The 57671-nt window shown below is 50.5% G+C and carries 54 protein-coding genes, 1 rRNA gene and 1 other annotated feature (1 of these 56 running past the window's edge); of the genes, 53 read left to right on the top strand and 2 right to left on the bottom strand.

What is annotated here, in order from left to right; all coding sequences use genetic code 11:
- Positions 1-7: 7 nt before the first annotated feature.
- The 13 genes from rrf (at position 8) to D3P07_RS25615 (ending at position 12919) form a co-directional block, all read left to right on the top strand.
- Positions 8-124: ribosomal RNA gene (gene rrf, locus D3P07_RS25555) — 5S ribosomal RNA — on the top strand.
- Positions 125-1009: 885 nt separating this feature from the next.
- On the top strand, positions 1010-1756 hold the full coding sequence (locus tag D3P07_RS25560) for a GntR family transcriptional regulator (protein WP_182914513.1): 747 nt from the start codon (positions 1010-1012) through the stop codon (positions 1754-1756).
- A gap of 19 nt (positions 1757-1775) precedes the next feature.
- A complete protein-coding gene (locus D3P07_RS25565) occupies positions 1776-2723 on the top strand; it encodes a sugar phosphate isomerase/epimerase family protein (RefSeq protein ID WP_119803695.1) in 948 nt (315 codons plus the stop codon).
- Entirely contained in the window at positions 2723-3946 is a 1224-nt protein-coding gene (locus D3P07_RS25570) for a M20 family metallopeptidase (protein ID WP_182914514.1), read from the top strand. The genes D3P07_RS25565 and D3P07_RS25570 overlap by 1 nt, the downstream gene beginning before the upstream one ends.
- Complete coding sequence (locus D3P07_RS25575) at positions 3943-5139, top strand: threonine synthase (protein WP_119803699.1); 1197 nt, start codon at positions 3943-3945, stop codon at positions 5137-5139. The genes D3P07_RS25570 and D3P07_RS25575 overlap by 4 nt, the downstream gene beginning before the upstream one ends.
- Positions 5139-6485 (top strand): ABC transporter substrate-binding protein, encoded by a 1347-nt coding sequence (locus D3P07_RS25580; RefSeq protein ID WP_119803701.1) that lies wholly within the window; start codon positions 5139-5141, stop codon positions 6483-6485. Before D3P07_RS25575 ends, D3P07_RS25580 begins: the two co-directional genes overlap by 1 nt.
- An 83-nt stretch (positions 6486-6568) precedes the next feature.
- Positions 6569-7453, top strand: a complete 885-nt coding sequence (locus D3P07_RS25585) for a carbohydrate ABC transporter permease (protein ID WP_259391693.1) — start codon at positions 6569-6571, stop codon at positions 7451-7453.
- Positions 7454-7495: 42 nt separating this feature from the next.
- Entirely contained in the window at positions 7496-8299 is an 804-nt protein-coding gene (locus D3P07_RS25590; RefSeq protein ID WP_220482050.1) for a carbohydrate ABC transporter permease, read from the top strand.
- Positions 8300-8320: 21 nt separating this feature from the next.
- Positions 8321-9376 (top strand): Gfo/Idh/MocA family protein, encoded by a 1056-nt coding sequence (locus tag D3P07_RS25595; protein WP_119803707.1) that lies wholly within the window; start codon positions 8321-8323, stop codon positions 9374-9376.
- 29 nt (positions 9377-9405) lie between these two features.
- Positions 9406-9864 carry a RidA family protein gene (locus D3P07_RS25600; RefSeq protein ID WP_119803709.1) on the top strand — a complete coding sequence of 153 codons (459 nt, stop codon included), beginning with the start codon at positions 9406-9408 and terminating at the stop codon, positions 9862-9864.
- Between the two features lies 1 nt (position 9865).
- Positions 9866-10609 (top strand): MBL fold metallo-hydrolase, encoded by a 744-nt coding sequence (locus tag D3P07_RS25605; RefSeq protein WP_119803711.1) that lies wholly within the window; start codon positions 9866-9868, stop codon positions 10607-10609.
- Positions 10610-10639: 30 nt separating this feature from the next.
- Positions 10640-11371 carry a sugar isomerase domain-containing protein gene (locus D3P07_RS25610; protein ID WP_119803713.1) on the top strand — a complete coding sequence of 244 codons (732 nt, stop codon included), beginning with the start codon at positions 10640-10642 and terminating at the stop codon, positions 11369-11371.
- 39 nt (positions 11372-11410) lie between these two features.
- A complete protein-coding gene (locus D3P07_RS25615) occupies positions 11411-12919 on the top strand; it encodes a xylulokinase (RefSeq protein WP_119803715.1) in 1509 nt (502 codons plus the stop codon).
- Positions 12920-13242: 323 nt separating this feature from the next.
- Here D3P07_RS25615 and D3P07_RS25620 read toward each other — a convergent pair whose 3' ends face one another.
- Entirely contained in the window at positions 13243-13887 is a 645-nt protein-coding gene (locus D3P07_RS25620; protein WP_119803717.1) for a YitT family protein, read from the bottom strand.
- A 153-nt stretch (positions 13888-14040) separates the two neighbouring features.
- Between D3P07_RS25620 and D3P07_RS25625 the strand changes: the two genes are divergently transcribed.
- From D3P07_RS25625 to pssA, 9 genes are all read left to right on the top strand, one after another.
- Entirely contained in the window at positions 14041-14478 is a 438-nt protein-coding gene (locus tag D3P07_RS25625; protein ID WP_119803719.1) for an Lrp/AsnC family transcriptional regulator, read from the top strand.
- Positions 14479-14562: 84 nt separating this feature from the next.
- Positions 14563-14934: a DUF3221 domain-containing protein gene (locus tag D3P07_RS25630; protein ID WP_182914515.1), complete on the top strand. Its 372-nt coding sequence runs from the start codon at positions 14563-14565 to the stop codon at positions 14932-14934.
- A 258-nt stretch (positions 14935-15192) separates the two neighbouring features.
- Positions 15193-15654: a CtsR family transcriptional regulator gene (locus D3P07_RS25635; RefSeq protein WP_119803723.1), complete on the top strand. Its 462-nt coding sequence runs from the start codon at positions 15193-15195 to the stop codon at positions 15652-15654.
- A 15-nt stretch (positions 15655-15669) separates the two neighbouring features.
- A complete protein-coding gene (mcsA, locus tag D3P07_RS25640; RefSeq protein WP_119803725.1) occupies positions 15670-16188 on the top strand; it encodes a protein-arginine kinase activator protein McsA in 519 nt (172 codons plus the stop codon).
- 30 nt (positions 16189-16218) lie between these two features.
- Positions 16219-17304 carry a protein-arginine kinase McsB gene (gene mcsB, locus D3P07_RS25645; RefSeq protein WP_119803727.1) on the top strand — a complete coding sequence of 362 codons (1086 nt, stop codon included), beginning with the start codon at positions 16219-16221 and terminating at the stop codon, positions 17302-17304.
- Entirely contained in the window at positions 17301-19763 is a 2463-nt protein-coding gene (gene clpC / locus D3P07_RS25650) for an ATP-dependent protease ATP-binding subunit ClpC (protein ID WP_119803729.1), read from the top strand. Before mcsB ends, clpC begins: the two co-directional genes overlap by 4 nt.
- Positions 19764-20092: 329 nt before the next feature.
- Positions 20093-21460 (top strand): DNA repair protein RadA, encoded by a 1368-nt coding sequence (gene radA / locus D3P07_RS25655; RefSeq protein ID WP_119803731.1) that lies wholly within the window; start codon positions 20093-20095, stop codon positions 21458-21460.
- A gap of 11 nt (positions 21461-21471) precedes the next feature.
- Positions 21472-22548 carry a DNA integrity scanning diadenylate cyclase DisA gene (gene disA, locus D3P07_RS25660; protein WP_119803733.1) on the top strand — a complete coding sequence of 359 codons (1077 nt, stop codon included), beginning with the start codon at positions 21472-21474 and terminating at the stop codon, positions 22546-22548.
- Between the two features lie 87 nt (positions 22549-22635).
- Entirely contained in the window at positions 22636-23382 is a 747-nt protein-coding gene (gene pssA, locus D3P07_RS25665) for a CDP-diacylglycerol--serine O-phosphatidyltransferase (protein ID WP_119803735.1), read from the top strand.
- 97 nt (positions 23383-23479) lie between these two features.
- On the opposite strand, the gene D3P07_RS25670 is transcribed toward pssA, so the two are convergent.
- Positions 23480-23875, bottom strand: a complete 396-nt coding sequence (locus D3P07_RS25670; RefSeq protein WP_119803737.1) for a DUF1573 domain-containing protein — start codon at positions 23873-23875, stop codon at positions 23480-23482.
- 163 nt (positions 23876-24038) lie between these two features.
- On the opposite strand from D3P07_RS25670, the gene D3P07_RS25675 reads away from it, so the two are divergent.
- The 31 genes from D3P07_RS25675 to rpsJ all read left to right on the top strand — a co-directional run.
- Complete coding sequence (locus tag D3P07_RS25675) at positions 24039-25136, top strand: PIN/TRAM domain-containing protein (RefSeq protein WP_119803739.1); 1098 nt, start codon at positions 24039-24041, stop codon at positions 25134-25136.
- 151 nt (positions 25137-25287) lie between these two features.
- Complete coding sequence (ispD, locus tag D3P07_RS25680; RefSeq protein ID WP_119803741.1) at positions 25288-25995, top strand: 2-C-methyl-D-erythritol 4-phosphate cytidylyltransferase; 708 nt, start codon at positions 25288-25290, stop codon at positions 25993-25995.
- Positions 25992-26468, top strand: coding sequence for a 2-C-methyl-D-erythritol 2,4-cyclodiphosphate synthase (ispF, locus tag D3P07_RS25685; protein WP_119803743.1), 477 nt, complete (start codon positions 25992-25994; stop codon positions 26466-26468). The genes ispD and ispF overlap by 4 nt, the downstream gene beginning before the upstream one ends.
- 733 nt (positions 26469-27201) lie before the next feature.
- Entirely contained in the window at positions 27202-28662 is a 1461-nt protein-coding gene (gltX, locus tag D3P07_RS25690) for a glutamate--tRNA ligase (RefSeq protein WP_119803745.1), read from the top strand.
- Between the two features lie 474 nt (positions 28663-29136).
- A complete protein-coding gene (cysE, locus tag D3P07_RS25695) occupies positions 29137-29799 on the top strand; it encodes a serine O-acetyltransferase (RefSeq protein ID WP_119803747.1) in 663 nt (220 codons plus the stop codon).
- Positions 29796-31211, top strand: a complete 1416-nt coding sequence (cysS, locus tag D3P07_RS25700; protein WP_119803749.1) for a cysteine--tRNA ligase — start codon at positions 29796-29798, stop codon at positions 31209-31211. The genes cysE and cysS overlap by 4 nt, the downstream gene beginning before the upstream one ends.
- 8 nt (positions 31212-31219) lie before the next feature.
- The gene (locus D3P07_RS27990) at positions 31220-31795 is read left to right on the top strand and encodes a Mini-ribonuclease 3 (RefSeq protein WP_397334624.1); all 576 of its coding nucleotides are present in this window, start codon (positions 31220-31222) and stop codon (positions 31793-31795) included.
- Positions 31796-32269: 474 nt separating this feature from the next.
- Entirely contained in the window at positions 32270-33025 is a 756-nt protein-coding gene (gene rlmB, locus D3P07_RS25710) for a 23S rRNA (guanosine(2251)-2'-O)-methyltransferase RlmB (RefSeq protein WP_119803751.1), read from the top strand.
- Between the two features lie 2 nt (positions 33026-33027).
- Positions 33028-33552 carry an NYN domain-containing protein gene (locus D3P07_RS25715; protein ID WP_119803753.1) on the top strand — a complete coding sequence of 175 codons (525 nt, stop codon included), beginning with the start codon at positions 33028-33030 and terminating at the stop codon, positions 33550-33552.
- Between the two features lie 180 nt (positions 33553-33732).
- A complete protein-coding gene (gene sigH, locus D3P07_RS25720) occupies positions 33733-34386 on the top strand; it encodes an RNA polymerase sporulation sigma factor SigH (RefSeq protein WP_119803756.1) in 654 nt (217 codons plus the stop codon).
- A 298-nt stretch (positions 34387-34684) separates the two neighbouring features.
- Positions 34685-34834 (top strand): 50S ribosomal protein L33, encoded by a 150-nt coding sequence (gene rpmG, locus D3P07_RS25725; protein WP_082967189.1) that lies wholly within the window; start codon positions 34685-34687, stop codon positions 34832-34834.
- A gap of 18 nt (positions 34835-34852) precedes the next feature.
- Positions 34853-35062 (top strand): preprotein translocase subunit SecE, encoded by a 210-nt coding sequence (secE, locus tag D3P07_RS25730; RefSeq protein WP_119803758.1) that lies wholly within the window; start codon positions 34853-34855, stop codon positions 35060-35062.
- Between the two features lie 24 nt (positions 35063-35086).
- Positions 35087-35620: a transcription termination/antitermination protein NusG gene (nusG, locus tag D3P07_RS25735; RefSeq protein WP_119803760.1), complete on the top strand. Its 534-nt coding sequence runs from the start codon at positions 35087-35089 to the stop codon at positions 35618-35620.
- Between the two features lie 59 nt (positions 35621-35679).
- Entirely contained in the window at positions 35680-36105 is a 426-nt protein-coding gene (rplK, locus tag D3P07_RS25740) for a 50S ribosomal protein L11 (protein ID WP_119803762.1), read from the top strand.
- A 129-nt stretch (positions 36106-36234) separates the two neighbouring features.
- Positions 36235-36927 (top strand): 50S ribosomal protein L1, encoded by a 693-nt coding sequence (rplA, locus tag D3P07_RS25745; protein WP_119803764.1) that lies wholly within the window; start codon positions 36235-36237, stop codon positions 36925-36927.
- A 20-nt stretch (positions 36928-36947) separates the two neighbouring features.
- Positions 36948-37109 (top strand) — a sequence feature (ribosomal protein L10 leader region).
- Positions 37110-37166: 57 nt separating this feature from the next.
- Positions 37167-37670 carry a 50S ribosomal protein L10 gene (gene rplJ / locus D3P07_RS25750; protein ID WP_119803766.1) on the top strand — a complete coding sequence of 168 codons (504 nt, stop codon included), beginning with the start codon at positions 37167-37169 and terminating at the stop codon, positions 37668-37670.
- Between the two features lie 87 nt (positions 37671-37757).
- Positions 37758-38120: a 50S ribosomal protein L7/L12 gene (gene rplL / locus D3P07_RS25755; RefSeq protein WP_119803768.1), complete on the top strand. Its 363-nt coding sequence runs from the start codon at positions 37758-37760 to the stop codon at positions 38118-38120.
- Positions 38121-38468: 348 nt separating this feature from the next.
- Positions 38469-39065 carry a class I SAM-dependent methyltransferase gene (locus D3P07_RS25760; RefSeq protein WP_119803770.1) on the top strand — a complete coding sequence of 199 codons (597 nt, stop codon included), beginning with the start codon at positions 38469-38471 and terminating at the stop codon, positions 39063-39065.
- Between the two features lie 347 nt (positions 39066-39412).
- A complete protein-coding gene (rpoB, locus tag D3P07_RS25765; protein ID WP_119803772.1) occupies positions 39413-42958 on the top strand; it encodes a DNA-directed RNA polymerase subunit beta in 3546 nt (1181 codons plus the stop codon).
- A gap of 101 nt (positions 42959-43059) precedes the next feature.
- Positions 43060-46686, top strand: a complete 3627-nt coding sequence (gene rpoC, locus D3P07_RS25770) for a DNA-directed RNA polymerase subunit beta' (RefSeq protein WP_119803774.1) — start codon at positions 43060-43062, stop codon at positions 46684-46686.
- Positions 46687-46935: 249 nt separating this feature from the next.
- Positions 46936-47157, top strand: coding sequence for a hypothetical protein (locus D3P07_RS25775; RefSeq protein WP_119803776.1), 222 nt, complete (start codon positions 46936-46938; stop codon positions 47155-47157).
- Between the two features lie 151 nt (positions 47158-47308).
- Positions 47309-48400, top strand: a complete 1092-nt coding sequence (locus tag D3P07_RS25780; protein WP_119803778.1) for a hypothetical protein — start codon at positions 47309-47311, stop codon at positions 48398-48400.
- 65 nt (positions 48401-48465) lie between these two features.
- Positions 48466-48693, top strand: a complete 228-nt coding sequence (locus D3P07_RS25785; protein ID WP_119803780.1) for a hypothetical protein — start codon at positions 48466-48468, stop codon at positions 48691-48693.
- Between the two features lie 452 nt (positions 48694-49145).
- Positions 49146-49565: a 30S ribosomal protein S12 gene (gene rpsL / locus D3P07_RS25790; protein ID WP_119803782.1), complete on the top strand. Its 420-nt coding sequence runs from the start codon at positions 49146-49148 to the stop codon at positions 49563-49565.
- Positions 49566-49634: 69 nt separating this feature from the next.
- Positions 49635-50105, top strand: a complete 471-nt coding sequence (gene rpsG / locus D3P07_RS25795) for a 30S ribosomal protein S7 (protein ID WP_116050258.1) — start codon at positions 49635-49637, stop codon at positions 50103-50105.
- Between the two features lie 29 nt (positions 50106-50134).
- Complete coding sequence (gene fusA / locus D3P07_RS25800) at positions 50135-52213, top strand: elongation factor G (protein ID WP_119803784.1); 2079 nt, start codon at positions 50135-50137, stop codon at positions 52211-52213.
- 119 nt (positions 52214-52332) lie between these two features.
- A complete protein-coding gene (gene tuf / locus D3P07_RS25805) occupies positions 52333-53523 on the top strand; it encodes an elongation factor Tu (protein WP_119803786.1) in 1191 nt (396 codons plus the stop codon).
- Positions 53524-53821: 298 nt separating this feature from the next.
- Positions 53822-54835 carry an ABC transporter substrate-binding protein gene (locus D3P07_RS25810; protein ID WP_119803788.1) on the top strand — a complete coding sequence of 338 codons (1014 nt, stop codon included), beginning with the start codon at positions 53822-53824 and terminating at the stop codon, positions 54833-54835.
- Positions 54836-54929: 94 nt separating this feature from the next.
- Positions 54930-55841, top strand: coding sequence for an ABC transporter permease (locus D3P07_RS25815; protein ID WP_182914516.1), 912 nt, complete (start codon positions 54930-54932; stop codon positions 55839-55841).
- Positions 55841-56635, top strand: a complete 795-nt coding sequence (locus tag D3P07_RS25820) for an ABC transporter ATP-binding protein (protein WP_119803792.1) — start codon at positions 55841-55843, stop codon at positions 56633-56635. Before D3P07_RS25815 ends, D3P07_RS25820 begins: the two co-directional genes overlap by 1 nt.
- Before the next feature lie 1004 nt (positions 56636-57639).
- On the top strand, positions 57640-57671 hold the 5' end (the start) of the coding sequence (gene rpsJ / locus D3P07_RS25825) for a 30S ribosomal protein S10 (RefSeq protein WP_005544556.1). The gene runs 277 nt beyond the window's last position; only the first 32 of its 309 coding nucleotides appear in the window; the start codon lies at positions 57640-57642; its stop codon lies beyond the right edge, outside the window.

A 57671-nucleotide genomic window follows, 5' to 3' on the forward strand; every position in this document is an offset into this window, starting at 1 on the left:
TTGATCGTTTGGTGATGACGGCGAAGGGGAACCACGCGTTCCCATACCGAACACGACCGTTAAGCCCTTCAGCGCCGATGGTACTTGGACCGCAGGGTCCTGGGAGAGTAGGACGTCGCCAAGCACAAAATGGCCTGCCGCAGTGATCTGCGGCAGGTTTTTTGTGCGTTCGGGGACTTTGGGATAGGCGAAGCCCTTCATCCCAAAGTCCCCGGGCGACGTTCCTCTCCCTGCTGGGAGAGTGTCCGAACCTTTTCATCGAAGCAACTCGACGATGCGGGCCCGGCCTTAGCGGTAGGTTCAGACGCCGACCGTGATGAAGCGCTTCGAAGCCTATTCATCCGGTGCGGAATGGACATCGCCAAGCACAAGAGCCTACCGTATGGATGCGGTAGGCTGATTACTTTTTAAAGAGCAAGAGATTAAGATTAAAAGATAAAGTCAAAGATAAAGACCAAAAAATCACTCTCCACGGGAGAGTGGCTAGATTCCCTGCAGTTCGATGATGTAGGCACGGGTTAGCGATATCGCCGATGCCAACCGTGATGTGACAGCTTCGCAGCCTATTCATTCGATGCGGAATGGACGTAACCTAGCACAGATGTCTATCTAAAGAAAAAGGTGGCAGGTGTTTTTTCTATTTTTATAAATGACCTGAAAGTTGAAAAGATCATGCGTAAACTATACAGCATCAAGCTTAAAAACCTTTTGCAGAGATTGCATCAGGTTTTTTTGATATGAAAATAATGATAGTTATAACTTTTATAAAATAAGAAGATTCAGCTATTAATATGAATGATAACGTGTAATTGAACTAAATTACATAGAATTATTAAAATATTTTAATCTTTTACTCCAAATCAGGCAGTAAGATTGTGCAAATTTTAATGATTCTGAATATTCACCTTTAAAAAATTATATTGACAAATGTGTGAAGCTTGAAATATATTAATAGCATCAACTGGTATAGACGACTACTTCACTATATGACATGAACCGAGGTGATGCCATGAAAGACTTGAAAGGTTTTATTGATCGCACTAGCGTAATACCCCTTTACTTTCAAGTGAAGGAGTATCTGCGCAGTCAGATTCAATCAGGTTATTATAAGCCTGATGAGTTGATTCCTTCTGAGCGTGAGCTATCGGAGGAATTTGAGATCAATCGTTTGACTGTCCGTCAGGCGATTAATGAACTCGTGCAAGAAGGCTTATTGTATCGTCAACGCGGAGTTGGCACATTCGTATCCACGCCGAAAATTGAGCAACCGCTTACGAAATTGACTAACTTTAGCTCAGATATGCAGAATCGTGGCGCAGTGCCAGGAGCGCAGGTTGTGTCCATTCAGGTAATCCCTTCTACCAAGCAAGTGGCTACACAGCTTCGCTTGGAGACAGGTGAAGAAGTATTGGAGATTGTGCGAGTGCGTACTGCAGATGGCGAGCCAATGGCTCTTGAACGCTCATACCTTGTGTATGAACTGGCCAAGCCACTGTATGGCATGGATATGGAGAATGTTTCCTTATACGAAATGCTGGAGACATTTTGCGGACTAAAGCTTATGAAAGCGGTTCAAACCATTGAGGTGACTTCCGTTTATCCGGAAGAAGCAGGGATTCTCGAAATTGGACAACATGATGCTGCGATGCTGATCGAGAGAACTACTTATGCCGAAGGTATGGAACGTCCGGTGGAATATGTAAGATCCCTATATAGAGGAGATCGCTACAAGTTTACAATCGAAATGAACGTCTAGACATCTGAGGAGGAACAATATGAGTAATCATTTGAAGCTGTCGTTCGAGATTTGGCCAAACATGCCGTGGGGAAGACTGGAGATTGCAGGTCCTGCCTGGAACTCCTGGGGAGATAAATCACTAGATTGGTGCATTAGACAAATTGCATCCTACGGCTATGAAGGGTTCGATGTCATCTATCCGAAGATTCAAGAAATATTGCCTCATGAATATGACGACACGGTTAAAAAGGTGCGTAAGGCGATGGACGAAACGGGACTGGCCTTCTCCTCCATCGGCTGTCATACAACCTTTGTAACGCCGCGTTATTTTGACCGCGATGCCGGAATTGCCAAGTTCAAAAAAGCAATCGACGCCGCATCTGATATGGGCGCAGGTACAGTCGTTACGCTAATTGGAGACGGTTACTACGATCCGCCGCTATACAACCTGATGACACGAAAAGAAGCTTGGCATCAAGTCGTTACGGCTACGCAAGAAGTTGCGGATTATGCCAAAACAAAAGGAATCGACGTCAGCATTGAATTGATCCAAGGCACCATCATTAACAACATTGACGACATGCTGAAGCTGTTTGAACTGGTCGATCGTCCGAATGTCTATGCTTGTGTGGATGTCGGCACGTTCTATACAACCGTTAAACCGCGCATGCCGATCAAAGAAGCTATCCGCAAGCTAGGCGACCGGATTCGTGTCACTCATGTAAAAGATGAAGTCGGTTTCCCGAACATTATGCAATCTCAGCACGTATGGTTTGGAGCTGGTTTTGTAGATTTCCGCGAAATGGCGGAAGCGCTTAAGGAAGTCAACTTCCAAGGCTATAACTCTGTAGAGTGGGAAGGCTTCCAGACAGGCGGACTATACGGAGTTGGCGATCCTTCAGGCGTCAGCATGACAGACTTCGACAGAGTGGCTGAAGAGTCCAAGGAATACCTTGAAGAATTCGGATGGGGCAAACAAGGCTAATGGAGAAGGTGATTGCCGCTTCAGCCCCTGGAGAGATCGAAGAGCTATTAGCACGTCTCATTGCGATTGAGAGTCATAGCGAGGTGCCAGGACAGGAGATGCGGTTAGCCGTATACATTCAACAATGGTTTCAAGATCAGGGGATCGAATGCCAGCTGCAAGAGGCGATCCCCGGTCGCCCCAATGTGATTGCACGGCTCGCTGGAAGAGGAGGGGGGAAATCCTTACTCCTCAACGGCCATCTCGATACAGTTCCCCCCTACGGTATGAATGACCCATTCAAAGCGATTCAAATCGGAGATCGTCTGTACGGCAGAGGCAGTGTAGATATGAAAGGCGCGCTTGCGGCCATGATGATGACCCTCGCATCTATTCACCGCAGCGGGATCAGCTTAGCTGGCGATATCATCTTCGCAGGAACAGTTGGGGAAGAATCGTACAGCCCAGGCGCTCACCACTTGGCACGCAGCGAGTTTCGGGCGGATTACGGTGTCGTAGGCGAGCCGACCGGGATGAGAGTAGGCATTGCGCATAAAGGCGTAGCCTGGTTCGAAGCGGACTTCGTAGGCCGCTCGGTTCATGGAAGCGTACCCGAGCAAGGCGTGAATGCCATCTATCGAGCTTCGAGATGGATCAATTATATACAGGATCATTATTTGCCGGAGCTGAAGCTTCGAAATCATCCGCTGCTCGGTTCTCCGTCTCTGAATATCGGGATGATACAGGGAGGAACCAGGCCGGTTATCGTTCCGAATCATTGCGCGATTGGCTTTGAACGGCGCTTGCTGCCGGGAGAGACGGCCGAGACAGCTTTGGCGGAACTGGAATTGACACTAGCGGCTGTTCGTGAAGAGTATCCCGACTTTGACGGAAGGATTCGCATTTCCGACAATTTCCATGGCGTACCGCATGGTCCGATGGGGACGAGCGCTGACAGCTTGCTGGTGAAAGCGATGCTGGAGGCTTATCAAACGGAGTTTGCAGCGGCAGATACACCGAAGAATGCTGAACCGGTCGGACTGCAATTCTGGACAGACGGAGCTTTGCTGCAAGAGGTATGTCCTGAAATCATCGTATGCGGACCAGGCAGCATTGAACAGGCGCATTCAAACGAAGAGTATATCGAGCTTGGACAGCTGCACAGCGCTTATCGCATGTATGTTCAATCCGCCCTCACCCTAGCGGGCCAGTCCGTATCGGACACGGAGGAGGAGCGCTTATGAGTACGTTTCGGCCGGTATGCTGGTATTGCGGTGAGAGCTACGAGATAGAGCCAATTTATACTTGCCGACGTTGCAAGGGGACTCTGGAAATTCATTATGATTATGAGCAGATTTGCAGTAAAGCCTACTTTACGCGATTGGCGGCCTCATCGGGCAGCGAGATCTGGAGATTTCGAGAGCTGCTTCCGATACTGCCGGAGGGGAGAACGATCTCGCTTGGCGAAGGCGGGACACCGCTTATTCGCACCAATAATATACTGAATATTGCGAATAATCAATCTTTGCATTTGAAGATGGAATCGATTAATCCGACGCTTGCGTTCAAGGACAGGCCGCTCGCAGTCGCGATAACAGCAGCCGCCCAATTTGGGCTTAATGAGGTTGTATGCGCTTCAACTGGCAATACCGGCGTGGCTGCGGCAGCCTATGCGGCGCGTGCCGGCTTGCGATGCACGATTTATGTGCCTGAGAGCACGCCTGAAGAGAAACGATCCGCGATGGAGCAGTACGGTGCGGTGCTCCATACGGTGGAGGGCCATTATAGCGATGCCTATCGAGTTGCAGAAGAGATGGCTGTCGCACGACAAGCCTTTAATCTGACCTCCACCTATATGAATCCTTATGCAGTAGAAGGCAACAAGACGGTTGCCTATGAGCTGGCTTTCCAGCTTGGCAAGGTTCCGGATTGGATCATCGTGCCGATAGGGGCAGGACCTTTATTATCCGGGATCTACAAAGGCTTTAAAGAAATGAAGCTTGCCGGATTTACGGACAAGCTGCCGCGCATGGCAGGCGTACAGGCCGAAGGATGCGCGCCGATTGTGAAAGCGTTCCACGATGGCGAGGCTGACGTGCAGCCTTGGAGCGGTCCTGCTCAGACGATCGCTTCGGGAATAGCCGATCCCTTGCTGACTTATCCTGCGGATGGAACCCGCACCTTGTCAGTCATCCGAGAATCCGAAGGAATTGCGCTGGCTATAGCGGATGCCGAATTGATCCGTTATCGCAGACTGCTGGCAGAGCGCGAAGGCGTGCTCGCCGAGCTGTCCTCTGTGACTGCTGTCGCGGCAGCGGCGCATATGCAGCAGACTGGCTTGCTTGAGCAGAATGCTACCGTCGTATCGATTGTAACCGGGCATGGCCTTAAGGATATGTCCGCTGCAATAAATCATACAAAAGGGAGTGTCTTGTAATGAAGAGTAAAAAATTTCTGCTGCTGATCGCACTGGTTATCGTGCTTCAAACCGTGCTGGCGGCATGCTCGTCGAACAGCGGGGGCTCGGAAGGCAACAAGGACAAAAACGCCAATACGGGCAGCGGCGGGGGTAATGTAACGGAAATTACGCTATGGCACATGGAGGAGCCGCCGAACCGGGTGAAGCGATTCCAGGAAATTGCGGATGCCTTTAACAAAGCGAATCCGGACATCAAAGTAACGACGCAAGTGCAAAGCTGGGGAGATGCATACTCGAAATTCCCGGCGTCCATCATGTCGGGCACAGGCCCGGACCTGCTCTTTACGATCCCGGACTATACGACATTGATCAAGGAGCTGGGCGTAGTTCAGCCGGTGGACGATATTATCGAGTCTCTGGACAGCAAGCACGGCTTCCTTGATACCGCTCTTGAGCCATACAAGTACGATGGCCAGACTTGGGCAGTTCCGATATTCGGCATGGTTCAAGTGCTATGGTACCGCAATGACTTGCTGCAAGCGGCTAACGTAGAGCCGCCGAAAACATGGGCAGAGCTGAAGACGGCAGCAGAGAAGCTGACTTCGGGCAACAAATACGGTATTGCTCTTCCAGGCTCGAAGTCGATGGCCACCGACCAGGTGCTGTACAGCTTCCTGGTATCGGGTGGAGCCAAGCATGTCATCAATGGCAACAACGAAATTACTTTCGACAATGAAAAAACCGTTGCAGCCTATCAAATGTATACAGATCTGATGAAGTTCTCTCCACCGGACAGCAATACGTATCAATGGGGCGAGCCGCAAGCGTTGTTCAATTCCGGCAGCGTGGCGATGGCGATCGAGAAGGGTCAATACCTGTCGACCTTTGAAGCGGAATCCGGGCGTCCGGCCTCCGATCTGGGTGTCGTGCCGATGCCGGTAGGTGAAGGCGGAGAAGAAGGCAGCATCTACTACTCCAACGGTATTATGGTTCTGACCGACGATGCGGCGAAGAAAGAGGCAATTACAAAATTCTTCGAATTCCTGTTCGAGCCTGAGACTTACGGAAGCTTTGTCAACGCAGAGCCAGGTCTGTTCCTGCCAGTAACAGAAGACGGCAGCAAAGCGGAGAGCTTCTGGAATGATCCGGTCATTAGCAAATATAAGGATCAAGTCGAAGTATTGATCAAGGCTTCCAGCAACGGAGCGCTGTTCGGCTTCACGGATGGCGTCGCAACCAAGATTGGCCAGATTGCAGGGCCGAACTATATGGCTCAAACGCTTGAGAATATCATCATTGCTGGCAAGTCGGTAGAAGATTCAGTCAAGTGGGGACAAGCCCAGATGGAAACTGCTGTGAAATAATTGGAAGAGGGGTTTGATGGGCAGGGGTGTGAAATATGGTCATACCCCTTCTCGTCCCTCCAGGGGAGTGAAAAGGCTTGGAGATGTTAGGCAAAGGCAAAAAGTTTAACAAACTGCTGCCCTATCTGCTAGTTGCGCCTATTGTGATTTGGATTGTGGTGACCATATTTATTCCTTTATTTAGCGTAATCAAAGAAAGCTTCTACAGCACAGGTTTTATCGGTACAAAAGGCACATTTGTCGGATTGGATCAATACAAAGCCACCTTAACGTCAAGCGCTTACTGGACAGCTTGGAAGAAGAGCTTGATCTGGGTGCTTGGCAACGGCTTGATGCAGACCGTGCTTGCCTTTGGCGTAGCATTGTTGCTGAACAAAGCATCGCGCATGACGAATTTCGCACGTAATTGGATGATCATCCCTTGGATTATACCGACGATTGTCGTCGCTATCTTTTGGCAATGGATATTTAACGGGTCCTACGGTATTTTTAACCACGTGCTTCAATCGCTTCATCTTATTGATAAACCGATTAATTTGCTGGGTGACAGCTTCTGGTCGTTCCCGATTGTCATCTTCATTAACACATGGCATTGGTTCCCGTTCATGGCGGTTATCGTTCTGGCGGGTCTATCTACCATTTCACAAGACATTTATGAGGCCGCCGATGTGGATGGCGCGAACAAATGGCAGCAATTCTGGAGCATTACGTTCCCTTCGTTAGGGAAAATCACGTTCGCGCTTGGACTTGTCGGCACATTATGGTCGTTCAATATATTCGATACGATTTACATTTTAACCGGCGGCGGTCCTGCAGGAGCTTCAACGACTGTACCGGTCATGATCTATCAGCAGGCATTCGAGCAGTTCAAGATCGGACAAGCTTCGGCAACCTCGATTATCACTGCTGTATTCTTGAGCATATTCGCCTTCTTCTTCCTCAAATTCGCAGGGCCTAAGGAAGATTAGCAACAAGCTTATTTCATCGCTACCGGAAAGTTGGTGACTGTCGTGAAAATATTCCGATATATCATCGGTATATTGCTGACCTTTTTGATTGTCTTTCCCTTCTACTGGGTTATTGTCTCTTCGTTCAAGCCGGCTGATCAAATCCTGAAGCCGGATTTATTCCCGAAGGCCTTTACACTTGTTCATTATCAAGAGTTGATCGAACAGACGTCATATTTGACGAACCTGTCCAACAGTATAATCGTCTCCATTGGCACCATGGCTATATCTGTACTCATCGTCATCCCGGCCAGCTTTGCGCTGTACCGGATGAAGTTCAAGGGACGCAAGTTCGTAAGCCGCCTTATCCTGGCTACGTATGTGTTCCCGGGTATCCTGCTGCTGGTTCCTGTCTATCAATTGATGGCGGATCTGCATCTGGTCAACTCATTGCTAGGCTTGATGGTGATTAACGTAACATTCGCCGCACCGTTCTCCGTATGGCTGATGCAGGGCTTCTTCGACAATGTGCCTCTTGCGCTCGACGAATCGGCAGCGATAGATGGCGCAAGCCGGATGCGGACGCTATTCCAGATTATATTGCCGCTTATTGGGCCAGGCATAGCGACTATTTCGATTTATGCGTTCATTATGGCTTGGACGGAGTTTGCCTTCTCGTCGGTACTGATTAACAGCGATTCGTTGCGCACACTCCCAATCGGTCTTAATGCCATTATGGGCCAATATACGGTCCGCTGGGGCTGGACGACTGCCGGTGCGGTGCTTGCCTTGCTGCCGGTTGTTATCTTCTTCGCCTTTGTCGGCAAGTATTTCGTGAAGGGACTTACGGCCGGTGCGGTCAAATAATCGATTCCTGGAGGTATCGGCATGGACAAGCTTCGTATCGGATTAATCGGGACGGGACGATTCGGCAGACTGCATTTGCGCGTACTCCGCCAATTGCCTCATGTGGAAGTGGCTGCGATCGCGGATGTCTACGTACCTGCACTCCAGGCAACGGCTGAGGAGTTCGGCATACGGAGTGAGGATTGCTATCAGGATCCTCTTGAACTGATCAAGAGAGAAGACCTGGATGCGATAGATATCGTGTCCGATGAGCAGTCGCATGGTCCGCTGGTCATTGCGGCATTGAAGTACGGCAAGCATGTCATTGTGGAAAAGCCGCTATCCGTCACTAGCGAGGAGGCGCAGGCGATCCAATATCTTCAGGCCGAGAAAAATCGACAGGTTATGGTCGGCAATATCTCGCGCTTCAGTCAGCCTTATTACGCAATCAAGCGAAGTATCGACAATGGCATGCTGGGAAATGTGGCGGCCATTCGCTCCAAACGGAATTTCAGCCGATCGTGGTTTCATTCCTTCGGCAATCGCGTGCATCCCGTCTACGAATCCGGCGTGCATGAGCTCGATCTTATCGTGTGGTACGCCGGTTGCCGATGTGTCCGGGTATCCGCATTTGAGCGAAATATGAGCGGCTATGTACATCCCGATCTGTTCTCTGCCGCTCTGGTCTTCGAGAACGGACTGGTCGCTTCACTGGACTCCAGTTGGATGGTGCCATCCGGCGGACCGCAAAATTTGGTTGAGACGCTGGAGCTGGACGGTACGATTGATGCAGAGATCGAAGTTATCGGTGAGAAAGGGACGGCGAAGTTCGGGCTTGCGCATCCCGGATTTACAATTTGGACGGACAGCGGCCTGCAGCATCCCGAGACAACGCTTTGGCCGACGGGGCCAGAAGGAATCGGCGGTGCGATTCTGATTGAGCTGACTCATTTTGTGAATCAGATCATGAAGGGCCAGCCGTCGCCGGTTATGCCGCTTTCGGATTCGGTTCATGTGATGGAAATCGCGGAAGCAATCGTGGATGCGGCTAGGACTGGCGAAGTTGTGAAGCTTGCCGGAAACGGCATTCGAAAGTAAGAACATAGAAAGAAGGAGTGGATGAAGAGATGTCCATCGAGAACCGCTTGCAGCAATTAGGCATCACGATTCCTCATGTTCCGCCTCGTTTCAATTTCATCCCCGGTGTCCAAATCGGAGACCTGCTGTTTATATCAGGCGCTACTCCAGAGATTGACGGAGTGATGCAGCAACCGGGCCGGCTTGGTGCGGATATTGATGTGGAGACCGGACAGAAGCTGGCAAGACTTGCAGCTCTGAACTGTCTGGGCGAGATTCAGATGGTGCTTGGTTCGCTGGATAGAGTAAAGCGTATCGTTCGGGTCATGGGGTATGTGCGCTCCGCTGCCGACTTCGGGGATCAGCCGCTGGTCATCAATGGCGCTTCCGATCTGCTGGTCGAAGTGTTCGGCGAATCAGGACGACATGCGAGAGCTGCGCTCGGGACAAGCGAGCTTCCGTCAGGAGCAGCTGTCGAACTTGAAATGATTGTGCAGGTCAAGGATTGAGATGAAGATTAGCAGAGATATTTATTTGATAGGAAGCGGGCAACTGGGCTTCGACTGGACTCATCCGGCTGACTGCAATGTCTATGCGGTGAATACGGGAGAAGGGGTGGCATTGATTGATAGCGGGACTGGCTTGTCGGTAGACCAGCTGGCGGACAACTTGGAAGAACATCAATTCAATATGGCAGATGTGACGCATATTCTGCTCACCCATCTCCATGCGGATCATTCTGGAGGAGCGGCGGAGATTGCCCGTCGCACGGGTGCGCAGGTGGTTCTGCTGGATGAGGCTGCATCTGTTCTTGAGGCAGGGGATGAGCAGGCGATCGACCTTCCTCAGGCTAGAATGGCTGGCTTCTATCCGGCAGATTACCGCTGGACGCCTTGCAAGGCTGATATTCGATTGCAGGACGGGGAACAGCTTACGATTGGCCGATATTCTTTCACCGCGATGCATACGCCGGGACATTCACGTTACGATACATGTTATGTGATGGAAGCAGAGAGGGGGCCACTCGTCCTGATCAGCGGAGACACCATCATGTACGGAGGGAAAATTTCGATGCTCAGTACACATGATTTTTCGGTCAGCGCTCTTGCTTCAAGCATAGAGCGGCTCACGGCAATGGAGCCGGAGATGCTGCTGCCGGGACACGGGCAGCCGGCATTGTCCCGGGCAGCGGAGCATATACGCACAGCCTCTCGAATTTTTGGCACACTGGGCATTCCGCCAACTATCGGTTAACAAGGTTGGCAATCAGGAAGGGGTATTCATATGCTTGCTAGCAAATTTGTTCATGAAATTATAGGTCATATTCATTTGGTAGAGAAAGAAGAGCGCCATTCTATTATGCAGGCAGCTGACTGGATCGCGGATTCTGTAGCCCGCGACGGGCTTGTCCATCTGTTCGGATGCGGTCACTCTCATCTGCTGGTAGAGGACTTTTTCTATAGAGCCGGAGGCATGGTGCCAGTCAACGCTATATTAGAGACGAGCATTATGCTTCACGAAGGAGCGGTGAAAAGCTCGAAGATTGAGCGGATGACCGGGTATGCTCCTGTTATTCTTGATAATTACAACGTGATGGCGGGCGAGGTCATCATTGTCATATCCAACTCCGGGATCAACAGCTTGCCTGTAGAGATGGCCCAATCGGCCAAGGAGCGGGGGCTAAAGGTAGTAGCGATCTGTTCGTCTGCTTACTTCAACGATGAAACCCGCCACCCGTCCGGCAAGCGGCTTAGCGATATCGCGGATTTGGTCATCGACAATCATATGCCGCATGGAGACGCCTTGGTTGAGATTCCTGACTTCTCCATGAAGATGGCTTCCGGCTCTACCGTTATTGGCAGTGTCATTCTGAATATGATCATGACCAGCGTGGCGGAGAAGCTGGTGGAGCGCGGCATAGAGCCTCCGGTCTACGTCAGCGGCAATATACCTGGCGGCTTTGAGCGCAACCAGGTATATATCGACAAGTACAGGCAACGAATCAAGCATTTATAGAAGCGCCTGAAGAGCAACTTGTGAAAGCGGGGAGTGGAGATGAAGGAAGCGTCTTTGGTACTCAGCATCGATATCGGCTCCACAGCCGTCAAAGTCATTGCAATGACAAAGGAAGGCGAGATTGCAGCTTCGGAATCCGGTCATTATCCGACCAGCTCTCCTTATCCGGGCTGGGTAGAGCAAGACCCGGAATCTTGGTGGGAGGCAGCTGCGGCAGCGATCAAGGGATGTCTGGAGACAGTCGGCCCGTCTGCCATTGGAGCGGTGTCCTTCTCCGGGCATATGAGCGCGCCAGTTCTGTTGGATGAAGACGGTACACCTGTCATGCCCAGCATCCTGATTGCCGATACCCGCTCGCATGAGGAGTCGGCTTATCTCAAGGCACACTATAGGGGGGACTTCCTTCAATTAACAGGCAATGAGCCGATTGACGCCTTCACGGTATCGAAATTGTTATGGATCAAGAGAAAACGGCCGGAGGCCATGGACCGCGCTTGCACCTTGTTGTTTCCCAAGGACTATATCCGGTACAAGCTTACGGGACAACTCGGAACGGATCAGACGGATGCGGGGAACAGCTTGCTGTACAATCATGGCAACGGCGAATGGGCCATGGAGCTCATTCGAGAGCTGGACTTGCCGGCTCATATCTTCCCGCAAATCCATGCTTCCTCGGATATTGTCGGTTATGCTTCCCAGAATGCCTCCATAGCAACGGGACTTCTGGAAGGTACTCCAATTGTAGCCGGAGCTGCGGACATGGCCTGCAGCCAGCTCGGTACGGGCGCTGTCCACGCAGGTACGCTGGCCATCACGTTAAGCACATCGGCACAAGTGGTCATGAGGGTATCTTCCATCTCTACCTCCGGTGCGGGTCAAGTAACCTACCATCCCTCTGCCATCCCTGGAACTTTGTATGGAATGGGTTCCGTCTTTACAGGGGGGCTTGGGATCGACTGGGCTTATCGCCTTATCACAGGGAAGAGCAGGCTGGCGGCGGAGGATTATGCGGCCATTAACCAGCTATGCGATGGTATGAAGACGATTCCTCCCGGTAGCGGCAACATCATGTTTCTTCCATTCCTGGTAGGCAGCGGGACGCCGCATTTTGATGCGGCGGACAGAGCGACCTGGATTGGACTGTCGACAGGACAAACGCCTGAGCTGCTTATGCATTCGGTCATGGAAGGCATCGCTTTTAATATTCGGGAAAGCATGGAAGTATTCCAGAAGGGCGGGCATTCCATCGACAAGGTCCATTTGGGCGGAGGCGGAAGCCGCAATCAGGTATGGAGCGCCATGATTGGCGACGTACTGGGCAAAAATCTGTCTCTTCTGCGCAATCGCGATGCTTCGGCAATCGGAGCCGCCATGCTGGCCGGAGTAGGAACAGGCATGTGTTCGATGGAAGATATCGTTTCGCAGAAGCTGATAAGCACCTCGGAGCCTGCGCCTTGTTCAGCAGATCGACACCGTTCTTATGACGCAATCTATGCCAGATACCTCAAAGCCTACCGGGCGCTCAATGAATGGTATCGGAATGAGTAGGCTTCATAAGCGGTACTAAGAAGGAATTCCTAAAGGCATGATGCGGGACTGACCCTATAACGTAAGCATAATCAAAACACCTTCAAGAAACTAAATCTCCATGTCGTAAGATAGGGGACAACCTTGGAGGTGTTTTTGTATTATCGTTTTATTGATACAACTGACTATACCTCAATTCAGTTGCCTGTGAAGAACAGTCGATTGGTAGGGAGGGAATGAATGAAAAAAAGATCGTATTTCGTTTTCGTTTTGGCGGGACAAAAAGGAATCCCTCAAGCATGTACTCAAGTAGGGATTCCTTTTTCATTTGCATTTTGTAAGGTTTAATTAACCGATGCAGGATGAATGGCTCTGGATTCTCCGGGCTTCACGGTTGCAAGCTTTCGCTTAAGCAATGCGAGGACAGTGGAGGTGACGGCGATCGATAGAACAGAGATGAGTCCGTTTGTAAGCGAGTAGGCAAAGAGGCTGGACGCGATGACGATAAAGTCAAAAGCGAAGTTGCTTTTGCCGGGATTGATGCCATGCTTCCGGTGCAGATACAGTGCCAGAATGGTAGCCCCGCCTAGCGATGCGCCGTTCCGGAATAATCCGATCAATCCGATCCCGATAAAGGCCCCGCCAATGATAGCGCCAGGCAGTTCAGGGATTGTGAATGCGGGCAGCAAGCTATCCAGCGAGCTAAGTCCGGTGAGTATAGCAATAGCGATAATCGTGGTAAACGTAAAGGATTTGCCCATATAAAAGTACGAAAAAACAAAGAATGGCAAGTTGAGTAAGGCGAACAGGTAATGGAACGGAATGTTCAGTATGGGAGATAAGCTAAGGGCTAACCCCGCTGTCCCTCCTGTGACGACACCGGAATGCTTCAATAGGAGAAGTCCGCCGGCTGTAACGAAGCAGCTTATTGCAATATGAAGCCATTTCCACACAGATGCCTTCACTTTGCAGCCTGATAATAGCAACATTTTGCATGCACCACCTGCATAAGGTTATATAAATTAGAATACAGCAGGATTAAATAAGGTTATATGTTCATCTGAATGATTTTCATGTTAATATAGATAACATTGAATCTTATTTTCGGGAATGACAAGCAAAGTGAAAGGTGGCTTATAAAGATGGACCATTTGGACCGAACGCTCTTGAAATTGCTGCAAGAAGATGGGCGCATGACGGTAAGCGAGCTTTCCAAAAAACTGGCCCTGAGCCGGCCCAGCGTGTCGGAGAGGCTTCTTCGTCTGCAAGAGAAGGGGGCTATTACCGGTTTCGCGGCCAGAGTGTCGCCAGCTGCACTCGGGAGGAGTATTCAAGTTATTATTCAAATTAGTGAGCTGAAGGTCTCGCCCAACGAGTTCGAGAAGCGTATCGTGCACGACGAAGATATCTTGGAATGCCATCGTGTTACAGGGACGGTAAGCTATATATTGAAGGCAGCCGTTGCCGGGATGGATGAGCTTAGTCTGCTGGTGGAGCGGCTGATGCCCTTCGGCAATGTGAACACGTCGGTTATTCTTTCTTCACCGGTTCTGAATCCTGTTGTGCTGCCCAAATCATAAACGAAAAGCAACCCTTGTTTCTGAATGGAGCAAAGGGGGTAATTCCGGGGTAGCTGCATATGCAGCTTTCAAGGAGGGATGTCCATGAAGGTGAAGACCGTTTTGACTTTGGTTTTGCTGGCTGCCGTTGCTCTTGCTGGCTGCGGGTCCGACTCTAAGGAGAAGGCGGCTTGGGACTATCAATCAGGCCGTGTGATTGCAATTCAGAATGATCAGCTATTGGTTGTGCAGAGCAAGGATGTGACAGAGCTCGAATTAAAGCCGGAGCTGGAGTCGGTGGATGAAATTCTAACGGTGCTGCGACCTCAAGCGATCTGGTTGACCGTCACCGATGAGACGGATATGGCCGGCGTTGAGGTGGGCGATGATGTGCGAGTCGAGATTGAGGGAGGAGTCGCCGAGTCTTATCCGGCGCAGGCCACAGCCCGCAAGATTGAGAAGGTGCAGTCCAAGTAAGGGATGCTGATGCAACGAATGTCATCAATCGCCGTTATATACAGGTATAAACCAAGCTTCGGCGCATCAAGCTAGATAGTAGCGATGTGCCGATTTTTGCATCTGTATAAATGTTCAGAAAATTTAAACTCCATTGTATTGACCTGCGGTAATTTTTGCGTATAATAAAGTTAAAGTCAAAGAAAGTCAAAGTCAGTTGAGGTGCAGCTTGCCTCGTCAATGGCTTTCATTTGGCGCAAGATCAGGGAGGTTGGTGGTTTGCGTAACATTTCCGATCTCATTGAACAGTATTTGAAGCATATGCTGGATGACAGCGACGAAAGCTCCGTTGAGATTCAGCGCAACGAGCTTGCGGATAAGTTCTCATGCGTGCCTTCACAGATCAATTATGTGATCAGTACCCGGTTTACGCTGGAGAAGGGATACATGGTTGAGAGCAAGCGTGGGGGCGGAGGCTATATCCGAATTCAGCGCGTAAATTTGCCGGCGCTGAAGACGATCCAGTACCACATTGAGCAGACCGTAGGGAATAGTGTTGATCAGAGCGCTGCGGAAGGGCTGATTTATCAGCTGCATGAAGCGGGACTGATTACGAAGCGAGAGGCCAATCTGCTGGGGGCAGCCATCCATCGCGATACGATTGCCCTGATGCTGCCTATGCGCGACGAGATGCGGGCAAGATTGCTGCGTTCGATGCTTATTTCACTACTGGTCAAATAGGAAGGGGGACGTGTTTTGTTCTGCCAAGAATGCGGCAAGAGGCCGGCTACGCTTCACTTTACGAAAATTGTGAATGGCGAGAAGACGGAGTTCCATATTTGCGAAAGCTGCGCCCGCGAGAAGGGCGAAGGCATTCCCGGCGCACCGAACAGCTTCTCTATTCATAGTCTGCTCTCCGGGTTACTCGACTTCAATTCCCCAAGCGCTACAGCGCCGCAATCAGCGCCGCAGACGGTACGCTGTGAGGAATGCGGGCTGACGTATGCGCAGTTCAGCAAGATTGGCCGCTTCGGCTGCAGCTCATGCTATAGCGCGTTCGCCGATCGGCTTGATCCGCTGCTCAAGCGCGTGCATAGCAGCACGACACATAGCGGCAAGATTCCGAAGCGATCCGGGGGGCAAATTCAATGCAAGCGGGAGATTGAGCAGCTCAGGAAGGATATGCAGACTTATATTGAACAAGAGGAATTCGAGAACGCGGCAGAGCTTCGGGATCGCATACGCGAGCTGGAGCGAAAAATTGCGGAGCTGTAGACATAGCTAAGATGTAAAGGAGTGAGCCTGTTGACGAAGCATCGATTCTCAGAAGATGCGCTGAGCGATTGGATGAGGGGCGCTGGTCCCGATTCTGACGTGGTCATTAGCAGCAGAGTGCGTGTTGCGCGCAACTTGCGGCATCAGCCGTTCCCGATGCTGGCGACAAGCGAGCAAGCGACGGAAGTGCTGAATCAGCTTGCTGAAGTAAGCCAATCCGGGCAGTTGGACCCTTACGGCCGCTTCGATACGATATTGCTCTCCGATCTTAGCGAGCTGGATAAGCGAGTGCTCGTCGAGAAGCATCTCATCAGTCCAAATCTGGCTAATGAGTCGCGAGGAGGCGCCGTCATCCTTAGTGAAGACGAAGCGGTGAGCATCATGATTAACGAAGAAGACCATTTGCGCATCCAATGTTTGTATCCCGGATTTCAGATCGGCGAGGCATGGACGTTGGCGAGCGGAATTGACGATATATTCGAGGAAGCGGCAGATTACGCATTCGATGAGAAGCGCGGATATCTTACGACTTGTCCGACCAATGTCGGAACGGGCATCCGGGCATCCGTTATGATGCATCTGCCGGCATTAGTATTGACGCAGCATATTAACCGGATCCTGACGGCGGTAACGCAGGTCGGGCTGGCGGTTAGAGGGCTGTATGGGGAAGGCAGCGAGGCGCTGGGCAATCTGTTCCAGATCTCCAATCAGACGACGTTAGGCCAGTCGGAGGACGAGATTATCGAGAACCTGCACGGTGTCGCGAAGCAAATTATCGAGCATGAGCGGGCGGCGCGGAAGCGGCTGTTGGAAGAATCGCGCATACGGATTGAGGACCGGGTGAGAAGATCGTACGGCATTCTATCCCATGCAGCGATCATGGATTCCAAGGAAGCTGCACAGCGTCTGTCGGATGTCAGGCTCGGAGCAGATCTTGGTCTGCTGAAGGATGTAACGCCGCAGGTCCTCAATGAGCTGCTTGTAATGACCCAACCGGGTTTTCTGCAGCAGGCTTTCAATGAAAAGATGAATGCCGAGCAGCGGGATTACCGCAGAGCGGAGCTTATACGAAGTCAATTAAGCGGCAAAAATGAACATGGGGGTGTAGAACAATGATGTTTGGAAGATTCACGGAACGTGCGCAGAAGGTACTGGCATTGGCACAAGAAGAAGCGGTTCGTCTTGGACATAACAATATAGGCACAGAGCATATTTTGCTGGGTCTGATTCGCGAAGGGGAAGGCATCGCAGCCAAGGCGCTGACGGGGCTTGGCCTTGGACTGGAGAAAATTCAGGATGAGGTTGAAGCGCTCATCGGACGCGGCCAAGAACAGCCTAACAATATCGCCTACACGCCAAGAGCGAAGAAGGTCATCGAGCTGTCGATGGACGAAGCGAGAAAGCTCGGTCATACCTATGTTGGCACAGAACATATTCTGCTCGGACTTATTCGCGAAGGTGAAGGTGTGGCGGCGCGTGTGCTGAACAATCTTGGTATCAGCTTGAACAAAGCCCGCCAGCAAGTGCTTCAATTGTTGGGCAGCAGCGAAGCTGTATCGAGCAATCATGGCTCGCAAGCGAATGTAAGCACGCCAACGCTGGACGGACTCGCGAGAGACTTGACGGCTTACGCGAAGGAAGGCAATCTCGACCCGGTTATCGGACGCAGCAAAGAAATCGAGCGCGTGATTCAGGTGCTGAGCCGCCGGACGAAAAACAACCCGGTACTCATCGGTGAGCCTGGCGTCGGTAAAACGGCGATTGCGGAAGGTTTGGCCCAGAAGATTATCGCAAACGAAATTCCGGAGACGCTGCGTGACAAGCGCGTTATGACGCTGGATATGGGTTCTGTCGTTGCCGGTACGAAGTACCGCGGCGAATTCGAGGACCGTCTCAAAAAAATCATGGATGAGATCCGCCAAGCAGGCAACATCATTCTGTTCATCGATGAGCTGCATACGCTGATTGGCGCAGGCGGCGCGGAAGGCGCCATCGACGCCTCCAACATTCTGAAGCCGGCGCTTGCGCGCGGCGAGCTGCAGTGCATCGGTGCGACAACGCTGGATGAATACCGCAAATATATCGAGAAGGATGCTGCACTGGAGCGCCGCTTCCAACCGATTACGGTAGATCAGCCATCCGTTGAGGAAGCCATTCAAATCTTGCACGGTCTTCGCGATCGTTATGAAGCGCATCATCGCGTAAAAATTACGGATGATTCCATCGAGCAAGCCGTAAAGCTGTCCGACCGTTATATTACGGATCGCTTCTTGCCAGACAAAGCGATTGACCTCATCGACGAAGCCAGCTCCAAGGTAAGGCTGAACTCGTATACGGTTCCGCCTAACCTGAAGCAGCTGGAGAATCGCCTGGAGGATATCCGCAAGGAGAAGGACGCAGCGGTTCAAAGCCAGGAGTTCGAGAAAGCGGCAGCGCTTCGTGATACGGAACAGAAGATCAGAGAAGAGCTAGACGTCACGAAGAACCAGTGGAAAGAAAAGCAAGGACGTACCGATTCCGAGGTTACGCCAGAGGATATCGCACAGGTTGTAGCGAGCTGGACCGGCATTCCGGTTAGCAAGCTGGCAGAAGAGGAGACAGAGCGGCTGCTCAAGATGGAATCCATTCTTCACGACCGTGTCATCGGTCAAGAAGAAGCGGTGAAGTCTGTATCCCGTGCCATCAGACGCGCCAGAGCGGGTCTGAAAGATCCGAAGCGCCCAATTGGATCCTTCATCTTCCTTGGCCCGACAGGGGTAGGTAAGACTGAGCTGGCTCGTGCGCTGGCAGAAGCGATGTTCGGCGATGAGAATGCGGTTATCCGTATCGATATGTCGGAATACATGGAGAAACATTCGACGTCCAGACTCGTCGGCGCTCCTCCGGGATATGTCGGCTACGAGGAAGGCGGCCAACTGACCGAGAAGGTTCGCCGCAAGCCATACTCCGTCGTGCTGCTTGATGAGATTGAGAAGGCGCATCCGGAAGTATTCAATATTTTGCTGCAAGTGTTGGAGGACGGCAGACTGACCGATTCCAAAGGCCGCGTCGTAGACTTCCGCAACACGCTGATCATTATGACGTCGAACGTCGGCGCTGATCAGATCAAGAAGAACTCGTCCCTGGGCTTCACAGCCGTACAGGATGCAGGTCGCGACTTTGCGGTCATGAAAGACAAAGTCATGGCTGAGCTGAAGAAGAGCTTCCGTCCGGAGTTCCTTAACCGGATCGACGAGACGATCGTCTTCCACTCGCTGGGCGAAGAGCATATCGCTCAGATCGTAACCTTGATGTCCGACGAGCTTCGCAAGCGTCTGCGCGAGCAGGAAGTGGACTTCTCGCTCACGGATACGGCGAAGGCATTCCTCGCGAAGGAAGGCTACGATCCGCAATACGGCGCGCGTCCGCTGCGCCGCGCGATCCAGAAGCATATCGAGGACCGTCTGTCCGAAGACTTGCTGATGGGCCTCATCCAGAAGGGCGACTCCTTCGTTATCGATGAGAAGGATGGGGCGCTTGTTGTCAATAAGACACAGAAGGAGCCTGCTCAAGAAGAGTCGGCGTCCAAATCATAAAAGTGAAGCTAATCCCGACAGCCCAGGCTGTCGGGATTTTTTATATATAAACTATGCTCCTTCATATATAAAGGCATGCCGAATTCGGGAGTAGTCCTTCCTACTGCTGCTGCATTATTGTTTTTTACATGAGTTCATGCTAATGGGGATGGCTAATTTGCGTATGTTAGAGTTTATGGAAATGGGGTATTTAACCGATAATGATGGCAATGGGTTGGTGAGGGGTTATAATAGAGAGGATCCAATTATTTTCGTGAATAATGTGTCTTTATAGGATGGGAATATAATGATAAACTTTAAATTATGAGAATTGTTAGAAGGAGTTCGGGATGGCCAAAATAAAACTGAAGTTCGTATGTACCGAATGCGGCACCGAATCACCGAAATGGCTGGGAAAATGTCCCGGCTGCCAAGCCTGGAACACAATGGTGGAGGAGAAGGAGACCGTCGTTAAGACGAAAGGTGTCGGCTTATCGACGATCCATACGAAAGAAAAGCCTCAATCCATCATACATATAGAGAGCGGGCAGGAACCGCGGATCGAGACGCGCATGGTCGAGCTGAACCGTGTGCTTGGGGGCGGGGTTGTGCCGGGCTCGCTTATTCTCGTCGGCGGAGATCCAGGCATCGGCAAGTCGACGCTGCTGCTGCAGACGTCACATGCGCTCGCAGTAAAGGGCTTGAAGGTTCTCTACATATCTGGAGAGGAATCTGTGCGGCAGACGAAGCTGCGTGCCGATCGGCTGGGCGCGCTTACGGAAACGCTTTACGTATTGTGCGAGACCAATATGGAGCAAGTTAACGATGCCATCGAATCGGTTCAGCCTGACTTCCTGGTGATCGACTCCATCCAGACGGTCTATGACCCGAGAGTGGAATCCGCTCCTGGCAGTGTCTCGCAGGTGCGTGAATGTACGGCCCACTTCATGCGCGTGGCCAAGATTAAGGGCATCGCGACTGTGCTGGTGGGACATGTGACGAAGGAAGGCGCCATTGCAGGACCAAGGCTTCTGGAGCATATGGTCGACTGCGTCTTATACTTCGAGGGCGAGCGTCACCATACCTATCGTCTGCTGCGCGCGGTCAAGAACCGGTTTGGCTCGACGAACGAAATTGGCATTTTCGAGATGGGAGAGGAAGGGCTGCGGGAAGTGTCGAATCCGTCGGAGCTCTTTCTGTCGGAGAGACCGCTTGGCGTATCCGGCTCCACCGTGGTCGCGAGCATGGAAGGGACGCGTCCTGTTCTGGTGGAGCTGCAGGCGCTGGTGGCAACGACGAACTTCCCTTCGCCGAGGCGAATGTCGACTGGTATCGATCATCATCGAATGGCATTGATTATTGCGGTGCTGGAGAAGCGCAACGGCATGTTTCTTCAGACCCAGGATGCTTACCTGAACGTAGCGGGAGGCGTCAAGCTTGATGAACCGGCAGTCGATCTCGCGGCGGCGGTCAGTCTGGCGTCCAGCTTCCGGGATGCGCCGACAAAGCCGTATGACGTGATCTTCGGCGAAGTAGGCCTGACCGGCGAGGTGAGAGCCGTATCCCGTGCGGAACAACGGGTGAAGGAGGCCGAGAAGCTCGGCTTCAAGCGGGTGATCATGCCGGAGAAAAGCCTGAAAGGCTGGAAAGCTCCGGATGGCATCGAAATTATCGGAGTTGGAACGGTAGCGGAAGCACTTAAGGCAGCGCTTGGATAGGGGGGCATCAGATGAAAGAACCGACACAGCAGGAAGTCATGAATCAGCTTTTGCAATTAGTTGCGCCAGGCACCCCTTTTCGTGAAGGGTTAGAAAACGTGCTTAGAGCAAAAACAGGCGCTCTGATTGTTGTAGGCTACAGTCCAGAAGTCATGGAAGTCGTCGACGGCGGCTTCTCCATCAATTGCGATTTTTCGTCCAACTATCTATACGAGCTTGCAAAGATGGACGGCGCGATTATTATGAGCGAGGATATGAGACGTATTCTGTATGCGAATACCCAGCTCATTCCGAACAGCTCGATTCCATCTATCGAGACGGGGATTCGCCACAGGACGGCGGAGAGGGTCGCGAAGCAGACGGGCAAGCTGGTCGTGTCCATCTCACAGCGTCGTAATATTATTACGTTATACCAGGGCAATCTGCGCTATTCACTGAAGGATATGGGCGTCATCCTGACCAAGGCGAATCAGGCGATTCAGACACTGGAGAAATACAAGGCGGTCCTGACACAGTCCTTCACGAATCTGTCTGCACTGGAATTCGAGGAGCTCGTTACGTTGCAAGAGGTGGCCCACGTCATCCAGCGCGTGGAGATGGTGCTGCGCATTAAGATGGAGATTAACCGTTATGTGAACGAACTTGGCACAGAAGGCCGTCTGATCAGCATGCAGATGGATGAACTGGTCGGCGGAGTTGAAGAAGATGGCTGGTTCTTATTGAAGGATTATGCGAAAGATAACTCGGATGAGAAAATCCGCGAGATCCGCAATGGACTGAAGAAGCTCAGCTCGGAGGAGCTTCTCGATGCTACGCCGATCGTGCGTCTGATCGGTTATCCGCATACGAACAATATGGCGGATGAATCGGTTTCGCCTCGCGGCTACAGATTGCTTAATAAAATTCCGAGACTGCCGTTTATTATTATGAATAATCTGGTAGAACGCTTCCAGCGGCTCCCTCATATTCTCATGGCAACTATCGAGGAGCTGGATGAAGTAGACGGAATTGGAGAGGTACGGGCACGGGCGATCAAGGACGGACTGCGCCGCATTCAGGAGCAGATGTTTATTGACAGGCAAATCTAAATCCCATACAATTGATAGAATGTGTTCCAAACTTTATAGGGCTGTGCAGCCTTATAATTGGGGCATAGTAGAGAAGAGGTGGAATAGATGATCGCAAAATCGATACCGAGCCTTCTCACGGTTGGCAACTTATTTCTTGGCGTCATCGCCATTATCTTGGTATTCAACGAGAAGCCTGCGTTGGCCGCCATGATGGTGTTGATCGCCATGCTGCTTGACGGCGTGGACGGACGGGTCGCGCGAGCGCTAAATGCCCAAAGCGAATTCGGCAAAGAGCTGGATTCCTTGTCAGATGTCATCTCTTTCGGCGTGGCGCCGGCTTTTATTATGTATGTTGTAGCTTTTCAGGACCTTAGTCCTGCGCTTGCATGGACTGCAACCGCCTTATTCCCGATCTGCGGTGCGCTGAGACTAGCGCGGTTCAATGTCATTACGAGCAATGCTGGCTATTTCATCGGGCTTCCGATTCCTGCGGCTGGCGGCGTATTGGCGACTTTGGCTTTATTCAAAGAAGATATTCCGGTTTCCGTTTTGCTTACGAGCACACTCGTTCTGGCCCTCTTGATGGTCAGCACGATTCGATATCCAAATTTCAAGAAAGTCGGCATTCCGCGCAGCGCCGTATGGGTGGTTCCGATCATTGTGGTCGTATCCGTCATTCTGGGGCTGCTGTTCGAGAGCCAGCTATCTAAAATCCTGTTCATTCCGCTTTTGGTTTATGCGCTCTACGGTCTAAAAAAAAACGTTGACCGTCGTCTACCGAAACGGTTCCGTAAGCGCGACAAGGCACAGGAGTCAACCGAAGAATCGGTTAATACTGAAAAGCCGGCCTAGACTGGCAGCAACTTTACGAAAAAGAACGTTCCGCAGTCCTCCATGGACGGGAACGTTCTTTTTATTATGTCGATGTCTTATGGTTCTCTTGAAGTGCCTAAGTAAGATTGAATAGGCCAAGCGTCGAGCACTTGTCGTATTCGTCGGCGACTACCTCGTCGAGCTGGATCTGAAGCAGATTACACAGAGCGGTCATGTAAAATAAATTTCGCCCAAGCTCGCTCTTCAGCACCTCGTTGCAATGTTCGCACAGCGAACCCGCCAAATGACTCTCCAGCGTTTCTTTCGCATCTTGCAAATTCAATTCGTCGGAATACTGCTGCTTGCGGGCATTCAATTCGATACAGCCGCAGTCTGTTACAGCTTTCGTGACCGCGCGGTTAACGGATGCGCCGGATTGTCCCAGCTTGGACAATACGTCCAGCAAGCTGCGATGCCGCAGCAGGAGCTCCGATACTTGCTGCTGGAATTGATCCAGTGTTGGAGCATTCATGGATTCCACCTCATTCACCCACCTTGAGTAGAAGTAATCTCTTTACCTATTATAAACCTCCGGGACATTGTTTTCCACAAGACATAAGATATTGAACATTTTGCCTATTGCCACGATTAGGTATTGAAAGATTGGATCATAATTGTAATGGAGGTGAACCATTATGGTTAGACGAATGATACAGTTAATCGGGTTATTGTTTGGCGGAATGGCTGGCAGTGAGGTGTACAAATGGGTGAACGGTTCGACCGTGTGGACGAGCTCCTCATTCGGCATGCTGCAGCAATCCGGCACTTATTACATGAATGTAGGGATAGGAGCCTTATTCGGCGTAATCGCTGCAACGATTCTAGCACGTCCGGCTATCTCGTATATGCAGAAGGGTGTCGAGCTTACGTCCGAGATGCCGCTGAGACAGCTGCTTGCCGGCGCGGGAGGCTTGCTGTGCGGCTTGCTGCTTGCTGTGCTGCTCTATCCAGCCGTATCGAGCTTCGAGAGCGTAGGTGCCTTGCTCCCGGCGGTTATGGCGCTAGTATTCGGCTACTTAGGCTTGCGAATCGGTCTATCCAAGCAAGAAGAAATTGCTGAAGGATTCCAGCAGCTTGCAGAGAGCCGGCGTGCGGTACCTGTACAGGATCAGTCGGGTACGTATGAGGAGCATAAAATTTTGGATACAAGTGTCATTATTGATGGCCGGATTGCGGATATTTGCAAAACAGGCTTTATCGAGGGAACGCTTGTCATACCGGAATTCGTACTGGAAGAGCTGCAGCATATTGCAGATTCTTCTGATCTGCTCAAGCGCAACCGCGGACGCAGAGGCCTTGATATTCTGAACAAGATTCAGAAGGAGCTCGATGTGAAGGTGCTGATCTACGAAGGAGATTTCGAAGAGATCGGCGAGGTGGACAGCAAGCTTGTGAAGCTGGCGAAGGCGCTCAGCGGCAAGGTTGTGACCAATGATTTTAATTTGAACAAAGTGTGCGAATTGCAGGGCGTCTCCGTTCTGAACATTAACGACCTTGCCAATGCCGTCAAGCCGGTCGTATTGCCGGGTGAAGAAATTATCGTTCAAGTGATCAAGGATGGCAAGGAGCACGGGCAGGGCGTAGCATATCTGGATGACGGCACGATGATCGTCGTGGAAGGCGGCCGTGACTACATCGGAACGACGATGGAGGTGCTCGTGACGAGCGTTCTGCAGACGTCTGCGGGCCGGATGATATTTGCCAAGCCGAAGCTGTTGGAAAAAGCGCAGTAACGAGGTATGATAGTACTATTGTACTCGGGATGAGCTTGTATTGTATGCGCAGGTGCGCGGGGAGCTGATCCAGCAGCGCGTATCGAACGGATGCCGGGTGAGAGATGGCTTAACCGTCTGCGCCTGACAACAGTTCAAGGCGGGTTGAAGCATGGTAGAGAAGTGGGGAGTCGTCATCGTAGCGGCCGGACGCGGCACGCGCATGGGGACAAATGAAAGCAAACAATATTTGCATTTGGCGAACAAGCCAATTCTAGTTCATACGCTGGAGCTGTTCCAGCGGCTGAGCTTTGTGAATGAAATTTCCTTAGTTGTTGGAGCCGATGATATCGAACGATGCCAGTCGTGGGTACGCGAATACGGACTCTCCAAGGTGACCTCCGTGCTTGGCGGAGGACAGGAGAGGCAGCATTCCGTTCTGCGCGGTCTCGAGAAGCTCACGTCGGACTGGGTGATGGTGCATGACGGCGTGCGTCCGCTTGTATCGGAGGCGGCGGTGGAGAACTGCTGCAGAACTGCGCTTCAAGGCGGAGCAGCCGTTCTTGCCGTGCCGGTAAAGGACACCATCAAGCAGGTAGACCAAAGCGGCGTCATCGTATCGACACCGGATCGCAGAAGCTTGTGGGCGATACAAACCCCGCAGGCTTTTCGACGTGTATTGCTGCTTGAAGCGCATAAGCAGGCTTCCGAAGCAGGGTTTCTAGGTACCGACGATGCTATGGTCGTGGAGCGAATGGGCGCTCCCGTCACCGTAGCGGAGGGGGATTACACAAATATTAAGATTACGACGCCTGACGATTTGCCGTATGCGGAGTTTTTGCTGGGGCAGCGAAGGATGGAGAGGGGAAGTATGACATGATTCGAATTGGACAAGGATTTGACGTACATCAATTGGTGGAAGGCCGTCCATGCATTATAGGAGGCGTAACCATTCCATATGAGAAAGGGCTGCTTGGCCATTCTGATGCGGACGTATTGCTGCACGCGATCTCCGATGCGATTCTAGGAGCGCTCGGGCTTGGCGATATCGGCAAGCATTTTCCCGATACGGATGACGCCTTCAAGGATGCGGACAGCCTGAAGCTGCTGGAGCGGGTATGGGAGCTGGTGAAGGAGCGCGGGTATAAGCTTGGCAATATCGACTCTACGATTATCGCGCAGCGTCCGAAGATGCTGCCTTACATCCCGCAGATGGCGGAGATTATCGCCAAGGCATTGGAGGCCGATATCTCGCAGGTTAACGTCAAAGCGACAACTACCGAGCAGCTTGGCTTCGCAGGTCGCGGAGAGGGCATCGCCGCTCAATCGGCTGTACTGTTGTTGAAGGTGTAGACCTTGGCTACCTCTTGCGTCGCTCAGATATTCTCCCGAGTGAAGAGTGCAACGTCTCTATACGGACGATCTGATTGCGGAGATGAACAGCGTTGCGAGAAACAGCTAAATCGCGAAAATGACGTCGCAGGACGGATTAGTGTTGTGTGGCACGCTTATATGGCCGATGTTGCTAAATGGAGCGAAATAGCGTTGCGAGAAACGCTTAAATCGCGAAAACGATGTCGCAGGACGGATTAGTGTTGCCAGAAACGCTTAATCGACCAGTTGCTGCTAAATGGAGCGAAATAGCGTTGTGAGAAACAGCTAAATCGCGAAAATGACGTCGCAGGACGGATTAGTGTTGCGTGGCACGCTTAACCGACCAGTTGCTGCTAAATGAAACGAAATAGCGTTGTGAGAAACAGCTAAATCGCGAAAATGATGCCGCAGGACGGATTAGTGTTGCCAAAAACGTTTAATCGACCAGTTGCTGCTAAATGGAACGAAATAGCGTTGTGTACAACGCCTAAATGACTGAATCTGCGACATAGCCAGCTATAGCGCTACCAAGCTTATAGAAAGTAGATTGGCAGTAGTGAATGTAGAGTAGTATGATTGAAAAACGTTCAGCTCAAAGCAAGAGAAACGGCGAACTTATCATATTTCATCTTGCAACCGAACCATTGGAATGAGTCAACAATATAAGCTAGAGAAATTGTTAACGTGCTACATCCTAAGGAGGAAAAAAACGATGACAGCAGAAGTGCGCGTTCGTTACGCCCCGTCGCCAACGGGTCATTTGCATATCGGCAACGCCAGAACGGCCTTATTCAACTATCTATTCGCCAGAAATCAAGGCGGCAAATTCATTATCCGTATCGAGGATACCGATGTGAAGCGCAATGTCGCCGGCGGTGAAGAGAACCAGCTGACTTACTTGAAGTGGCTCGGTATCGATTGGGATGAGAGCATCGACATAGGCGGGGGCTACGGTCCATACCGCCAGACGGAACGTCTGGATATATATCGCCAATACTGGAAGGAGCTGCTTGACCGCGGTCTCGCTTACCGTTGCTACTGCACGGAAGAAGAGCTGGAGCGGGAGCGCGAAGAGCAGACTGAGCGCGGCGAAACTCCGCGTTACTCCGGCAAGCATCGCAACCTGACGCCTGAGCAGCAGCAGGCTTTTGAATCGGAAGGCCGCGTTGCCAGCATTCGCTTCCGTGTGCCGGAAGGCAAGACCTATGCTTTTGACGATATGGTAAAAGGCTCAATCAGTTTCGATACAACGGAGATGGGCGACTTTGTCATCGTGAAGAAGGACGGAATCCCGACATACAACTTTGCCGTGGTGCTGGACGATCATTTGATGAAAATCAGCCATGTGCTGCGCGGAGAAGACCATATCTCCAACACGCCTCGTCAGCTCATGATCTATGAAGCGTTCGGCTGGGAGCCTCCAGTATTCGCGCATATGACTCTGATCGTGAACGAAAATAAGAAAAAACTGAGCAAGCGCGACGAATCCATCATTCAGTTCATTGAGCAGTATGATGATCTTGGCTATTTGCCTGAAGCTCTGTTCAACTTCATAACGCTGCTGGGCTGGTCGCCGGAGGGTGAGCAAGAGATGTTCACCCGCGACGAGCTGGTGGCTGTATTCAACTCCAATCGTCTGAGCAAAAGCCCGGCTGTATTCGATACGCAGAAGCTTAGCTGGATGAACGGCGAATATATGAAAAAAGCGGATCTGGCCCGCGTCGTTGACCTCTGTCTGCCTCACCTGCAGCAAGCAGGCTGCATTCCAGATACGCTGGATGCAGTGGGGAGAGAATGGGTGACAGCGCTTGTGGCGCTTCATCAGGACAAGCTTCGCTTCGCGGCGGATATCGTTCCGGTAACGGAACTATTCTTCCGCGAGACGGTGGCGGACGAAGAGGAGGCTGCTGCGGTGCTATCGGAAGAACAGGTTCCGACGGTTCTGGGTCAATTCCTGGCTCTGCTGGAGGCCAAAGCAGCACCATTCACAGCGGACGGCATCAAAGAAATGATCAAGACGGTCCAAAAGGAATCGGGCTTCAAAGGGAAAGCATTGTTCATGCCGATCCGCGCGGCTCTGACAGGCCAGACGCATGGTCCGGATTTGAATCAATCCATTGCTTTGCTGGGTGAGCCGAAAGTCATTGCCAGACTGAAAGCGCGTCTAGGATAGAGACATAAAGCGGAAGATCGCCGTGATGAACTTTTGAATGGAATGCTTGCACTTTTTTTGCGATTCGGTATACTATGACTATCAATAAGATGAATCGGCCATGAACAGGAGAAGTACGTTAGCTGTGGATTCGCAGAGAGGACAACCGTCATTCGAATCACTCATTACGAGATTGGAATGGGGCTGAAAGTTGTCTAGTCCGCTTGAACGGAAATATGCACCTGGGAGCCTTGTTCCGAGCTGCTGTCTCAATCGGTATCAACCGACGGATAGCAGGGTAGGCGACAACGTAAAGTCTGCGTTAAAGACGTGAAGATGTGCAGCCGACGGCTATGAAAGCCGATCGTGTTGTTCAAGCAGAGTGGAACCGCGAGACGACGCCTCTGCAGCTTAATGCTGCAGGGGCTTTTTATTATTTTGCGGTAGAGAGATAGCAAGGGATAGGTTTGGCAGCTTTGAAGGGAGAGGTCATCCATGTTTCGCCATTTTCGCTCAGACGTGCAGACGGTTTTCGAAAACGACCCTGCCGCACGCAGCCGGTTTGAAGTCATTTTTACGTACTCGGGCGTCCATGCCATATGGGCGCATCGTATCGCTCATTCGCTTTACAGAAGGAGATGGTTCACGCTTGCGCGTGTCATCTCCCAGGTCAGCCGGTTCATGACCGGCATCGAGATTCATCCCGGCGCCAGAATCGGGAATCGTTTGTTCATCGACCATGGAATGGGCGTTGTCATCGGTGAAACTTGTGAGATCGGGGACGACGTGGTCATCTACCAAGGGGTAACCCTCGGCGGAACGGGGAAGGAAAAAGGTAAGCGGCATCCTACAATTGGCAATAATGTGGTTATCGGTTCCGGGGCGAAGGTGCTGGGTTCTTTCACAGTAGGGGATAATTCCAGCATTGGCTCCAACGCGGTCGTGCTAAGGGAAGTGCCGGATAATTGCACGGTCGTCGGCAATCCCGGGCGTGTGGTTCGCCGCAACGGTGAACGGGTGGGCGACCGACTTGACCATACGCAGCTGCCTGACCCGGTGATCGAGATGTTCCGGGCGATGCAAAAAGAAATAGACGGGCTCAAATCCGAGCTCGATGAAATGAAGTTTACGAAAGCGGGAGGAGAAGTCAAGTCATGACAGTTTCCATCTATAATTCGCTCACACGTTCGAAAGAGGGCTTTCAGCCAATCGAACAGGGCAAGGTCAACATGTATGTGTGCGGACCAACGGTCTATGACTATATTCATATCGGGAATGCAAGACCCATCATCTTCTTTGACGTCGTACGTCGATATTTGGAGGATACCGGGCATGAGGTGCAATACGTGGTCAACTTCACAGACGTGGATGACAAGCTCATCCGCAAGGCTGACGAACTGGGCACAACAGTTCCTGAAGTGGCGGAGAAGTTCATTGGCGCGTTCTACGAGGACATTGAGGCGCTGGGCGTGCGCAAGGCGACACTTAATCCGCGCGTAACGGAACATATTCCGGAAATCATTGCGTTTATTGCCGGGCTGGTGGAGAAAGGCTATGCTTATGCGAGTGAAGGAGATATCTACTTCCGGACGGCTTCGTTCGAGGATTACGGCAAGCTGTCGCATCAGAATATCGATGAGCTTCAGTTCGGCATTCGTGTGGAGCTTGGCGACCGCAAGGAGAATCAAGGCGACTTCGTGCTGTGGAAAGGCGCCAAACCGGGTGAAATCAAATGGGATAGCCCATGGGGACCAGGCCGTCCAGGCTGGCATATCGAGTGCTCGGCGATGGCTCGCAAATATCTGGGCGATACGCTTGACATTCACGGCGGCGGACATGATCTGCAGTTCCCGCATCACGAGTGCGAAGTGGCGCAATCGGAATCGCTGACAGGCAAGCCGTTTGCGAACTATTGGATGCATAACGGGTTCGTTCATATCAATAACGAGAAAATGTCGAAGTCGCTGGGCAACGGCATTACGGTCAAAGAGATTGTGAAGAAGGTGAAGCCGCAAGCGGTTCGCTATTTCATGCTGGCTACCCATTACCGGAGCCCGCTGAATTTCAGCGATGATACGATTGCCCAAGCGGAGAACAGCATTGAGCGGATCGCCAATTGCTACTCCAATTTGAAGCATAGGCTGGATGCTGCTGATGGCGAAGACGCTGCGGCAACGGATGTGCTTGATGCACTGGGCTCCAAGCTTGCGAGCATTCAGGCTCAGTTCCATGCGAAGATGGAAGATGATTTCGGTACCCCGGATGCGATCACGGCTTTGTTCGAACTGGTAACAGAGGCGAATGTGTATATGCAGGAACAGCATGCGCCGATTGAAGGCATCAAGCTGTTGATTGATGCCTTCGACAAGATGGACAATGTGCTGGGGCTTCTGCCAGTTGCGTCTGATGACAATTTGTTGGACGAAGAAATCGAAGGGCTAATTGTGGAGAGAACGGAAGCGCGCAAGTCGAAAAACTGGGCACGCGCCGATGAAATCCGCGATTTGCTGAATGAGAAAAACATCGTGCTTGAGGATACGCCCCAAGGCATCCGCTGGCGGCGCAAATGATGCGCCCCATGGATGAAGAAGCAGGCGTACAGCAACCCGTGAACGATGGGGATTCCGGTTTGGAGCATACTGACGTGGAATTGAACGCAATCCCGAATCGAGTTGAAGAGGAACAGCGGGTTGCAACAGATGCGGTACCGTCGGCTTCAGGCAGCAAGGCTAAGTTGGAGCTAGCAGCGTTCAACCCGTTGGCATTGCACAAGCCGTTGGTGAAGACCGGTCTTATGAATCCGGTCGTTCTGGCTTATATGGGTGACGCGGTGTTCGAGCTGCTGGTACGCCAATATTTGATTTCATTGCCGAACAATAAGTCGCATCATCTGCATAAAGAAGCAACAAAACTGGTATCGGCTAAAGCCCAGCGGGAATTGCTGGAGCGTTGGCAGCCCCATCTGGATGAAGAAGAAGCGGATATCGTTCGCCGCGGACGGAACACCAAGTCAGGCGCTCCTCCAAAAAATGCGGATCCGGCAGATTATCGCTATGCGACGGCGCTGGAATGTCTGGTAGGTTACCTCTACTTTGAAGGGCGGCTGGACCGGCTCGGAGAATTGTTCCATATTGCTCTGTCGGAGCGGGCGTAGTCTAGAACTAGCGTTAGCATGTATTAGGATTGAGCACGGATGGCGTTTGGCGGCGTGGAGTTTAGGTCGATCGCAACGGCTACGATGCGTCGAGGGTACTTGTTGGTGATCGTTAAGTCGGTTAAACCGACTTAAATGAGCCTGAGTGCCTGAGGTGATACGATAAGTCGATCAAACCGACTTAAAGAGCCTGAAGTGTCTGATGTGATACGATAAGTCGATCAAACCGACTTAAAAGAGTCGAAAGTGTGATGAGTGGCGCGATAGGTCGATCAAACCGACTTATCACGTACCAAACGCCAAACGCCCAATTCGTCCTTGAATTGTCAAAACTGACTTGCAATGATGCACGAACCAGCAAGATGGTTAATAGGTAAGGTACCCATGATTCATTTGGCCCATTAGACCGCAACGCATTGTTGCAGCGATAGGGTTCGCATACATCAAAGAACGTACTATGACAGGAGGGCAATTATGTCCGTAGAAGTGAATCAGGATGAGCTTATTGCCGGCAAGCATCCGGTACTTGAGGCTCTGCGCTCCGGGCGCGAGATTAATAAGATCTGGATCGCCGAGGGCTCGCAAAAAAGCGTAACCCAATCCATCACAGCCGAAGCCAAGAAGCAGGGCATCGTCGTCCAGTTCGTGGACAAGCGCAAGCTCGACAACATGGCCCAAGGGGTGGCGCATCAAGGCGTCATCGCGCAAGCGGCGGCTTTTGCTTATGTGGAAGTAGAGGAGCTGCTTGAGATCGCGAAGAGCAAGGATGAGACGCCGTTCCTGCTCCTGCTTGATGAGATCGAAGACCCGCATAATCTGGGTTCGATCCTGCGTACGGCGGAATGCACCGGTGTGCATGGCGTCATTATTCCAAAGCGCAGGGCAGCAGGGCTGACGGCGACAGTGCTGAAGACATCGGCAGGGGCGGCTGAGCATGTGCCGGTTGCCCGGGTGACGAACCTGGCACAGACGATCGACAAGCTGAAGGAAGCGGGTGTCTGGGTTGCAGGGACAGACGTGAGCGCGAAGCAGGATGTATTCAAAACAAAATTCGATATGCCGCTGGCGATTGTGATTGGCAACGAAAGCAAGGGAATGGGCCGTCTGATCAAAGAGAAATGCGATTTTCTCGTGAAGCTTCCGATGCTGGGGCAGCTTAACTCCTTGAACGCGTCCGTTGCCGCGGGTGTGCTTATGTATGAGGTTGTCAGGCAGCGCCGGAGTGAATAGGCATGAATCGGCGCAATGACGTCCTGCTTGTGGACGGCTATAATATCATAGGGGCTTGGCCGGAACTGGAGAAGCTGAAGGAGCATGATCTGGAAGACGCCCGGGACAAGCTCCTGGATATGCTGGCAGACTATCAGGGGTTCACTGGCATGCAAGTGTATGTCGTCTTCGACGCCCATCAGGTTCCGGGACTGGGATCGACATTCAAGCAGCATAAGCTGACTATTGTCTATACCAAGGAGAAGGAGACGGCAGATGAATGCATCGAGAGGCTGTGTAATGAGCTGATTGCACGGCGGCGCAACCTCTATGTTGCTACGTCTGATTTGGTGGAGCAGCATGTCGCCTTCGGCAAAGGCGCGCTCCGGATATCCGCGAGGGAGCTCTTGATCGATATTGGCCAGAACCGGAAAGCCATCGAGCAGTCCATTCGGGAAGAGAAGCCTCAAAAGCGCAACTCAGTGGATCAGAATATAAGCCTTGATGTGTGGAGCAAGCTTGAACGATTGCGAAGAGGCGAGAAATAAGGATATCCAGGTTTTGGGGAACCGCTTTCAAAGAGTGCCACAATGTTACATTTTTGCTATAAAATCGATAGTTTTCGGGACGCTCATTGGTTGACGGTGTAAGGTTACATAATGTATACTGACTCTATATTTCCTAAGAATCTAGCGCGGTGTACGCCTGGCAGGCCGGAGGGATAGTGTGTGAGTATCGACCTCAAAGAATGGAGTACGCTCGAATATGAATGCAGTACGGACGAAGATATCGTAGAGGCGGTCCGTAACGGCGACAGCGTAGCGCTGGAATATCTGATAAACAAATATAAGAACTTTGTGAGAGCCAAGGCCCGTTCGTACTTCCTGATCGGCGCCGACCGCGAGGATATCGTGCAAGAAGGCATGATCGGCCTGTACAAGGCCATTCGGGATTTCAAGGGTGACAAGCTTGCAAGCTTCAAGGCCTTCGCCGAATTGTGCATCACGAGGCAGATCATTACCGCGATCAAGACCGCGACACGCCAGAAGCATATTCCTCTCAATTCTTATGTTTCGCTGGACAAGCCTATCTACGACGAAGATTCCGACCGGACTTTGCTTGATGTGATATGCGGCACGAGAGTGTCCGATCCTGAGGAGCTTATTATTAACCAAGAGGAATTCGTAGGGCTGGAGGACAAGATGTCCGAGATTCTAAGCGAGCTCGAACGGAAGGTTCTTATGCTTTATCTGGACGGACGATCCTATCAAGAGATTGCGGTCGATCTCGATAGACATGTGAAGTCGATCGACAACGCTTTGCAGCGCGTGAAGCGCAAGCTTGAGCGATACCTGGAAGTGCGGGATATCGGCGGGATATAAGACGCATCTGACAACGGACTGTCTTTTCTGTCTGACGTTTTTCAGGCAGTGAAGACAGTCCATTGGTTTTAAAAGAAAAGGTTTCGACCATACTGGTAGAATCCAATTTCGAACCAAGATGCCAATTATTCGCTAGCCGAACGGCTCCCTTCTTTCGTTGACACGAGGTATGCCTTGTGATAAAGTGTTTAGGTAGGCCTAAATTCGAGGTTTTTTTCGTATTGGCGATTGGAATCAATGAACTTACTATATAGCTTCAATGATTCGTATTTTTAAGCAGTTCGGGAGGTGTAATTCAATGCGGGTAATCATCACGTTGGCATGCACAAACTGCAAACAGAGAAACTATGCTACGACCAAGAACAAGCGCAATCACCCCGACCGCATCGAGTTGAAGAAGTTTTGCAAGTTCTGTAACGAGCAGACTCCTCATCGCGAGACGCGATAGCCCATTGGAGGTGTAACAATGGCTTTTTTGACGAAGGTGAAGCAGGGCTTTGGTACGACGTTTAGTTTTTTTGCCGACAGCTGGGCGGAACTGAAGAAGGTACGCTGGCCGAATCGTAAAGAGTTGACAAGCTATTCCCTGATCGTTCTGGTCACGGTAATAGTTGTGACGATTTACTTCTGGCTTCTTGACATCGGGATCTCGGAATTGGTTCAGCTGATTGTCTAAGAAGGGACCAAAGGTGGATTATTGATGGAAAAAAGATGGTATGTCGTGCATACTTACTCTGGCTATGAGAACAAGGTGAAAACCAATCTGGAGCGCAGGGTTGCATCCATGGGCATGGAAGACAAGATCTTCCGCGTGCTTGTTCCTATGGAGGACGAAGTGGTGGAGAAGGACGGGAAGAAGAAGACCGTCCAACGCAAGGTCTACCCCGGCTATGTTCTTGTGGAAATGGTTCAAACCGACGATTCGTGGTACGTTGTTCGGAATACGCCAGGTGTAACGGGATTCGTTGGATCGACAGGATCCGGCTCCAAACCGACTCCTTTGCTGCCTGATGAAGTGGAACAAATTCTGAAGCACATGGGTATGGAAGAGCCGAAGCCGAAGATCGAATTCGAACTCAAAGAGACTGTTCGCGTCAAGGTAGGTCCTTTTGCAGACTTTGTCGGTTCGGTGGAAGAAATTCTGCTGGATAAAGCGAAGCTTAAGGTTCATGTCAACATGTTCGGACGGGAAACCCCGCTTGAGCTGGATTACACTCAAGTGGAGAAGATATAACAATCCGGTTTCCGGAGCAGGCAAATGCGCTTGTATAACAAGGCAAGGAGGTGTGAGTCATGGCAAAAAAGGTCATCAAGATGGTCAAACTGCAAGTTCCTGCAGGTAAAGCGAACCCAGCGCCACCAATCGGTCCGGCACTAGGTCAAGCAGGCGTTAACATTATGGCGTTCTGTAAAGAGTTCAACGCTCGTACTGCGGATCAGGCAGGTCTGATTATTCCAGTCGTGATCACTGTATTCGAAGACCGTTCCTTCACATTCGAGACGAAAACTCCGCCGGCAGCAGTATTGCTCCGCGTAGCAGCAGGTATCGAGAAGGGTTCGGGCGAACCGAACAAGAAGAAAGTCGCAACGGTTAAACGCGATAAAGTTCGCGAAATCGCTGAGACGAAAATGCAAGACCTTAACGCAGCTTCCGTAGAGGCAGCCATGCGTATGGTTGAAGGTACTGCTCGCAGCATGGGCGTATCCATCGTTGACTAATTTCGCTTCTGTCTGGTAGACAAGCGATTGGATGTCTTCGGACATCTCGCTTTGCGAAGCGTTGCTTCGCAAGTGGGAGGATCATCCCTAGGAGGATGAGCCGTTATAACCACAAAGGAGGAACTTACAATGGCTAAACACGGTAAGAAATATGTAGAAGCTGCTAAGCTGATTGACAGCGAAGCAACTTACGAGCCTTCCGATGCAATTGATCTTGTGAAGAAGGCAGCAACAGCTAAATTCGACGAGTCCGTCGAAGTAGCGGTTCGCTTGGGCGTTGACCCACGTAAACAAGACCAAGCGGTTCGCGGCGTAGTCGTACTTCCGCATGGCACAGGTAAAACAAAACGCGTTCTCGTTTTCGCAAAAGGCGAAAAAGTGAAAGAAGCGGAAGCTGCCGGCGCTGACTTTGTTGGCGACGCAGACATGATCAACAAAATCCAACAAGGCTGGTTCGACTTCGACGTTTGCGTAGCAACGCCGGACATGATGGCTGAAGTTGGTAAGCTCGGCCGTATCCTGGGCGGTAAAGGCCTTATGCCTAACCCGAAAGCAGGTACTGTAACGTTTGACGTTGCAAAAGCCGTTCAAGAAATCAAAGCAGGTAAGATCGAGTACCGTCTGGACAAAGCGGGTCAAATCCACGCTCCAATCGGCAAAGTATCGTTCGACGCTGAGAAGCTGAACGAGAACCTGAAAGCTCTGATCGACGCTCTTCTTCGTGCGAAGCCAGCTTCCTCGAAAGGCGTTTACCTGAAAAACATTGCTGTTTCCTCGACAATGGGTCCTGGCGCTCGCGTCTCGACTGCATCGTTCCGCTAATCCGGATAGGAAACGCTACTAACATTCGAATACGCATACCGTAGACAGTAGGTGCCCCCATGGGCTTAATTTCCTACCGAGGTGTTATGATAAAACGTTTGGGAATGCGGCAGGTCAGCCTGCTTGCGATCAACGAAATCATGGCCTTCGCATCGTCTGCGAAGGCCTTTCTCATGCACCAGTGGAAAGGAATATCCGTCGTATTCACGGGATGTATAATATTACGGGAGGTGTACAGTTTGGCTAACGCAAAGATCATCCAAGAGAAACAAGAAGCGGTTGCTGTGATCCAGTCGAAGTTGACTTCGAGCTCCAGCACGGTTATTGCCGACTATCGCGGATTGAACGTTGCGCAAGTTACTGAACTTCGTAAGCAGCTCCGCGAGGCGGGCGTTGATTTCCAAGTTCTGAAAAACTCGCTCGTTCGCCGCGCTACTGAAGGTACAGAATTGACGGCGCTTAATGACATTCTGACAGGACCTACTGCTGTTGCATTCAGCGGCGACGACGCTGTTGCTCCGGCTAAAATCCTGAACGACTTCGCTAAGAAGAACGACGCTTTGAAATTGAAAGGCGGCGTTGTTGAAGGTAAAGTCGTGGATACAGATCAAATCAAGGCTCTTGCAGAGCTTCCTTCTCGCGAAGGTTTGCTCTCCATGCTCCTCAGCGTGCTTCAAGCTCCAGTTCGCAACTTCGCCCTTGCGGTTAAAGCGGTTGGAGAGAAACAAGAAGCAGGCGCTTAATCACATTTGTGATGTCCTTGAAGTCGGACTCGCTTCGGCTTCGTAACTTGCAATACCAAAAACTAAACCATTTCGGAGGTATATACCATGTCTAAAGAGCAAATCTTGGAAGCAATTAAAGGTATGACTGTTCTTGAACTGAACGATCTTGTTAAAGCAATCGAAGAAGAATTCGGCGTAACAGCTGCAGCTCCAGTTGCAGTAGTAGCTGGCGGCGGCGCTGCTGAAGCTGCTGCTCAAACTGAGTTCGACGTTATCTTGACAAGCGCTGGCGCTTCCAAAATCAACGTTATCAAAGTGGTTCGCGAAATCACTGGTCTTGGCCTGAAAGAAGCTAAAGATCTGGTTGACGGCGCTCCTAAACCAATCAAAGAAAAAGTTGGCGAAGATGAAGCTAACAGCGTGAAAGCTAAGCTTGAAGAAGCTGGCGCTTCCGTAGAAGTTAAGTAATTTGACTTCACAACATGACAGCATGGTTGGCTGATTGGCGAGCTTATGCTGAGGGACCCCTTAGAACCGCATGGTTTTAAGGGGTTCGTTGTATGTTATAGAGGTTGTTCAAAAAGTCCGTTTTTGATCACGGAGCAGATCAGGAAGCCTACTCGACATTGAATATGTCATTCAGCCGGAACCTCCGGTGCTCACGTAGCTTTCACTACGCGCCTCATTTCCTGGCTTTATCCCATCTTCTGCAGCGTTTTGAAAATAACGCATCATCGGAAGCATAAGCTCATGTGCTGAAAACCGGACTTTTTGAACTCTCACTTATAGGGAGTTATGCGTAAAGGAGGCGGAAGGATGTCTGGCCATTATTACTCCAAGAAGCCAGAGGTGAATCATAACAGGCAGACCCATGCCGATTCACTCAGAGGTTTTTCGATGAAATTCGTCACGGACGCCGGTGTATTCTCCAAAACAGGTGTCGATTACGGGAGCAGAGTGCTGGTTGAGACGATGCAATTAGATGAAGGAGACCGTGTGCTGGACGTAGGCTGCGGCTATGGTCCTATCGGGCTAACGGCAGCGAAGCTGGTCGGCTCCGGGCATGTTACGATGATTGATATCAATGAACGCGCTGTCGAGCTAGCCAAGGAAAATGCGAAGCTAAACAAAATTACGAATGTAACGGCGATTCAAAGCGACCTGTTCGAAGCGGTCAAGACTGACCGATTCAATGTGATATTGACCAATCCTCCAATCAGGGCCGGGAAGACGGTCGTTCACCAAATCTTTGAAGAAGGTTATGCTTTATTGCAAGAAGGCGGCAGCATGTGGGTGGTCATTCAGAAGAAGCAAGGCGCTCCGTCCGCTATGGATAAGCTTGAAGCGATATTCGGAGAAGTGGAAGAAATGACGAAGGATAAGGGCTATTGGATTTTGCGGGCGCAGAAATAAGCCTAAAAAAGATTTGACTTGACATTTTGAATATGGTAGTATTATAAAATGTCAGCATAAAATTGCTTGAAATCTCTTTAGTCAACTAAAATGTCAAGTGCAAATTTTTAGCGCGGAATGCATACTTTTGCATCATTTGACGTATAATGTTTACATTTTGGGCAAAATTACTTGATATGACACCGTCGCACCCGCGCTGCGAATGGTAGCTGCCGGAAACATGCTCTTTTTTCGAACTATATTCGATAAGGGCTTTTCTTTATTTATCTATATAGGCGGGTGATGCCGTCTAGGGTAACGCAGCGAAGTATCGATGCTGTGAGACAGACATGAGGGGTGAGGTTAAGTTGGCAGGACAACTTGTTCAGTATGGTCGGCGGACGCGGAGAAGCTACGCTCGGATCAACGAGGTGCTGGAAGTCCCGAACCTGATTGAAATCCAACAAAAATCGTATGAGAAATTTCTGGAGACCGATCTGATCGAGCTGTTCCAGGATATCTCGCCGATTTCGGACTTTACGGGTAATCTATCGCTTGAGTTTATCGATTATAGCTTGGGCGAGCCGAAATATTCGGTGGATGAATCAAAAGAGCGCGACGTGACGTATGCGGCACCGCTGCGCGTGAAGGTTCGTCTGTTCAATAAGGAAACGGGCGAGGTTAAGGAACAAGAAGTGTTCATGGGTGATTTCCCGCTGATGACGGAGACAGGCACGTTTATTATTAACGGCGCCGAGCGCGTTATCGTCAGCCAATTGGTTCGCTCCCCAAGTGTGTACTTCAGCACGAAGGTTGATAAGAACGGGAAGAAGACGTACACGGCGACGGTCATTCCGAACCGTGGCGCTTGGCTGGAGCTGGAGACAGACGCCAAAGACATTATTTACGTTCGTATCGACCGGACCCGGAAAATACCGGTAACGGTGCTTTTGCGTGCACTAGGCTTTGGCACAGACGCGGAAATTTTGGATTTGCTCGGCCATGACGAGTATATTCGCAACACGCTGGACAAGGATAGCACGGATTCCACGGAAAAAGCGCTGATTGAGATCTACGAGCGTCTTCGTCCGGGCGAGCCTCCTACCTTGGACAATGCGAAGAGTCTATTGGTCGCGCGTTTCTTTGACCCGAAACGATATGACTTGGCCAATGTAGGCCGTTATAAGATAAACAAGAAGCTCCACATCAAGAACCGACTGTTCAATCAGCGTCTTGCCGAGAATCTGGTTGATCCGTCCACGGGCGAGATCATCGCAGAGACGGGCCAGATGATTGACCGTCGTTTGCTTGATGAAATCCTCGAGAAGCTCGAGACAGATGTAGGCTTCAAGACATACCATGTGGCTAACGGTGTACTGGATGCTGATAGTATTCCACTACAAGCGATCAGTGTATTCTCGCCATTGGACGATAACAAAGTGATTAAGGTCATTGCCAACGGCATAATTGACAAATCCGTTAAGCACATTACGCCTGCGGATATCATTTCGTCCATTAACTATTTCATTAACTTGCTGCACGGCGTTGGCAGCACGGACGATATTGACCATCTGGGCAACCGTCGTCTGCGCTCTGTCGGCGAGTTGCTGCAGAATCAATTCCGTATCGGTCTATCCCGTATGGAACGTGTCGTTCGCGAGCGGATGTCCATCCAGGACGCGAATGCGATCACGCCGCAAGCGCTGATCAACATTCGTCCGGTTATCGCATCGATCAAAGAGTTTTTCGGTTCTTCCCAGCTGTCCCAGTTCATGGACCAGACGAATCCGCTTGCGGAACTTACGCATAAGCGCCGTCTGTCCGCACTCGGACCTGGCGGTCTGACGCGTGAGCGCGCTGGCTTCGAAGTTCGTGACGTCCATCACTCGCACTATGGCCGTATGTGCCCGATCGAGACGCCAGAGGGACCGAACATTGGTCTGATCAACTCCTTGTCTACGTTCGCCCGCATCAATGAATACGGCTTTATTGAAGCGCCGTATCGTTGGGTTGATCCGAAAACAGGCATTGTAACCGAGCAGATTGCTTATCTGACGGCAGATGAAGAGGACAACTACGTAATCGCGCAAGCGAACGCTGAGCTGAATTCGGAGAGCAAGTTCGCCGAAGCACAGACCATTGTCCGTTATAATAAACAAGCAGACAACATCTTAACCATGCCAAGCGACCGCGTTGACTACATGGACGTATCGCCTAAGCAGGTCGTATCGGTTGCGACGGCGCTTATTCCGTTCCTGGAAAATGATGACTCCAACCGCGCCCTGATGGGTTCGAACATGCAGCGGCAGGCTGTTCCGCTTCTTATTCCGAAAGCGCCGTTCGTCGGCACAGGAATGGAGCATAAGGCGGCGAAGGATTCCGGCGTGTGTATCGTCTCCAAGTATGACGGTGTCATTGAGCGCGCGTCTGCGAACGAGATTTGGCTGCGCCGCGTCGAGACGATTGACGGCAAGCAAGTAACCGGCGATCTGATCAAGCACAAGCTGCATAAGTTCATGCGTTCCAACCAAGGAACATGCATTAACCAACGTCCGCTTGTCCGCAAGGGCGATGTCATCAAGAAAGGCGACATCATGGCAGACGGTCCATCCACAGAGATGGGCGAATTGGCACTTGGACGCAACGTTGTCGTAGCCTTCATGACTTGGGAAGGTTACAACTACGAGGATGCCATCTTGCTTAGCGAGAAATTGGTGAAGGAAGATGTTTACACTTCCATTCACATTGAAGAATATGAATCCGAAGCCCGCGATACCAAGCTGGGACCTGAGGAAATTACGCGTGATATCCCTAACGTGGGTGAAGAAGCGCTCCGCAATCTCGACGAGCGCGGTATTATCCGCGTCGGCGCCGAGATCAGCGCAGGCGACATCCTCGTAGGTAAAGTAACGCCGAAGGGCGTAACAGAGCTGACTGCCGAAGAGAGATTGCTCCATGCGATCTTCGGTGAGAAGGCACGCGAGGTTCGTGATACGTCGCTGCGCGTACCGCATGGTACGGACGGCATCGTCGTAGACGTGAAGGTATTCACACGCGAGAACGGTGACGAGCTGCCTCCTGGCGTGAATCAATTGGTCCGCGCTTATATCGCTCAGAAGCGTAAAATCTCTGAAGGCGATAAAATGGCCGGACGTCACGGCAACAAGGGTGTTATCGCCCGCATCATGCCGGAAGAGGATATGCCGTTCCTGCCGGACGGAACGCCTGTTGAAGTCGTTCTGAACCCGCTGGGCGTACCTTCCCGGATGAACATCGGCCAGGCGCTCGAAGTTCACCTTGGCATGGCGTGCAAACACCTGGGCCTACATGCTGCAACTCCTGTATTTGACGGCGCTCGTGAGAACGACGTATTCGATACGATGGAAGAAGCAGGCATGCAGCGTAACGGTAAGACGGTTCTGTACGACGGACGTACAGGCGAGTCCTTCGAACGTGAAGTGACCGTCGGCGTCATGTACATGATCAAACTTGCGCACATGGTTGACGACAAGATCCATGCCCGTTCGACGGGTCCTTACTCGCTCGTTACGCAGCAGCCACTCGGCGGTAAAGCCCAGTTCGGCGGACAGCGCTTCGGTGAGATGGAGGTTTGGGCGCTCGAGGCCTACGGTGCAGCCTACACGCTGCAAGAGATTCTTACGGTCAAATCCGACGACGTGGTCGGCCGCGTGAAGACGTATGAATCGATCGTAAAAGGCGAGAACGTTCCGGAGCCTGGCGTTCCAGAGTCGTTTAAAGTATTGATCAAAGAGCTTCAAAGCTTGGGCATGGACGTGAAGATCCTGACCGAGAATGAAGAAGAGATCGAGATGAAAGAAATCGACGATGACGAAGAGGCAACTGGCGATAAGCTCAACCTCAACCTAGAAGGCGCAGAAGCAGGCGTTGAATAACACGATGACTGAGCTTCAATCGGGAGCCGCTTCGGCGGCCCCGCGATTGAAGTTCAGCTTCTGATAAGACACAGTCATACATGACGAAGGAGGGTTGCTCCTTGTTGGACGTGAACAACTTCGAGTATATGAAAATTGGTCTGGCTTCGCCGGATAAAATTCGCTCGTGGTCCCGCGGAGAAGTCAAGAAGCCGGAAACCATTAACTACAGAACGCTTAAGCCCGAGAAGGAAGGTCTCTTCTGTGAGAAGATTTTCGGACCGACCAAGGATTGGGAATGTCATTGCGGTAAGTACAAACGCGTACGCTACAAAGGCGTAGTCTGCGATCGCTGCGGAGTAGAAGTAACCCGCGCGAAAGTACGCCGTGAACGTATGGGCCACATCGAGCTTGCAGCTCCTGTATCCCACATCTGGTACTTCAAAGGCATTCCAAGCCGCATGGGTCTTGCACTGGATATGTCCCCTCGCTCCCTTGAGGAGATCATCTATTTCGCATCTTATGTCGTGACGGATCCAGGCGATACGCCGCTTGAGAAAAAACAGCTCCTGTCCGAGAAGGAATACCGCAGCTACCGTGAGAAGTACGGCTACGGCTTCCAAGCTGGCATGGGTGCTGAAGCTGTCAAGAAGCTGCTTCAAGACATCGACGTTGAGCGCGAGCTTGAGACGCTGAAGGAAGAGCTTCGCACGGCACAAGGCCAACGCCGTAACCGCGCGATTAAGCGCCTTGAAGTTATTGAAGCATTCCGTAATTCCGGCAATCAGCCGGAGTGGATGATTCTTGATGTGCTGCCGGTAATCCCGCCGGAGCTTCGCCCGATGGTACAGCTGGACGGCGGCCGCTTCGCGACCTCCGACCTGAATGATCTGTACCGCCGCGTAATTAACCGGAACAATCGTCTGAAACGCCTGCTTGATCTGGGCGCTCCGGACATTATCGTACAGAACGAGAAACGTATGCTTCAGGAAGCGGTTGACGCCCTGATCGACAACGGCCGTCGCGGCCGTCCGGTAACAGGACCAGGCAATCGTCCACTGAAATCCCTCAGTCATATGCTGAAGGGTAAGCAAGGCCGTTTCCGTCAGAACTTGCTCGGTAAACGTGTCGACTACTCTGGTCGTTCCGTTATCGTTGTAGGTCCTAACCTGAAAATGTTCCAATGCGGCCTTCCGAAGGAAATGGCGCTGGAGCTGTTCAAGCCTTTCGTGATGAAGGAGCTTGTGAACAAAGGTCTTGCTCACAACATCAAGAGCGCAAAACGTAAAGTCGAGCGCGTAAGTCCTGAAGTATGGGACGTTCTTGAAGAAGTCATCAAGGAGCATCCGGTTCTCTTGAACCGTGCACCGACGCTTCACAGACTTGGTATTCAAGCATTCGAACCGATTCTGGTCGAAGGCCGCGCCATCAAGCTGCATCCGCTCGTATGTACGGCTTATAACGCCGACTTCGACGGTGACCAGATGGCCGTTCACGTTCCGCTGTCTGCGGAAGCGCAAGCCGAAGCTCGCCTTCTCATGCTGGCATCCGGCAACATCCTGAACCCGAAAGACGGCAAGCCTGTTGTTACGCCTTCCCAGGATATGGTTCTGGGCAGCTACTATCTGACGATGGATAACATCGAAGCTAAAGGCACAGGTTCCGTATTCGCAACGGTGAATGAAGCGATCTCCGCATACCAACGCGGAATCGTATCCCTGCACGCGCGTATCTTCATTCCGGTGAAGGTCCTGAAGAAAACCAACTTCACAGAGCAACAGCAAGCTTCCTTGCTCGTTACGACTGTAGGTAAAGTCATCTTCAACGAAATCTTCCCAGAAGATTTCCCTTACATCAACGAAGCGACGAAGGTTAACTTGCTGCAAGGCACTCCTGATAAGTACTTTGTGTACGAAAAGGGCGCCGATTTGCAGAAGTTCATCGACGACTTGGCTACGCCGGGCGCGGTAGGCAAAGACTACCTTGGCCAAATTATTGCGGAATGCTTCCGTCAATACCATACAACGCTGACTGCGGTTATCCTTGACCGTATCAAGCAGCTTGGTTTCACGTATTCCACTAAAGCGGGTATTACGATCGGTGTTGCCGACGTTATTATTCCGAAGGAAAAAGTGGAAATCATGAAAGCATCCGACGAGAAGGTTGCTACCGTTATGAATCAGTACCGCCGCGGTCTGATCACGAACGAAGAGCGTTATGACCGTATCATCGGTATCTGGAGTAAATGTAAGGACGAAATTACGGAAGTTCTCATGAAATCGATGGATCGTTACAACAACATCATGCTCATGGTGGATTCCAAAGCACGGGGTAACAAATCCCAGATTACACAGCTTGGCGGTATGCGCGGTCTGATGGCGAATCCATCCGGTCGTATCATCGAGTTGCCAATCAAATCGAACTTCCGTGAAGGCCTGACGGTCCTCGAGTACTTTATCTCGACGCACGGTGCGCGTAAAGGTCTTGCCGATACAGCGCTTCGTACTGCTGACTCCGGTTACCTGACTCGCCGTCTGGTAGACGTGGCGCAGGACGTAATCGTCCGCGAAGACGATTGCGGCACGGACAAAGGCTTCACAGTCAGCAAGATCCAGGATGGCAAAGAGGTTATCGAGGATCTGTATGACCGTATCGAAGGCCGCTATGCATTCGAGACGATCCGTCATCCGCAGACGGGCGAAGTGATCGTCAACCGCAGCGAGCTGATCGATTCGAACAAAGCCGATGCGATCATCGATGCTGGCGTAGAGCGTCTGCAAATTCGCTCTGTACTCAGCTGTCGTGCGCGTCATGGCGTATGTAAGATCTGTTACGGACGCAACCTGGCGACTGGCAAGCACGTTGAGATCGGCGAAGCGGTAGGCATTATCGCGGCGCAATCGATCGGCGAGCCGGGTACACAGCTGACGATGCGTACGTTCCATACAGGCGGCGTTGCCGGCGACGATATCACGCAAGGTCTTCCGCGTATTCAGGAGCTCTTCGAGGCTCGTAATCCGAAAGGCCAAGCGATCATCTCCGAGCTTGACGGCGTCATCAAAGAAATTCGCGAAGCAAAAGACCGTCGCGAGATCGAGGTTCAAGGCGAAGCCGAGTCCAAGGTCTATGCGGTCACTTACGGCTCGCGTATCCGCGTAGCGGAAGGCCAGCACATCGAAGCAGGCGACGAGCTGACAGACGGTTCGATCGATCCGAAGGATATGCTTCGCATCAAAGGCATTCGCGGCGTACAGAACTACATCCTGCAAGAGGTACAGCGCGTATACCGTAACCAAGGCGTTGAGATCAATGATAAGCACGTCGAGGTTATGATCAAGCAAATGCTGCGCAAAATCCGCATCGTCGATGCCGGCGATACGACTCTGCTGCCAGGCGCATTCGTAGACATTCATGAATACGAATCCGCTAACCGCGAAGCGATCTTTGCAGGCAAAGAGCCGGCGGTTGCGAAGCCAGTATTGCTCGGTATTACGAAAGCGTCCCTCGAGACGGATTCCTTCTTGTCTGCAGCTTCCTTCCAGGAGACAACTCGTGTCCTGACGGACGCAGCGATCAAAGGCAAGGTCGACCAGCTTCTTGGTCTGAAGGAGAATGTTATCATCGGCAAGCTGATCCCGGCTGGTACGGGTATGCAGCGCTACCGCAACATTCGCTTCGCAGGCCTGGAAGAAGAAGCAGTCGAAGGTGCCGAGAAAAGTGAAGCTGCTGAGCCATTGGCAGTAGAATAAGCGTTTATCGCCTTATCAGGCGATTCGATAGAGCGACACATGGGTTCTCGCACGTTGTGCAGACGACCCATGTGTCGCTTTTCTTTGTTTTCGGTGTAAACATGGCAGAGGGGTATGGAATATGCTAATAGTGATCCATCATTTTCAAATGATGGGAATGAAGAAGCAACTTTGAAGCTGGGCTAAGCGTTCTATTGGATGAGAGCGCTTTGACAGCTTCTTTTAACAAAGCAAAGGGAGCTGAATGATGTGAAGACCATCTCATTAAAGCTGCTTGTTCTAATTATGTTAATTGTGCTGGCGGTCATTTCTATATGGCTGGAGCGCAAAGCCGATGATGGAGCTGCCAGCGGGGCAATAGGCGATCAGGTAATTGTAGTTACCGACATGGAAGAGCTGAGCGAGTTGTGGCTATCATCTGATGGGACAGTCAGTCCCCTAAGTGAAATTCAGTTGGAAGGCTTCGACTGAACGGAGAATAACGAGTGCGTGGAGTTATCGGCGAAAGAAGTGAGAGGTTCGTTAATAACTAATTGACGGCTAGTGACGATGGTTTCGTATTCATAAGAATGGTGTAAGGATATAAAGTGAATTTTGAAAAGGGAACAGAGGAGCGATGAATTTGAGATATAAACAATTCTATATCATACTATTTTCTATAGCTGCATTTCTCCTGTTAGTCTCATTGTTATGGGAACGGAAGGGAATTGAAGAGGTCATAGCCGAGCATGAGTTGGATATGACCCTATATTCAAACTATGATAATCTGTATGCGCTTGCAGCGGATGAGGAGCAAAAGAGTGAGCTGAACTTTTTGAAAGCCAATGATGTGATGGGGTCCGGCGTTTGGTTGCGTGAAGGGCTAATCATTGTTGGTGAGCTCCCGCAAGATCAGAGGAGGCTTACTTTGCAAGCTGTCAGAGATAAGCTGGAAACCTATACAGATGACGAGACGCTAATGAAGCAACTTAATTTAATTGCGGGAGCACCAGATTGGCTGGGTGCTGGGGATGTTGGCCGGGTTATATATCATCTGAACGATGAGGGAACGGATTCGATTCATTTCTCCTATGGCGTTATTTCATATGTTCATCAGGATAGCAATGGCGCAGAACAGATAGAGCTTCTGAACAAGCCGGATTCATATGAGAACAAGACAAATGTGGTTAATCTGACTATGCCTGACTATGACATTACGACTAATTTGGCTGAGATGGCGAAGAAAGCTGAGCTCATCGTTGAGGGACAGTATAAGAACAAATTTGGAACGACGCATAGATCAGGCAACTTTTATTCGGATGAATATACGTTTGTCGTGGATAGAGTCCTATTTGGCGACTTGGATCAAAGTGAAATTTCTATATCCATTCCAAGCTATCAAGTATATTCACTGCGGCAAGATGATCGGCTCTATGAAGCGAAAGCGTCCGGTCCTTATTTTGAACAGATTAAAGCAGGGAAGACCTATATTCTGTTCTTGAGGACACAAGACGGTTATGACGAATACATTCAAGCATGTCTGCCCTTTCAAATCTCTTTTGACGATCAAGATATGGCTACGCTAGACTTTTTGCGAACGATCAGCGAGGATGTAAAGATTACGCCGAACGGCGACAAGCTTATTGTTAAACGGGAAGCGCTGGGTATTGAACATTTAGATCGAATTAGCGGAATGAGTCGTGAACAAATTATAGAGCAGTTGAAGACACGTTGAGCGATGCCTTTTGGTATGTAGGATAGAGGTGTGTTCGACCTTATTTCAAGGAGGCATGATTCAGAATGAACGAACGACATATCCATGAGTCATTGGAGAATCGTCGCCATGTAGAGAAGAATGAAGGATATCAAGACCCCCAACTTACATCGATCCAGCAGGCTGAAGGCGGAGGGCCGATCAAAAAAGTGAATTTAACCGATATGCCATTACCGCTGCGGATATTTGGCTATACCGTAAAAACAATACTGATTTTAATGGTGGTGGGGACCATTATCGTTAGTTTGAAGTGAGTAGGCAACCTGACATAACCCGTAACCAGCGATAGGGAGCAATATAGGACAACCACATACAAGCTGAACAATCTATTGGACATGATTAGGAAGCGTCTGGAGATTAGATTTCGAAAGTGTGGAAGCATATACACGAAATTCCTGAGTCTATTCGCTCTTGGCGTATCAGATCAGAGGATAGGCATAGTAGGTGTGGCCTATAAAGTCTACCTGGATGGCAGCGCAATGATATAACGTTCAGTTAAATTTGTGTAAAGATTCCTATTCGACAATAAACACCCGATTTCACGCTTGACATGCATATGTGCGAAGTGATACTATATCGGAGTGTGCCTGACGACTAGGCTTAAGGAATACTAATGTTCAATTATGAACCGCCTGGCTCTGTGGGCTTAAAATTGGGTGAAATGTCTACCATCATAAAGACATGAATAAGGGGAGGGGGTGGCAACATGCCAACAATTAACCAGCTCGTTCGTAAAGGACGTCAAGCGAAAGTCGTTAAATCGAAATCGCCAGCCTTGCAAAAAGGTTTTAACGCACTGAAACGTGAAGCAACTGACATCAACGCGCCTCAAAAACGCGGTGTGTGCACTCGTGTAGGTACTATGACTCCAAAGAAACCGAACTCCGCGCTTCGTAAGTATGCGCGTGTGCGTCTGACTAACCGTGTTGAGGTTACAGCGTACATTCCAGGTATCGGTCATAACCTTCAAGAGCACAGCGTGGTTCTGATCCGCGGCGGTCGTGTAAAAGACCTTCCGGGTGTTCGTTACCATATCGTGCGCGGCGCATTGGATACAGCAGGTGTTAACAACCGTAACCAATCCCGTTCGAAATACGGTACTAAGCGTCCTAAAGCTAAGAAATAAGAAGTATAACACTACCTTGTTAATAACAAGCTAGAACAAGTTACTATTAGAAGAAAGGGGGACTTTCTCATGCCACGCAAAGGTCCTGTAACGAAACGTGATGTGCTTCCGGATCCGGTTTACAATAGCAAACTGGTTACCCGCCTAATCAACCGTATTATGATCGACGGTAAGAGAGGCACTGCACAAACACTGTTATACGATGCATTCAAACTGATCCAAGAACGCTCGGGAAAAGATCCGATGGAAGTGTTCGAAGCAGCTTTGAAAAATATTATGCCGGTTCTTGAGGTTAAAGCTCGTCGTGTAGGCGGTTCTAACTACCAAGTACCTATCGAAGTTAAGCCTGAGCGCCGTACGGCTCTTGGTCTTCGTTGGCTCGTGAACTACTCGCGTAACCGCGGCGAGAAAACGATGACAGAACGTTTGGCTGCTGAAATTCTGGATGCTTCCAACAACACTGGCGCATCCGTTAAAAAGCGTGAAGACACGCACAAAATGGCAGAAGCAAACAAAGCGTTTGCTCACTACCGCTGGTAGGATAACCATTAACGAGAGGAGACATATTCATGGCAAGAGAGTTCTCCTTGGAAAATACGCGTAATATCGGGATTATGGCGCATATTGACGCTGGTAAAACCACAACTACTGAACGGATCTTGTTCTTCACAGGCCGTACCCACAAAATCGGTGAGGTGCACGAAGGTGCAGCTACGATGGACTGGATGGAGCAAGAACAAGAGCGCGGCATTACGATTACGTCTGCCGCGACAACCGCTCAATGGAAGGGTAACCGCATTAATATCATCGATACCCCAGGTCACGTTGACTTCACAGTAGAAGTTGAACGTTCCCTACGCGTATTGGACGGGGCCGTTGGTGTTTTCAGTGCGAAAGAAGGCGTTGAGCCACAGTCTGAGACTGTATGGCGTCAAGCTGACCGTTACGGCGTTCCTCGGATCGCTTATGTTAACAAGATGGACATCATCGGCGCAGACTACCTGAATGTCGTTAAAGACATGCGCGAGCGTCTGCAAGCAAATGCTGTTGCTATTCAGTTGCCAATCGGCGCTGAGTCCGACTTCGTTGGCGTAATCGATATCATCGAGCGCGTAGCATACACGTACAAAGACGATCTTGGCAAAGATCCGATCGAATCCGAGATCCCAGCTGAGTACAAAGAGCAAGTCGAAGAGCTTCGTCTTGAACTGGTAGAGAAAGTTGCTGAACTGGATGAGGATCTGATGATGAAGTATCTGGAAGGCGAAGAAATTACGATTCCAGAACTGAAAGCAGTACTTCGCAAAGGTGTTTGCGAAGTTAAGATCTTCCCGGTTGTTGCAGGCTCCTCGTACCGTAACAAAGGTGTTCAATTGGTATTGAATGCAGTTGTTGACTACCTGCCTGCACCGGTTGACGTACCAGCGATCAAAGGTACGCTCGAAGACGGTGAAGAAGCAGTTCGTCCTTCATCTGATTCCGAGCCGTTCTCGGCTCTGGCATTCAAAATCATGACGGACCCTTACGTTGGTCGTCTGACGTTCTTCCGTGTATACTCGGGTATCCTGAAATCCGGTTCGTACGTTCTTAATGCAACAAAGAACAAGCGTGAGCGGATTGGCCGGATCCTGCAGATGCATGCGAACAGCCGTCAAGAGATCTCCGAAGTACACTCGGGCGATATTGCAGCTGCAGTAGGCCTGAAGGATACGACTACAGGTGATACACTGTGTGACGAGAAGTCCCCAATCGTTCTTGAATCGATGAACTTCCCTGAGCCAGTTATCCAAATCGCAATCGAGCCTAAGACGAAAGCAGACCAAGACAAACTTGGCGTTGCAATCTCCAAGCTCGCCGAGGAAGATCCTACATTCCGTGCTTATACAGACGAAGAAACGAACCAAACGATCATCGCAGGTATGGGTGAGCTTCACCTTGAGATCCTCGTTGACCGTATGCTTCGCGAATTCAAAGTAGAGACGAATGTTGGTAAACCTCAGGTTGCATACCGTGAAACCTTCCGTCAAGCGGCTAAAGTTGAAGGTAAGTTCGTTCGTCAGTCCGGTGGTAAAGGTCAGTTCGGTCATTGTTGGGTTGAATTCGAACCTCAAGAGGCTGGAACAGGCTTTATCTTCGAAAGCAAAGTCGTGGGTGGATCGATTCCTCGTGAATACATCGCTCCGATCCAGGCTGGTATCGAAGAGTCGATGAAGAACGGCGTTATCGCTGGCTTCCCGCTCGTTGATATCAAAGCGACTGTTGTCGATGGTTCCTACCATGACGTCGATTCCTCGGAGATGGCGTTTAAGATCGCAGGCTCCCTGGCGCTTAAAGCTGCGAAAGAAAAATGTAAGCCTGTCCTTCTTGAGCCAATTATGAAGGTTGAAGTTACCGTTCCTGAAGAGTACATGGGCGACGTAATGGGCATGCTGAACTCCCGTCGTGGTCGCATCGAAGGTATGGATTCGCGCGGAGGCGCGCAAATTATCCGTGCTAAGGTGCCTCTCTCCGAGATGTTCGGTTACTCCACTACACTTCGTTCCGGTACACAAGGACGCGGCGTATTCTCGATGGAACTCTCCCACTACGAAGAAGTTCCTAAGTCGATCGCCGAAGAGATCATCACCAAGCATAAAGGCGGAGAGTAATTTACTCGATGTCCTACTGCAACAAATGTTTGTAATCGGCCGTCATCAGGTATGCTTGCACTCTCGGTGCCGGCCCACACATAAAAAATATCAAGTTATATTGAGGAGGACTCAGTTCAATGGCTAAGGCAAAATTTGAACGTAACAAACCGCATGTTAACATCGGTACAATCGGTCACGTTGACCATGGTAAAACAACACTGACTGCTGCGATCACAACTGTACTTTCCAAAAGATACGGCGGTGCGGCAATCGCATTCGACCAAATCGACAAAGCTCCAGAAGAGCGCGAGCGCGGTATTACAATTTCTACATCTCACGTTGAGTATGAGACTCCTAACCGTCACTACGCTCACGTTGACTGCCCAGGTCACGCCGACTATGTTAAAAACATGATCACTGGCGCGGCTCAAATGGACGGAGCAATCCTGGTTGTATCCGCATCTGACGGCCCAATGCCGCAAACGCGCGAGCACATCCTGCTCTCCCGCCAAGTAGGCGTTCCTTACATCGTTGTATTCCTGAACAAATGCGACATGGTTGAAGACGAAGAGCTTCTTGAACTGGTTGAGATGGAAGTTCGCGACCTTCTTTCCGAGTACGAGTTCCCAGGCGACGACACTCCAATCATCCGTGGCGCTGCTCGTGAAGCGCTGTCTGATCCAGACGGTGCTTGGGCTGACAAAATCGTTGAGCTGTTCGAGCAAGTTGACACGTACATCCCAACTCCAGAGCGCGACACGGCTAAGCCTTTCCTTATGCCTGTCGAGGACGTATTCACAATCACAGGCCGTGGTACAGTTGCTACAGGTCGCGTAGAGCGTGGCGTTATCAAAGTTGGCGACGAGATCGAAATCATCGGTCTTCAAGAAGAAACTCGCAAATCCGTTGTTACGGGCGTTGAGATGTTCCGTAAATTGCTTGACTCCGCTCAAGCAGGCGACAACGTTGGCGCATTGCTTCGCGGTGTAGACCGTAAAGACATTGAGCGTGGTCAAGTATTGGCTAAGCCAGGTTCGGTTAAGCCACACACGAACTTCACTGCTCAAATCTACGTTCTGACTAAAGAAGAGGGTGGCCGTCATAAGCCTTTCTTCACTGGCTACCGTCCACAATTCTATTTCCGTACAACTGACGTAACAGGTATCATCAACCTGCCTGAAGGTACTGAAATGGTTATGCCTGGCGACAACATCACAGTTACTGTAGAACTGATCGCTCCAATCGCGGTTGAAGAAGGAACTCGCTTCTCCATCCGTGAAGGCGGCCGTACTGTAGGCGCTGGCGCTGTAGCTACAATCCAAAAATAATGTGATGCAGCATTAGCTGCATCACATAGAACGGCCCCGAGCTTAGCTCGGGGCTGTTTTTTGTTGTTCTCTCATTTATCAATTGCTATTTCCTTAATATTAGGATTGACGTGACTATCATGCACCTTTAATATATGTATATAAATTGATGAAGTCGTCCGAATACTGCGACTTTATTCACCAGTTATATCCATACACTTTATTGGATTAATGCAACATTGCAACAATGTATTAATGCGGCAATCGTTTTTAATGGCAATGAAGGTAAATGGATGATAATGAGAGGGGTCATTGAAGTATGAAGAAAAAATTCTGGCTTGGATTGGCACTGGCGTCACTTATGGCTGTAACTGCTGCGTGTGGCAGTAATAGCGGAGGCAAATCAACGGAGGGCGGTAATTCGGAAGGCAAGGAATATACGGTAGCAATCTCGCAGATTGTTGAACATCCATCGCTTGACGCAACACGCGAAGGTTTTCTGAAAGCGCTTGAGGATGCTGGCTTGAACGTGAAAGTAGATTACAACAATGCTCAGGCAGATCAAAATAACATTAAATCTATTTCACAAAAAATCGCAACAAGCAAAGCTGACCTGGCCCTAGGTATCGCAACGGATACGAGCATTGGCTTAATTGAGGAAGTAAAGGATATTCCGGTATTGTTCGCGGCTGTAACAGACCCGCTCGATTCCAAGCTCGTGCCGCAATTGAAAGCTCCAGGCGGCAATGTGACGGGTGCTTCTGATACAAATCCGGATGCGATCGTTCAATTGATGGATTTTATCGCGAAGGAATTGCCGAATGTGAAGAAAGTTGGCGTTGTTATTAATGAAGGTGAATCCAACGCTGTCGTTATGAGCAATATCGCACAGGAAGCGCTTGCGAAGCATAACATTGAATTGGTGAAAGCAGCTGTCGTGAATAGCTCTGATGTACAACAAGCGGCGCAATCTTTGGTCGGCCGTGTTGATGCGGTATATGTTACGCTGGATAACACAGTAGTTGAAGGCGTTGAATCGATTATCGACGTTGTGAACAAAAATAAAATCCCATTCTTCTCCGCAGATCGTGATACGGTCGAAAAGGGTGCTTTTGCAACAGTTGGCTTCAAATATTTTGACCACGGATATGAAGTAGGCCAGATGGCTGTTGAAATCCTGAAAGATGGCAAGAAGCCAGGCGAGATGGATGTCAGATCGCCGGAGAAGCTGGATTTCATTCTTAATCTGAGCGCAGCAGCTGAGCAAGGCATTACTGTAACGGATGAAATGAAAGCATATGTTAAAGATCCAGAGAACAACATTATCGAGTAAACTGGACTAATGATGTGATAACAAACAGATGGGGTGATCGGGCTTCTGGTTCACCCCATTGCTATTTTCGACACCTGAAAGGAGGGTGCCTTACATGCTTGTATCGTTGGTAGGAGCAGTTGAGCTTGGCCTGTTGTATGCGCTTATGGCATTAGGCGTGTACATTACATTTCGAATCTTGGACTTCCCGGACTTGACGGTAGACGGGAGCTTCACAACCGGGGCTGCAATCGGAACCGTCATGACTATCGCGGGTACTCCGCCTTGGCTTGCTGTCATCTTTGCATTTTTTGGAGGAGCGGCGGCTGGCACATTGACAGGGCTGCTGCATACAAAAGGAAAAGTAAACGGTTTGTTGTCTGGTATTATTATGATGATCGCCCTATATTCCATCAATTTGCGCATATTGGGCAAACCTAACGTCCCGCTGAGAGGCGAAGCCAATGTATTTGACGGTGCTTCAGTGCTTGTCATAGGTCTGATTCTCGCTGTTGTAGCGAAGGTAGGGTTAGATATGTTCTTCAAGACGAATATGGGGCTTAGTTTGCGCGCCACAGGAGACAATAGCCGCATGATTCGCAGCTTTGGCGCGAATACGGACATTACGATTATTATGGGCGTAGCATTATCCAACGCTTTGGTAGCTTGCTCGGGCGCATTAATCGCACATTCGCAGAATGCGGCTAACAACTCGATGGGTATTGGTATGATCGTAATCGGCTTGGCATCCGTCATCATCGGTGAAGCGATTTTTGGAGCAAAGACAATCTTCCGGGCTACTTTGGCTGTTGTACTAGGCGCGATCATTTACCGTATCATATATGCGCTTGCATTGCGCGTGGAATGGCTGGATGCGCAAGACATGAAGCTGATCACAGCTGTCATTATTGTCTGCGCCCTGGTTGTACCGACGGTCCGCCGAGCGGTTAAGTCGAAGTCTACCGCTAAGAAGCGTACGGAAGAAGTATTAGCGTCTATGGGGCAATCGGGCGGAGGTGGACGCTAATGCTGAGAATTGATGGCGTATCCAAGTTATTTAATCCTGGAACCGTTGATGAAAAGATTGCATTGTTGAATGCGAATCTTCAGATGAAGCCTGGAGATTTTGTAACGGTTATCGGAAGTAATGGAGCTGGCAAGTCGACGCTTATGAATATTATTTCAGGCGTAATGAAGCCTGATGCAGGCAATATTTTAATCGAAGATACGGATGTCAGTCAGCTGTCCGAATTTCATCGAAGCAGATGGATCGGCCGTGTGTTTCAAGATCCGATGGCTGGAACTGCGCCGCGTATGACAATCGAGGAGAATCTGGCTATTGCGTACAAGCGCGGCAAGCCGCGAGGTTTGTCCTTGGGTGTTACGAGCAAGAATCGCAAAGTATTCCGTGAAGAGCTCAGCCGGCTTGGCATTGGCTTGGAAAACCGTATAACGGCTAAAGTGGGATTGCTCTCCGGCGGCGAGCGGCAAGCGTTAAGCTTGCTGATGGCTACCTTTACGAGACCTCAGATCTTATTGTTGGATGAGCATACGGCAGCGCTTGATCCGGCTCGTGCAGAGCTGGTCACGAGGTTGACGGAGAATATCGTGCGTGAGTTGAATCTGACAACGCTCATGGTTACACACAATATGGAGCAGGCAATTCGACTGGGCAACCGTCTGATCATGATGGACAAAGGCAAAATTATCCTTCAGGTAGATGAGGAACAGAAGAAAGGCCTCACCGTGGAACGCTTGCTTGGTGAGTTCGAACGCATCAGCGGCAAGAAGATGGCTGATGATCGTGTTGTGCTTGGTTAGTAGCTTTTGTGGGAATAACGAGGCTGTGTGATTATTGGTTACGAGCCTGCGTGAATGGTTAATTGATCCAGTAGAAAAAGCAGCGACATGATGTCGCTGCTTTTTCTGTTGCACTATTTATATAGAAGAAACTCGTTAAGGGGCAATGTAAGAGTGAATGATTAATTGGATAAATACGTTGATAGTGGACTTTTATGAGGTATTTAAGGCGAGTATGCATTTAACTAGGTTGATGGATGTGGTAAAGAGCAGCTGCTAAAGGTAAATCTGTCTTAAACCAATCCAGATATCTGAGGGCAACCGAACCACATGAAGATATGAGTAGAGTCAGCGCAAATGTTTAAGTCGCTTGGAACGGCTTGAACGTATGCAGGTGAGTGAAATGCGTTTTAAGTCGGTCATATCGACTTAAAAGAATAAATGCGTGCAGAATACAGCTGTAAGTCGGTTATACCGACCTAAACGTATGCAGATGAGCGAAATGCATTTTTTAAGTCGGTCATATCGACCTAAAAGGACAAATGCGTGCAGAATACAGCTGTAAGTCGATCATACCGACCTAAATAGAATATATGCGTTAAGCACGAGGCTCTAAGTCGTATAAATCAACCGCTAACATAAGTCACGTGCTCACTACTGGGAGGCGATACAACTGAGTGCCTTTATAATGTAACTAAGCTAACGATGAAGCTACTCTACTCCTTTTACAAATAAGTACCCATCTACTCTAATAATCTACCCGCCTTATCTCTCACGGTCAGAATTTTCGCTTTCCCAAAAGCCCACAACGACGCGGTTTCCCGCATGAACAACAATTATTCAGAAAGACGGAAGTTTTAGTTGCAAATGCCCGCCCAATCCGATATAATATTGACTGTTGGTCTGACGTTGCGTTGATGTGAGAGGTTGCCGACACACCCGGCTCCTTTGCCATGGAGCTTGTGGCGGGTTTTCTCACGGAGTATGTCCGATTAAAAAATTGGGCGAAAGAAGGAGGGACTTATATGGCAAAGCAAAAGATTCGTATCCGCTTGAA

This window comes from Paenibacillus sp. 1011MAR3C5 (assembly GCF_003591485.1).
Classification (GTDB): domain Bacteria; phylum Bacillota; class Bacilli; order Paenibacillales; family Paenibacillaceae; genus Pristimantibacillus.

Excerpts from the sequence above, each read along its gene's own strand:
- D3P07_RS25560 (WP_182914513.1), top strand. The coding sequence starts at position 1,010 with ATGAAAGACTTGAAAGGTTTTATTGATCGCACTAGCGTAATACCCCTT.
- D3P07_RS25565 (WP_119803695.1), top strand. The coding sequence starts at position 1,776 with ATGAGTAATCATTTGAAGCTGTCGTTCGAGATTTGGCCAAACATGCCG.
- D3P07_RS25570 (WP_182914514.1), top strand. The coding sequence starts at position 2,723 with ATGGAGAAGGTGATTGCCGCTTCAGCCCCTGGAGAGATCGAAGAGCTA.
- D3P07_RS25575 (WP_119803699.1), top strand. The coding sequence starts at position 3,943 with ATGAGTACGTTTCGGCCGGTATGCTGGTATTGCGGTGAGAGCTACGAG.
- D3P07_RS25580 (WP_119803701.1), top strand. The coding sequence starts at position 5,139 with ATGAAGAGTAAAAAATTTCTGCTGCTGATCGCACTGGTTATCGTGCTT.
- D3P07_RS25585 (WP_259391693.1), top strand. The coding sequence starts at position 6,569 with ATGTTAGGCAAAGGCAAAAAGTTTAACAAACTGCTGCCCTATCTGCTA.
- D3P07_RS25595 (WP_119803707.1), top strand. The coding sequence starts at position 8,321 with ATGGACAAGCTTCGTATCGGATTAATCGGGACGGGACGATTCGGCAGA.
- D3P07_RS25600 (WP_119803709.1), top strand. The coding sequence starts at position 9,406 with ATGTCCATCGAGAACCGCTTGCAGCAATTAGGCATCACGATTCCTCAT.
- D3P07_RS25605 (WP_119803711.1), top strand. The coding sequence starts at position 9,866 with ATGAAGATTAGCAGAGATATTTATTTGATAGGAAGCGGGCAACTGGGC.
- D3P07_RS25610 (WP_119803713.1), top strand. The coding sequence starts at position 10,640 with ATGCTTGCTAGCAAATTTGTTCATGAAATTATAGGTCATATTCATTTG.
- D3P07_RS25615 (WP_119803715.1), top strand. The coding sequence starts at position 11,411 with ATGAAGGAAGCGTCTTTGGTACTCAGCATCGATATCGGCTCCACAGCC.
- D3P07_RS25620 (WP_119803717.1), bottom strand. The coding sequence starts at position 13,887 with ATGTTGCTATTATCAGGCTGCAAAGTGAAGGCATCTGTGTGGAAATGG.
- D3P07_RS25625 (WP_119803719.1), top strand. The coding sequence starts at position 14,041 with ATGGACCATTTGGACCGAACGCTCTTGAAATTGCTGCAAGAAGATGGG.
- D3P07_RS25630 (WP_182914515.1), top strand. The coding sequence starts at position 14,563 with ATGAAGGTGAAGACCGTTTTGACTTTGGTTTTGCTGGCTGCCGTTGCT.
- clpC (WP_119803729.1), top strand. The coding sequence starts at position 17,301 with ATGATGTTTGGAAGATTCACGGAACGTGCGCAGAAGGTACTGGCATTG.
- radA (WP_119803731.1), top strand. The coding sequence starts at position 20,093 with ATGGCCAAAATAAAACTGAAGTTCGTATGTACCGAATGCGGCACCGAA.
- disA (WP_119803733.1), top strand. The coding sequence starts at position 21,472 with ATGAAAGAACCGACACAGCAGGAAGTCATGAATCAGCTTTTGCAATTA.
- pssA (WP_119803735.1), top strand. The coding sequence starts at position 22,636 with ATGATCGCAAAATCGATACCGAGCCTTCTCACGGTTGGCAACTTATTT.
- D3P07_RS25670 (WP_119803737.1), bottom strand. The coding sequence starts at position 23,875 with ATGAATGCTCCAACACTGGATCAATTCCAGCAGCAAGTATCGGAGCTC.
- D3P07_RS25675 (WP_119803739.1), top strand. The coding sequence starts at position 24,039 with ATGGTTAGACGAATGATACAGTTAATCGGGTTATTGTTTGGCGGAATG.
- ispD (WP_119803741.1), top strand. The coding sequence starts at position 25,288 with ATGGTAGAGAAGTGGGGAGTCGTCATCGTAGCGGCCGGACGCGGCACG.
- ispF (WP_119803743.1), top strand. The coding sequence starts at position 25,992 with ATGATTCGAATTGGACAAGGATTTGACGTACATCAATTGGTGGAAGGC.
- gltX (WP_119803745.1), top strand. The coding sequence starts at position 27,202 with ATGACAGCAGAAGTGCGCGTTCGTTACGCCCCGTCGCCAACGGGTCAT.
- cysE (WP_119803747.1), top strand. The coding sequence starts at position 29,137 with ATGTTTCGCCATTTTCGCTCAGACGTGCAGACGGTTTTCGAAAACGAC.
- cysS (WP_119803749.1), top strand. The coding sequence starts at position 29,796 with ATGACAGTTTCCATCTATAATTCGCTCACACGTTCGAAAGAGGGCTTT.
- D3P07_RS27990 (WP_397334624.1), top strand. The coding sequence starts at position 31,220 with ATGGATGAAGAAGCAGGCGTACAGCAACCCGTGAACGATGGGGATTCC.
- rlmB (WP_119803751.1), top strand. The coding sequence starts at position 32,270 with ATGTCCGTAGAAGTGAATCAGGATGAGCTTATTGCCGGCAAGCATCCG.
- D3P07_RS25715 (WP_119803753.1), top strand. The coding sequence starts at position 33,028 with ATGAATCGGCGCAATGACGTCCTGCTTGTGGACGGCTATAATATCATA.
- rpmG (WP_082967189.1), top strand. The coding sequence starts at position 34,685 with ATGCGGGTAATCATCACGTTGGCATGCACAAACTGCAAACAGAGAAAC.
- secE (WP_119803758.1), top strand. The coding sequence starts at position 34,853 with ATGGCTTTTTTGACGAAGGTGAAGCAGGGCTTTGGTACGACGTTTAGT.
- nusG (WP_119803760.1), top strand. The coding sequence starts at position 35,087 with ATGGAAAAAAGATGGTATGTCGTGCATACTTACTCTGGCTATGAGAAC.
- rplK (WP_119803762.1), top strand. The coding sequence starts at position 35,680 with ATGGCAAAAAAGGTCATCAAGATGGTCAAACTGCAAGTTCCTGCAGGT.
- rplA (WP_119803764.1), top strand. The coding sequence starts at position 36,235 with ATGGCTAAACACGGTAAGAAATATGTAGAAGCTGCTAAGCTGATTGAC.
- rplL (WP_119803768.1), top strand. The coding sequence starts at position 37,758 with ATGTCTAAAGAGCAAATCTTGGAAGCAATTAAAGGTATGACTGTTCTT.
- D3P07_RS25760 (WP_119803770.1), top strand. The coding sequence starts at position 38,469 with ATGTCTGGCCATTATTACTCCAAGAAGCCAGAGGTGAATCATAACAGG.
- D3P07_RS25785 (WP_119803780.1), top strand. The coding sequence starts at position 48,466 with ATGAACGAACGACATATCCATGAGTCATTGGAGAATCGTCGCCATGTA.
- rpsL (WP_119803782.1), top strand. The coding sequence starts at position 49,146 with ATGCCAACAATTAACCAGCTCGTTCGTAAAGGACGTCAAGCGAAAGTC.
- rpsG (WP_116050258.1), top strand. The coding sequence starts at position 49,635 with ATGCCACGCAAAGGTCCTGTAACGAAACGTGATGTGCTTCCGGATCCG.
- fusA (WP_119803784.1), top strand. The coding sequence starts at position 50,135 with ATGGCAAGAGAGTTCTCCTTGGAAAATACGCGTAATATCGGGATTATG.
- tuf (WP_119803786.1), top strand. The coding sequence starts at position 52,333 with ATGGCTAAGGCAAAATTTGAACGTAACAAACCGCATGTTAACATCGGT.
- D3P07_RS25810 (WP_119803788.1), top strand. The coding sequence starts at position 53,822 with ATGAAGAAAAAATTCTGGCTTGGATTGGCACTGGCGTCACTTATGGCT.
- D3P07_RS25815 (WP_182914516.1), top strand. The coding sequence starts at position 54,930 with ATGCTTGTATCGTTGGTAGGAGCAGTTGAGCTTGGCCTGTTGTATGCG.
- D3P07_RS25820 (WP_119803792.1), top strand. The coding sequence starts at position 55,841 with ATGCTGAGAATTGATGGCGTATCCAAGTTATTTAATCCTGGAACCGTT.